The following is a 51,051-nucleotide window of genomic DNA, read 5'->3' as shown; positions in this document are numbered from 1 at the left end:
TCGGGAGTACTCAAGGTGAAATTCGGGGCTATCGCATTCACGTTGACGCCTTCCAATGCTTGAATCCGGGCGGCAAGCAACTTGCCCGGCCCCGTCGCTCTGGCTTTATCCGTTAAATTCGCATAACAGGCCTTCAACTCGTTCAACTCCATATTCCCCATTCTTGCTGTCTGAATATAAGCCGCAAACACGTTATCCTTATTTCGTTCCACGATTACATCCAAACGCTTTTGAGCCTCCGTCATCAATTTATCCAACTTCCCCTTCAACTCATTCGCCGTACGAAAATGTTTTTTGGCACTAGCTTTCTCTAATTCTTTCTTTAGTTCATTGATTTTCTGCTTTTCCTCGACTACGATAGCTTCATACGTGACAAGTTCTCGTTGCAACTGTCCTCCTTTAATCGTGCATTTCCCAGACTGGAACAACTCCATCTCGTAAGGAACCTCCGCCTCCAGCATGAAAACAAACCCTCCTCCATATCCCGCCACACAAATCAATGCCACGCAAGGTTCTTCAACCTCTCCTTCCACCACAAACTTCCCGTTATCAATATCTCCTTGTCCCAAGGTGTCGATCCCACCAACCCGTTGCGTGATCACGATCATCTTCCCTTCTGACATTTCGGGGATTTTCCCGTTGATCGTGAATTTTTTTCCTTCCCCGAATGAAACTCCGGGGAAAAGGAAAAGACATGTTATAAATAATTGACTAAATAATCTCCACATAATTAACGTATTACTCTCATTATTGTTGTAAAAACAAGATCCTTTATCTCTCCAAAACCTGTAAACGTGTGTGATTCCACGAAATCTCCGGCCTCATCCAAAACCACTTCATGCAATTCTCCGGCACCCGCCACGTTCACCACGATACCCAAGCAACGATAAGGGCTACTACCATCCGGGAAAGAAGCATCACAATCCGATCTGAATTTCAACCGAGACACGACATTACCCGCATCATACAACTCAATCGCCTCTTTACTCACGGTATTATACAAATACACCTTGCTCTCGTCCGTGTAGAAAAATTGCTCGGCATAAGCCGAAGAAGTCGCGAAACAAGTACTTTCATTAAACCCTAGTTTTCCTAGTTTCACTCTCGTCACCTTGATCGGAGAGTCGTCAGCTTTCGCTGATTTACTCTTGTTACTAGCCTCGATATAAAAGATATAACACGTGTCCGCCATAACCCCGATAGCCGTGGCACCCATCTCCTCTGAACCGGAAGTCACCCCTTGCCCCAGCCACAGGATTTTCATCTGATGTGTCCCGGCATCGTCCACCTGCGTCATTCCCTCAACCGGGAAATCACTAATCTCGACCGTATTCCCCTCAACAGCCTCTTGCGGATAACTTCCATCCGCACTGGAAACATTGTAACATTGATTATACGAAGGATCAAACGACATGAATTTCCGATTATCCTTATCCCAGATTGTAGTGAAACCGTTCCGAGACATGAAGATTTTATCAATCCGGTAATTCTGCACATCATTTTCCGCCAAACCGGCAAAATAATAACCGCTCTGTCCGGCATGATAAAATTTACCGGCATCATCTACGACTATCGAATATCTTGTCATCGGATGAGCTTCACCATACTTCAAGTTATTCGGATTACTTCCCGGGGCAAACAATAACCTGGAACTCTTCCTATCTTCCAACAAGAAAGGAAGCATCAATGCCACGGAATCCCGCTGAATAACATAAAGACTTTCCATTTTATCTATCCCGTCCGAAAAAGTCAATTGATTCACGTACGACAACGCCTCCGCTTTCTGGAAACGTTCTCTATTCCATACATCCTTGTAAGCATCATAACTAATGATAGGACTCGTGGAATCCGGTTCCTCCACGGTTCCCAATCTCCGGTTATTCTCCGGTCCGTTTAAAACGAACCACGCATTTACGAAAGGAATTTTCGTACTCATCGTAAAATCCCGATAATACTTCACCCCGGTCTTATTATCACTCAGACGAAATTTGACGTTATATTTCGTCGTCTTCTTCGGGGGATAAACCAACTCCAATTCTTTCGTAAAAACACTATCTACAACCTGTTTCGAATTCTCCGTGTATCCGACAGTCCACAAATATTCCAAATCACCTTCACCCTCCGCCATACTCTGGCTAAAAACCGGAGAATAAGTTACTTTCAACTCTTCCTGAGCCGGTTGACGGTATTCATACCGATACGAGTTTCCTTCCTCCACCACGATCGGTTCGGGCATAAAACCAAGTCCCTCAATCGTGTTAACTTCCTTGTAATCATAATTTCCCTTATCATCATAACATCCGACCAGAAACCATGTAACAAATCCGAATATAAGTATTAATTGTTTCATCATCTTTCTATTTTACAAATTCATAGAATCATATTGCTATCTCATATCGTCGGGAATTGATCAAATGGTAATGGTGAATCAGGATTTGCCGCATTATACTGGTCATAAGCATCCCGCAGCCGCTGATTCATCCCACTCTCGTCATCTATCCAATACCAGCCAAAATAGTTATAATCATAGCCCAGAGCTTCCTGCATAAACTCGTCTTTCGCCATCGAATATTCTCCGATCAAATAATTCCAATACGACCACCACGCCGGTGCGGGAGGTTCCGGGAACGTGAAATCCTTTTCTTCTCCGGGATGCGATGCGTTGAAATCGTTCAACGCTTTGGTCAAAGTCTTAATATCCGCACTCCAATTGGCATACGGATCATACAATTTCCCCAGAATTGACACCATGAACGCATATTTATCTTCACTAAATTCCCCGACAACACTCGTATTCCATCCCGACGGTTGGGGATACCGGTTACTCAACCGAACCTGAAATTTGTTTTTCTCCGCGGCACCAACCTCCAATGACGGGTCGGAATTTTCTGCATCAAGCACGATCCCAATCGTATAGTTCACCCGGGCCACGGGATTTAACACGTACACATCTACCGAATCTCTCAATTGTCCTGCCCGGAATACATAGGAAGGTTCAAATTCAAGAAACGTCGTTGCCGTTTCATCCTCCCCTTCGGTTACTACCGCTTTCAAGCGGAATTCTCGGTCATATTCCGCTGCATGTCCCATCAAAGACAGATTCAAACGCACCTTCTTTTTTACCAGAGAATCACCCGTGTACCAACGATCTACATAAAAACCGCTGTTTCCCGGTTCACCATACCAGATCGTATCCGGCCTGTACTCCTGCATAAAATCAACTGTTACCCTCATCTGATTTGTATCATAATCAAATTGCAACCCGTCACGTTCTATCGAATAACCGATAATTTCCTTCTCCTGACATGCCGCTAAAGAAAATAACAGGACACTTACTATATATATATATCTTTTCATAATCAACTATTTATATTTAAATGATTATTCAGCTTCACCGTATGTTTTCTCATCATCCGGAACAGGAAGCACGTAAGCGGAAAAATTCTCCACGGGACAACGATAAAACGTACTCATATTATGTCTCTTCAAGAAATAAAAATACTGTCCTTCAGCAAAAAACTCTTTCTGATACTCCTTGTTCAACGCTTCCAGTCGTTGGCTTTCTGTTACATTCGTTCCCAAATTGTACGCACGGGAAATACCCCTCGCATTCTTCACCGCATTGATATATTGGCCACACTCTGACAAATCCACAGACTCCGCCAAGATATAATACATCTCCGATAAACGGATCAACGGGATATTCTCCCCGTACAACCCGGAACCCAAGTACTTACGACACAAAAAGAGATTACCCGATGTATGTATAAACCCGTAATTGGAACGATAACGCATGTCATTCAATCCGATACCCTCGTTTATCTCGAACACGGAAGAAATATTCGAACGGGAGATATAATATTGAGTGTCAAAATTCGAACCGTCTTTCCAATAAGCCGATAACTTTTCCTCCATATTATACATGGAAAGGGCAAAGAGCGTTTCCTCGTACAAAGATACATCCTCCCGGTTATCCCTAGCCAGTCGCAAACCCGATCCGTTGATCACTTCCCGGGCATACCTTGCAGCCTGAGCCTTATTCCCAGCATACAAATACGCCCGGGCCAGCATCGCCTTCACGGCATACTTATTCATCCGGTATTTACGTGCCCCGACAAAAGGTTCATCTGCCACTCTTTCGTAATTCATCGGATCATTCTTCAACAACTCCTCGGCCTGTTTCAGATCTGCGATAATACGTTTCATGACCTCATTCGCTGCCATCAGGGGAGCACTATCCGAGTTGAATTTCTCCCGGTAAGGGATACACGCTTTTGTTGAATCCTGAGAATAAATCGGTCCCCAGAGACGTAATAAATCCAAATAATGGAATGCTCGTAAACCGCGGGCTTCGCCCTCCATCAATTCCCGGTATCCATCTGTCACGATCACATCTCCATTCGTTTCAAGATACTGCAAGAAATTATTGATATTTGCGATCTCGTTATACAGCTTCAACCAGATATCTGCAATCGCCGTTTTAGAAGATTCCGTCTCCCCGTAATTATAAATCAAGGCCCTTTCCTCGTCTGTTACAGCCTCCGGAGCGTAATTATCATAGCGTTGTACCAACCTCTCGATAAAATCAAATGTCATCTGCCTGCCATACGATTTCTCAAGAACCATCATACTATACAACCCGGTCAATGCACTTTTAAATCCATCTTCCGAAGTAAAAAACTCCTCCGCCTCGATATCCGTTTTCGGATTCACATCAATCCAATCCTTACACGAAGACAAGCACAATGAAGTAACACAGATTATAACGACTAATATATTTTTCATCTTGTATTCCTCCTCATTTTAGTTAAACAATACAGACAACGACACGTTGAATACCCGCGCAAACGGATAATCCAATCCTCGTTCCGTCCTTATCGAAGAAATACGCCCCAAATCCTCCATCGTGGCATTCAATGACATACTTGCAATCCGACAAGCTTGCAAGAACTTGAAATTCTTCGGGTCGAAACGATAACCCACAGACAACGATGTAAACGACAGTTCATTACGCTTTTGAGCGAAACGACTACTCATCCCGGTCTGTTGCCCCATGATAGATATAGACTTGTAACGGGCGTTCGGATTCTCCTCACTCCAACGATGCGATAATGCTCGACGATCCAAATTATAAGCCGCACTTGAATTCTCAATCTTATCTACCAAGGTCTGGTTATACCACCAAGCCCCCAACTCGTAGGAACAAGCCAACGACACGCTCCAATTTTTATACGTGAATGAAGAAGATATCGCACCTCTTAACTTAGGTTCCTGATCCCCGACAGCGACTTTATCCAATGGATCCCACAGGTAAGTCTTCTCCCCGTTACGTGTCAGGAATACTTCTTGTCCCGTAGCCGGGTCAATCCCCAGTGAAGGAACCACGAATAACTGGGTAGTAGATTTCCCCTCCTCGTAAATCGCTTCCGGGGCCCCCGTTTTCTTTTCAAGGTTTTGCTGGTTCAAAGCCTTCATCTCATTTGAAATCTTCTTGATCACGTTACGATTATGCGATCCGTTCGCCGAGATACTCCACTGGATTTGCCGTTCGTAATCCTGAATAGGCATCACGCTGAATTGGATATCGTACCCCTCGTTCTCGACCGCCCCCACGTTCATCGTCTTCGATGCAAATCCGGTAGAAGGAGCCATATTATAATCCAGCAACAACTCATCCGTGTAATTATTATAATAAGAGAACGAGGCATTCACCCGGCTATTCCACAACCCGAGTTCAAAAGCCAGACTCCGGTTCTTCGTGGTCGACCAACCCAAGTCAGGATTACCCATTCCTTTCAATTGCGCCCCCAAGATATCCGAGGATGGATACGGGAACAACAAATCATCATACGTGTAAGTCTCTTTTGCCTGATACGGGGAATAACTCTGGGATCCCGTGATCCCGTACGATCCGCGCAACACCATATTAGAAATGATCGTATTCTGCAACCATTTCTCCCGATGCATATTCCAACGAGCCCCGGCTGCCCAGAAAGGAGCCATTCCCGTGTTAGATCCGAATTGAGAAGAAAGATCACCACGAACACTAAAATCCACAGAAAAACGCATATCATACATATAACTCACCTGCCCGATAATCCCAACCGTACGAGAAGTTGATTCCGAGCCATTCACCCGGTCTTCCATCTCGTAAGCAAACAAGAAATCATCCATGTTATCATTCGGGAATCCCAATGCCCTCAAACTAACACTATTGCTTTTTGATTCTTCCACATTCCAACGTCCGAACACGCTCAATAAATGTTTCTCTTTCGTGTAATTATAATTTACTGAAGCATTCACACTCCACGACACATTCTCTCCCGTACTCTTGTCGTAAGACCCTTTTCTCGTCAGGTCGGTTTCATTTATAAAATCCGTGTGATTCATGGATTTAAACTTCTCCATTCTGGAAGTTCCCTTGGTTATGGAGGCTCCCATCGACACCCGGAAATTATCCCGAATTGCGCACTCGATCGTGAAGTTATCCACCACGCTGAAATTCTCCGTGAAATCCTTGTACTTCCACAACAAATTATACAACGGGTTCACGATCGTTTCAGTTCCCCCTCCTTCTCCCGGTAATAGCTTCCGGTCGAGAAAACTCGTGTAACGCCCGTACTCATCCGTCTTCCGGTAATAAGGATTCAATCTAGTGTATTGACTAAAAGAACCATAGGGAGAATTATCTCCTCTAACATTCGTCAGACTCAACTGATTTTGGATATTCCATTTTTTCCGACGATACTGGAGAGACAAGTTCAATCCCATCGTATTACGTCCCGATTCCTTCATCACTCCCGGCTCCCTCGAATAATTTATTCCCAGGTTATATCTCAGGGCTTCGTCCCCCCCTTCCATCGTCAAAGAATGACGATGAGTGACGGCCGTCCGTAAAGGTTCTGATAACCAATATGTATCTACCCCTCTCAAAATCTCAGTCTTGTAATGATTATAATAATTCAACTGATTCGTGGAAGTAAACATACCCGCCATACGCTCGTACTCCAATTTCTCCTCGGCGTCCATCAAATTATAATCAGACAAATCAGGAACCGAAATACCCATATTCATACTGTAAGATATATTCAACGCTCCCGGAAGAGGTTTCTTCGTTTCCACGACAAGCACCCCGTTAGAAGCCTTCGAACCATAAATTGCCGTGGCGGCGGCATCTTTCAATATCGTGATCGACTCCACGCGTTCCGGGTCAAGATCCACGATCTTCTGTAATGTCGTCTCAAAACCATCCAACACGAAAAGCGGCATATTCGGACGCTGGGAATAATCCCCCATCATCATTTCCATACTATTGGCATCCACACCGCCATTTCCCAATTGCACGTCTCCTCGCAAACGGAACTCCGGCATGGCATTCGGGTTCGATCCCGCGTTATTATTCTCCACGATCCGGAAACTCGGATCAAAAACCTGAAGAGCCTTCAACAAATTATTCGGACTAATCTTTTTCAGCTCACTCCCCTTCACAGACACGTAACCTCCCGAAAAACTCTCTACTTTCCGGGGAGCCATACCCGTTACAACCACATCTTCAATCTCCGTCGTCTTCTCTGTCAACTTGATCTCCAACTTATCCATATTCCCGGTAATAGCAATCGTCTCCTCTTCATACCCGACAAACGAAACGATCAAAGCGGATACGCCCGCCGGGACCTCGATAAAGAACTTCCCGTCAAAATCAGTCACCACCCCGATACCCTTATTCTCTTTCAAGATAACACTCGCTCCCGGTAAAGGTTCTTTCGTCTTGGCATCAATCACCGTACCTTGAATCTTGAAAACAGCCTCTCCCCGTGACGGGGCCTTGTATTTCAAAACAATAACCCGGTTAATCTGGTACTCGACCTCCACTGGTTGATCACCCAAAACCAACATCAACACGTAATCCAACGGACGTTCTTTCACGTCGAATGAAACACTCTTATTTACATCAATTTGTGAATGATTATAGAAGAACCGCACCTTAGCCACGGAAGCCAAGGTATCAAGAACCTCATTCAACTTCATATCCTTCACATTCATCGTGATTTTCATGTCTTTATACTCTCGTTCCTGCCCCATAACCGAATGAGAAGAAAACAACACGCATAAAAAAACACAACAAATCAGTTTAAACCCTAAATACTGGTATAACCTCTTCTTTTTTTGCATAATTTTGTATCGCTTTTAGTTTAGAGATATTAAATTAAAACTTTACAGGGGGAAATGCATGTCCAGTACATTCCCCCTTTATATTCAACCTATTGCATTACTTGATTCAAAATCTTCTTATACTCCTTGACTTTATTGTACTTCTTCAAATAATCTTTCACCAACTTCTCGATAACATCGAAATCCTTGTTCGCCGCGATTGAATCGTACAAAAACACGAACAAAGCCGTATCCCTCAACTTCCCATCATAAAAAGAAACGAAATCACGGTATTGTTCTTCAAGCGAATCAGCCGGTTTATATTCCTTTCCCGCGGCATGAGCTTCTTTACCCCGCACATACTCTTTGTAAGGAGCCAACAGGCACATGTACGCCCGACTTCTCAACGATGCCTCATCATCCCGCAACTTGTACCCATCCAAAGCAGTCCAGTAATCGGGAGTCATACAATCTTCCAACTTTTTCTTGTGATAAGACGAACTGGCATACGGATAAGTAATTAAATTCGTCAAAAGAGTTCCTTCAATCCCCGACAAAACCATATTGTACACCCGCGGATCAATCTGATCTTTCACCTGATTCAAAATCTCCACCTCATCTTTCCACTCCATCAAAGTAGCCTCGTGAAACTTCTTGGCATCCACCAGCGTCACCAACATTGCCGGGATATTCGTCTTGTAGCCACGCTCTCTTTGTAAAAGTTCCTTCTCGTGTAACTTCGAGTTTACAGCCACCGCGGCAGGTGTTCCGGAGAACTCCACCTTGTCATAACTCCGCCCGTTATAAGTCACTTTCACGTGAATCGAATCCCCCGGTTGCAGATACACCTCGATAAAGGTATTCAAAATCATCGTGGTGATATCATCCAATTCCACGGAGAATTCCATCAACTGCCCGTCCTTGTAAGGGAATTCCATGTTAATCCCCTCCTTTTCCAAGAAATCGAAATGTACCTTATCCCGCAAATACCCGGAAATCTCGGCAGTAATCACGGTCGGGCGTCCTTTAGCTTCCACCGTAAAGGAAAACAAACCGCACAAACAGATAATTAAAAGTATATACTTCATATTACTCCCATTATTTCTTTAAAACTTCTTTCACTTTACGGATCAACTCCTCCCCTCTAAGATCAAGAGCGATAACCTTTCCATCCGGGTCCACCAGAATCGTGTAAGGAACCGCCGACACGTTACATAACTTCACGGGAAGCGTGGCCCACGATTTCAAATCACTCACCTGAATCCATTTCATCTTATTTTTCTCCACCGCGTTCAACCACGCATCTTTCTTCTGATCCAGGGAAATTCCCACGATCTCGAAATTCTTTCCCTTACACTCCTTGTAAAGCTTCACCACGTTAGGCATCTCCCGCATACAGGGACCACACCAAGAAGCCCAGAAATCAACCAACACGTACTTCCCTCTCAGACTACTGAACTTGAACATGTTTCCATCCTTATCCGGTAATTCGAAATCCGGCATATCACTTCCCACCTTAAACTCCGCCAAACGAATATACTCGTCCAACTGTTTCGTGTAAGGGTGATCGTTCAAACACGGGTCCACCACCGCACGCAACTCCTTCAACTTATCCAGAGACACGTTCGCCTTCATCTCCCAGAAAATCATAAAAGGAGCGATCGCTTGATCATTATACCGGTTTACAAGTTCCTCTTGTAACTTCAACGATCTTTGATTATGCAAATTCGTCCGGGCCTTGAAATCCCGTTCCCGATCTTTATCTGTCTGATTTCTGTTCAACAAAATATCAATATTTGCCGCACGGCGCACGCTATCCATGATATGCCTAACTTCCGCATTATACGCACTAAATATCTCGTTATTAGCCGTCCCCGACACATCACAATTCAAAAAGAACTCCGAATTCGCCTTGACACGCACGGTTCCATTTTCCACCCAGACAGGAGTAATCGGGCTCAAACTCTCCGGATCACTACTCTTGACAAAATACATTTTGGGGACACGAACATCCTTAATATTAAAAGTATAACGATTATTCTCGACATCACAACTATCTACCACTTTCGAGGTCCCGTTAATCTCCTCCTCTTCCACTAAATATACTTTCTTTCCCTTGTAAACACCATCCAACACTCCTCGAATCACGCATCCTTCATTCCCTTTTGATGTTGCATCCTGCCCGAAAAGCCCGACTGCAAACATCAATAAACATCCCAATACTAGAATTTTCTTCATACAATCTGATTTAAGTATTAAATAAAAATCACTTCACATATAATTTATCCCCTTCTATCCGGCACGACAAAGATGACGTCTCTCTTAATCGTTGAATAAAAGCATCAAAACTCTCTTCCTTATAAATCACACCCGTGTAAATAACCTTAGCACTCTCCTCGCTTTCAAACACAATCTCCACCTCGTACCAACGTTGTAACACCCTAGCCACTTCCGACAAAGCCCGTCCTTTAAAAACATACTGCCCGTCCTTCCAAGCAATATAATCCTCCACGTTCACCACCTTTATATTCACGTCCTGATTCTCCTTGTCCCAACGCAACTGCCTTCCGGGCTGCAAATTGTAACGTTCCTTTCCCACGTAAGTCGCAACACGCCCTTCCACCAAAGTTACCTCGGCAAACTCCTCATCCGCATAAGAATTGATATTAAACGACGTGCCCAACACTTCCACCTTCATCCCATTCAGCACCACGAAAAACGGATGCTCCCGATCCTTGGCCACTTCCAGATAAATCTCCCCTTCCGCGTACACCACCCGCTCGTCTCCTGTAAACGCCACCGGATAACGTAGAGATGATTGTGCATTCAACCATACTCTCGTCCCGTCAGCCAACGTGAACGAAAAATCACACTGAGACGGAGTCGTCAACGTATTATAAACCATTTCTGCCTTCGTTGAATCTGAGGTGCTATATTGCATTCCCCCCTCCGTTTTCATCGTAATCTGTACCCCGTTCTCCTCGTTCAACGTCAAATCTTGATTATAAAGCACCATTTGCTCCCCGTTAGAAAGCGTCAACACAGGTGCATTCTTTTTAACCTCCTCCATCTTTCCGAGCTGCTCCGGTAACTCCTCTGTCACTTCTCTCTGAAAATAAAACAGAGCTATAAACAAAGGCAAAGCAATGATTGCCGCATAACGTGAAATCCTCACGATCAAGCGCCTACGCGTATCTTTTTTCTCCCTTCTCCGCACAAAAGAATCAAAAGCTGTTTGTACATTACTATTGGCATACAACCTAATTTTATCCTGCATCACCTCGTCAGAACAAATCCGTTCGTACAAATCCCGGTTCTCATCAGAAGCATTTTTCCATTCATCTAGTTTTAACTGTTCTTCTTCGGTAATCTCACCAGCTAAACTATTATATATCATATCAGATATCTCAAACCATATTTCTTTATTATGTTCCATAAAATCACATTTTTATCTATGCCCTTAAACGTTCCTTTAATGCTCGTGAGAATTTTTATTCTTTAGCTTTTTACATTGGATTACTACTTTTTCTTAAGGCGTTTGTAATTAGTGTCTTCCAATATTATTATATGTTTAACATTTAGCTGATTAAATGTCCCTTTTGCACTATCATTAAAGGAACGTTTATTCCGTTTCATGCCCAACTACAATAACAAAACGCACAAGTATTCTAAAAGGGGGGGTGACAACTAAAAAAAATACATCTTTTTTTCTACAAGTCTATTTTTAAACGACTTACAAATAAACTTTCCTTTCAACAAACATAGGGTAAGCCTTATTTTTATATGAACGTCACGCTCAATATCAAGAAGACTCCCCGACGTCACCTGCAAATTAATAAAACTATATAGGAAATTCATTTAGCGGGATAAGCCCTAGAACCAGAGCAACCCGATCAAGCATTGTAATTCGCCATCCTTTAACTGGGCGGCCAACTTTTTCTTACCGCTACTTTTGTGTTCTTTCACGGTATCCAGCGAGATATGCAATTTTTCGGCGATCTCCGCGCCTTTCAACCCTTCAAGGGTCATCATCATTACCATTTTACATTGAGGCGGCAACGTCTCGACGGCAGCCATCAGACGGGCGTACACGTCCTCCTCCAACACCTTATCCCAAAAGTGTTCTTCTTCCGTTTGCGAAGACAAAATATCCTTATAATATTTATCCCGTACCTTCTGTTTCCGGAAATGGCTGATACATCTGTTCTTCAGCGAACTATACAAGAAATATTTCACCTCGTTCACCGTTTTGAACTTGTACCCGCTTTCCAACATCGAGATAAAGACATCTTGAACCAGATCCTCCGCCACGTCGTTATCCTTCACGTAGCAAGTAGCCAATGACTTCAACGCCACGTAATAACAACTGTACAAATACTGGTAAGCCCGGTTATCATTCCGTCCCAGCAAATCGAGTAAAACTTCTTGATCCAAAACCTCTTCCTCCATTGGAAAACAGAAAAGGGAAGCGTCTCAAAACCTCTCTGAGACGCTTCCCGCTATAACATTAATCGAAATTACTTCTCTTCAGCATAAGCGTCAATCGGGTCGCAAGTACACATCAGGTTACGATCGCCATAACCATCGTCTACGCGACCAACCTGCGGCCAGAACTTGTTCTCTGCCACCCAAGCCAGCGGGTAAGCCGCCTTACTACGCGGGTAAGCGTGAGTCCACTCGTCAGCTGTCAACACTTTGTGCGTGTGCGGGGCATTCTTCAACACGTTATCCGTCTTGTCGGCCTTTCCTTCGCCCACCTCGATCATCTCCTGACGAATCGTCGTCAAGGCAGCGATAAAGCGATCCAACTCCTCTTTCGGCTCGCTCTCCGTCGGCTCAACCATCAAAGTCCCGTGAACGGGGAATGACAGGGTCGGGGCATGGAAACCGAAGTCCATCAAACGTTTCGCGATATCCAATTCGGTAATACCGTACTCTTTACTGAACATATTACAATCCCAGATCATCTCGTGACCTACGCGACCTTTCGATCCCTTGAACAGAATCTTGAAGCCCAGTTTCTCGAATGAAGAAGCCAGGTAGTTGGCGTTCAGGATAGCCATCTTGGTCACCATTTCCAATCCTTCACCACCCAACATCAACAAATAACCGTAAGTAACAGGCAACATACCTACCGAACCGTAAGGAGCGGCAGCCACGGCGTGAATTCCATGTTCACCACCTGTTTTCACCATCGTGTGAGTCGGCAAGAATTCAACCAATTTAGGAGCTACACATATCGGACCAACACCGGGACCACCACCTCCATGAGGCATGGCAAACGTCTTGTGCAAGTTCAAATGACAAACATCAGCTCCAATCGTTCCGGGATTCGTCAAACCGCATTGCCCGTTCATATTCGCCCCGTCCATGTAGAACAACCCGCCATTCTCATGAATAATATCGGCCAGTTCCTTAATAGACTCCTCGAAAATACCGTGCGTTGACGGGTAAGTAATCATGGCTCCTACTAGGTTATCCCGATTCTCGATAGCTTTCTTGCGGAAATCCTCCACGTCAATATTTCCTTCCGGATCGGTAGCCGTCACGATAATCTTAAACCCGGCCATTGTGCTCGAAGCCGGATTAGTACCGTGAGCGGAAGCGGGAATCAAAATCACATTACGATGCCCTTCTCCATGAGCGATATGGTATTGACGCATCACCATCAAACCCGTGTATTCCCCGGCTGCACCCGAGTTCGGTTGCAAGCTACAGCCGGCAAAACCGGTCACCTTGCACAACATATCCTCGGTCTCCCGGATCATTTGCTGATAACCTTCTGCTTGAGAAATCGGGGCAAACGGGTGGATAGCACCCAACTCCGGCCACGTGATCGGCAACATCTCCACGGCTGCATTCAACTTCATCGTACAAGATCCCAAAGAAATCATGGAAGTAGCCAGAGAAATATCTCTTCTCTCCAAGTTCTTCATATAGCGCATCATTCCCGTCTCGGAATGATAAATATTGAACACGGATTGTTGCAGAATCTCGTCATCACGCAACATCGCCGGGTCAAGCACCGTACGATCGTCCAAGAATTCCACATGCTCGGCCGTCTTTCCGGCAGCCTTGGCAAAAATACCGATAATCGTGTTAATTTCTTCCTCGTTAATCTTCTCGTCAGTAGATAAACCAACCACTTTACCACAACCGCAATTACAGTAGAACAAGTTAATTTCTTTCTCCAAAGCGGCATCACGAACGGCAGCCTGAGAAACACCTTCCGGTAATTCGAAACGCAACGTGTCGAAGAACTTATCCACTTTCAACTTGTAACCGAGCTTTTGGATCTCTTCGGCCAAAATCACGGCTGCCGAATGAATGTGACGGGCAATTCTCTCCAATCCTTCCCGACCGTGATAAGCGGCATAGAACCCGGCCATCGTGGCATTCAACGCCTTTGCCGTACAAACATTGGAAGAAGCTTTCTCCCGTTTAATATGTTGTTCGCGAGTCTGCAAAGCCAGACGCAACGCGTGATTCCCTTGCGCATCAATCGTTACACCGATAATACGTCCCACGATATTACGCTTGTACTCCTCTTTCGTCGCCATATAAGCAGCGTGAGGACCACCGTAAGACATCGGGATACCGAAACGTTGAGTCGTTCCCACAACCACGTCGGCTCCCCACTCTCCCGGAGGGGTCAACAGCACGAGGCTCATCATGTCAGCCACAACCGACAACAACGCACCGTTAGCATGTACCCGATCGGCGAAAGCCTTGTAATCGCGTACTTCCCCGTTCGCTGCCGGATACTGGATTATAGCACCGAACACGTCGGGTGTGAATTCGAATGTATCGTAGTCACCGTAAACCAACTCGATCCCTTGCGGGGCAGAACGGGTGATCAACACGTCCTTGGTTTGCGGGAATATCTGGTTATCAACAAACAATTTGTTGGCTCCCGCCTTTTTCATTTCCTTACCGCGCAAGCCATACATCATGGTCATCGCTTCGGCAGCAGCCGTGGCCTCGTCAAGCAACGAACAGTTGGAAATTTCCATCCCCGTAAGTTCAACGACCATAGTCTGGAAATTCAACAATGCCTCCAGACGACCTTGAGAAACTTCTGCCTGATAGGGAGTGTATGACGTGTACCAAGCCGGGTTTTCCAATATATTCCGTTGGATCACGGCAGGAGTAATCGTGTCATAATATCCTTGACCGATAAAGGTTCTGAATAATTTATTCTTAGAAGCCACCGCTTTCATCCGGGAAAAGAACTCGAACTCGGTAAGAGGTGCCGGCAAGTCCAACTTGTTCTTCAAGCGAATAGACTCCGGTACGGTTTGCTCGATCAACTCGTCAAGTGAATTAACACCAACCACCTTGAGCATACCTTCGATATCCTCGGGACGCGGTCCTATGTGTCTCCACAAAAATTTCTCTGTTGCCATGTAATTTATTCTAATTATTAATGATTTATATTCATAAACATCGTTTCGTCAACGATTGTGTAAAAATAGTCATAATTCTCTTCATTACAAAAAAACGATAAAGAAGTTGTGAGACGACATGTTATTTCAAGAACGAACGTGTTACTTCCGAGAACAGGTATCGGAACAAAGATACATTTCCGGCTAATCATACTGAAATCCTAAAGCAATAATCTCCCGACAATTACCACTTATTAATTCTTTCCCCCGCCAAGCGCATGATATAAATGTATGACACCCTGCATTTTGCTTATTTGATCTTGAACCAACGTCAGTTGAGCATTCAACAGAGATTGTTGGGCGGTGAGCACTTCCAGATAATTAGCCGAAGTGTAGCGCACCAATAACAATGTCTTCTCCGTGGCAGCCTGTAAATCGGCTATCTGTTGTTTGTCGAGTCGAATACGGGCGTCTGCCGTCTGCCATTCGGCAAGCGCATCATTTACCTCTTTGCCTGCATCAAGAAGAGATTGTTCAAATAACAGAATAGCCTCTTCCTGACGGGCTTTAGCGATCTTCAAACTAGCACGGTTACTTCCCCGGTTAAACAACGGGGTGGTGAGTTGAACGAGAGCGTTCGAGAGCCATTTACCCGGATTGAGGATACTTCCGCCTCCATTATTCGTCCATCCTAACGTGCCGGAGAGCGTCAGGCTCGGATAAAAAGCGGAGCGGGCAGCGTTGGTCGCGTAAAAAGCCTCCGCCAAGGCAGCTTCCGCACGCCGCACGTCGGGACGATTAGAAAGAAGCTCAAGAGGAACGCCAACCGTCAACTCATCGGCAAACACCTGTTCTTCCAGAGTTCCACGTTCGATGAGACGAGCAGGTTGCTTCAGTAATGCCGACAAGCAATTCTCCGTCTCGCTAATACTCTTTCGAATGGTCAATAGCGAGGCATCAAGAGCCGTACGGCTGGCCCGTGCCTGATGTACCGCCACGTCATTTGCCCGTCCGGCCTCAGAGAGAGCCTCCAACATAAAGATCGTTTTGTCCCAATTTGCCAATGTTTGTTCGGAAATTGAAAGTTGAGCATCAAGCATCAGCAACGTGTAATAACTCTCGGCAACAGTCGCCACCAATTGGGTTTGCACGGCCTGCATGTAAGCTTCACTCGATTCGAGCGCAGCACGGGCTCCTCGTTTTGCATTAGTCACTTTCCCGAAAACATCCAATTCCCATGCGACAGAAGCTCCCAAATTGTAAGTTTTTTTCATTTCACCATTATAGCGGCTAACTGCAGCTTGCGGGGCCAAGTCCACTGATGGTAGGTAAGAGAGACGAGCATTCATCAACACGGCTTGCGCTTCCTCTATTTGCAGACGTGCGATATTCAAGTCCGTGTTCCGTTCCAAACCTATAGAAATCAGCATTTGAAGATACGGATCAGTGAAAATTTCCCGCCACGGCTTCGTCGCCATGGAAGTTGCATCCGCCCCATACGTTTCCCGGTAAAGACTATCCGTTTCTATTTCCGGACGGGTGTATCCGGTATATATGCCGCATCCGTTCAGCAAGAGAGAAGCGGCAAGAAATATTCCTATTCTTTTCATATCAACATCATGGTTTATTGAGGTTCCACAACCGAACGCCCGGGCAGAAATCGCTCTTGAACATACTGAAACAAAATAAATAACGAAGGCACCACGAACAACAGAGCTATCGTTCCCGCCAGCATACCGCCCACCGTACCCACACCGACCGAAATATTACCGTTAGCACCCACACCCCGCGCGAACATCATCGGCAGCATTCCGAAGATCATCGTCAACGACGTCATCAGGATAGGACGCAAACGGGCTTTGGCGGCAGACATAGCTGCAGCCGTGATACTCAATCCCTGCTTACGTTTGCTCGAAGCATATTCCGTAAGCAAGATCGCAGTCTTGGCGAGCAAACCGATAAGCATGATCAACCCTGTCTGCATATATATATTATTCTCCAAGCCCCACAATTGAGCGAAGATGAAACTTCCTGCCAATCCGAACGGTACCGAAAAAATAACGGCAAACGGTATGAGCAAACTTTCATAGAGAGCACACAAAATAAGGTAGATAAAAACAATACAGATAATGAAAACCATCGTCGTGGTATTACCCGTAGAGGCTTCCTCCCGCGCCATGCCGCCAAACTCGTAACCATAACCTTCAGGCAGTGCTATTTGCGCTACTTCTTTGATGGCACGAATAGCCTGCCCCGAACTGTAACCGTCAGCAGGAGCGCCATAAACGGAAATGGCCGAAAAGAGGTTGAAACGCGAAAGACTTTCCGTGCCGTATACCCGCGAGAGTGTCAGGTATTGTGAAATAGGAGTCATCTCCCCGCTACTGTTACGAACATAAATATTATTCAACGCTTCGGCATCCAACCGGTATTCGGGCGAGGCCTGCACCATAACACGATAGAGCTTAGTAAAGCGGTTCAAATTGGACGAGTAACTACCTCCCACGTAACCCGAAAGCGTGTTCAGCACATCCGAAGGTGACACCCCGTTACGCTTGCACAAAACGGCATCTACCTCAACCATGAACTGCGGATACTTGGTGTCGAAAGTCGTATAGGCTCGTGATATTTCGGGACGACTGTTCATAGCTTCTATAAAAGCTTTGGTATAGCGCAGCAAGTCTTCCACGCTTCCCCCCTTCTTGTCTTGCACGTAAAGTTCGAAACCATCACTCGTCCCGTATCCGGAAATCATCGGGCTGGTAGAGACTCGTATCTGCGCCGCCTTGATATGATCCGTGCGGCGGTAGATTTCCTCCATAACCGAGTTCAGATCATCACCTTTTCCCGTACGCTCGTCCCACGACTTTAAACGAATGGTATACGAACCACTGGAAGCTGACTGATCGTGTCGGGCATTCTTTCCCGTGACACGCGAGTAAATTTTAATTTGCGGAATGTCGCGAATTGCTTCTTCCACCTCATCCATCACCCGTTCCGTCTCGTTCAAATTACACCCGGGCGAAGTCTGCACGTTCACGTTGATCGTCCCCATGTCTTCCTGCGGTACAAGTCCGGTCTTCGTGACATTCATCAGCCACACCAAGACACAGCAGGCCCCGACAACAGCCCCTACCGCCACGCTCTTATGCCTGAACAAGAAGAAAACACCTCTCTCGTATTTTCCCGATATGTGCCGGAACGAGCGGTCGAAAGCGTAATGGAAACGGTCGGAAAACTTCATCTTCCCGTCTACCGCCTTTCCCGCTCGCAGTTTCATGATTAGGGCACAAAGAGCGGGACTGAGGGTCAAGGCATTAAGCAACGATATCGCAACGGCCACGGCCATCGTCAGCCCGAACTGGGTATAAAATGTTCCAGTCGTGCCACCCATGAAGCACACGGGGATAAACACCGCCATGAACACGATGGTCGTGGTCACCAAAGCGGAGGTCAGACCATTCAATGCATCTACTGTCGCTCTATAAGCAGAAGTATAACCTTCATCGAACTTCGCTTGTACGGCTTCGACTACCACGATTGCATTGTCCACCACAGTCCCGATAACCAGCACGATAGCAAAAAGCGTCAACAGATTCAAGCTAAAACCCGCAACGTAAATAAAGGCAAACGTTCCCACTAAAGAGACGATAATGGCAAGCGAGGGAATAAGCGTGGCTCGCAAATCGTGCAAGAACAGGTAAACCACCAACACCACCAGCACGATAGCAAGCAACAGCGTTTCCACCACATTGGCAATAGAAGCATCGAGAAAATCCTTCGTACTCATGATATCCTCCAGCACCATTCCCTTAGGCAAACTTGCAGAAATATCATCGGTCACGGCATCTATCTCTTTGATAATCTCGTTAGCATTCGAACCTGAAGTTTGGGCGATCATACAGTTAGCACCCGGATGTCCCCCCGTCTGGCTGAGCAAAGCATAATTCTCCGCTCCAAGTTCCACGCACGCCACATCCTTTAATCGCAACACATCACCGTTAGGCAAAGAGCGAATAACCATATTTTCGTAATCCGATTCCTCCTCGTAACGCCCGCGATATTTCAAAACATACTGGAAGGTGTTGGCGGATTCCGCCCCCAACGTACCGGTAGGCGACTCCACGTTCTGCTCGGCGAGTACCGCGGCTATATCCGAAGGCATCAGACCATATTGCGCCATCTTCCGCGGATCAAGCCAGATACGCAGCGAATAATTGGCTCCCCAAATATTCACCTCCCCCACACCGGCAATACGTGACATCTGCGGCTCGATATTAATTTTCATGTAATTAGTCAGGAAGTTGGCATCGTACGAATCATCCGGAGAATAAAGCGAAAGCGATTTCAGCGAACTATTTTGCCGCTTACGCACGGTGACACCCGATTTCGTCACCTCTGCCGGAAGCAAGCCTTGCGCCGACGCCACCCGATTCTGCACGTTCACCACAGACATATCGGGATCTGTCCCCTGTCGGAAATAGACGCTGATAGATGCCGAACCGGTATTCGTGGCCGTGGAAGTCATATACATCATATTTTCCACCCCGTTCAACTGCTCTTCCAAGGGGGTAATCACGCTTTTCATCACCGTCTCAGCATTAGCTCCCGTATAGGTTGCCGTGACACGCACGGTAGGCGGAGCGATATCGGGAAACTGCTCCACGGGCAGTTGACTCAACCCTATCAGCCCCACGATGATAATTGCCACCGAAATCACTCCCGACAATATGGGACGATCTATAAAAGTCTTGACAACCATAATTTACTCCTTTCCGTTTTGAGGATTAACCACGACACCTTCACGCACCAACCCGGCACCTTCGGCAATAATCACATCCCCTTCCTGCAAACCTGCCTCCACAATATACTCCATGCCGTTATTCAAGCGAAAAACTGTAACAGGAGCGGACTGAGCCTTACCATCCACCACCTTATAAACAAAGACGCGGTTCTGTAGCTCGTAAGTCGCCCCCTGCGGGATAACAATACACTCCTCCCGAATACTCGGCACGATAACCGCCCCACTACCTCCACCCCGCAATATCCCCCTGCTGTTAGGAAAATCGGCTCGTATCGTCACCGTTCCCGTTCCGGCCGTGACGAGCCCACTCACGGCACTGATTCGTCCTTTCTCAGGATATTTCTTACCGTTGCTCATGCGCAGTTCCACTTCAGGCATTTGCTTGATAAACTCTTCCAAGGAACCGTATTGCTCCATCAAATCAATAATCTTACTTTCCGTCAGGGAAAAATAAGCATACATCCGGCTATCATCCGAAACGGTAACAAGAGGACTAGCAATACCACTACCGACCAACGTCCCCACTCGGTAAGCAATCATTCCCGCCACCCCGTCCACCGGGCTTTTCACTTCAGTATAAGAGAGATTATTACCCGCATTCACTTTCTGAGCCTCAGCTTGCGCCAACGCGGCTTCGGCTGCAGCAAAATCGTTACGAGCGGCACTAAGGTCATAATCACTCACCACGTTCTTTTCACGTAACGCTTGTGTACTTTCCAGATTTAGCCGGGCTGTAGCAAGCCTAGCCTCGGCACTCTTCACGTTGGCCTCTGCTTCCGCCAACGCCGCACGATAAGGCACTTGATCAATGACAAACAAGACCTGTCCCTTACGCACATTCTCCCCCTCATCAATACAAATACGGGTGATAAGTCCGCTTACCTGCGGACGCACTTCCACCACCTGTTGTCCCGCTAGCGTGGCAGAATACTCCGAATTAAGCGTACGGTCAGATGCCTTCACTGCAATAGTTTTGTAAGCGGAAATATCTTCACTCACAGGTTCATCCTTGCAAGCCGTCAAAAATTGACAAGCAAGAATCAGTAGGAAAAAGATTTTATTTAACATGCTTGAAAATATTTAAATTCATTTTATCTCTACAAAAATAACCACAAGCAAAAAAGATAAACCTTCAATACAAAAATGTGGTGGTAGAATCATCAAATGTGGTGGTAAATGAAAAGACCACATTTGCCGCATCTCAAAAAATGAAGTACCTTTGCATTATACGATCAATGAGATAAATACAAACATAAACTTATACAATTATGAACAAAAAAACAATTCTCACCATGATCTTGACCGGATTTCTGGGTTTGACACAAGCCCAGAACACGAACACATCTTCCGAGCATGTAAAATCCGCAACGGCCATCAGCAAAGTGCTGGGCGACGGGCGAAAAGTAACAACCGTTGTTTTGGAATACGACTCGCCCATCAGCAACAAGAGCCTCTCGACCGATAGTTATCGAGTAGAAGGTAAAGAAGTGACCCGTGTCTACGCCAACAACGCACCCGAAACAACAACACAAGGCACGAACGGACAATATGTAATCATCGAAGTGAAAGCAGAAGTAGACCTTCAAGCACAACCCAAACAACCCACTCAGGCTGATTTGGAAAAAAAGAAAGAGCGCGACCGGATGCAAGGCGGTCCCGGGCTACGAGCTGGCTGGAGCACGGGAGGTGATGATGAATATCCGGGTAATGCAGTCGTGTTCCAGACAGGAAACATCAAAACCACCAAAGGAAAAACCTACAAAGCAAATGAAACCCCTATAGAAAGTACCGAAGAAAAATGTCTCGTGGCCGACGATTTTCAACAGTTCGAATTTATCAGCCCCTACACGGGACAGGTGCTACCCTACAATCTCTACCTGCCGGAAGATTATGATCCCAACGAACAATACCCGTTAGTACTGTTCATTCACGACGCTGGCGTGGCAAGCGGCCCGGTAAAACAAACACTTTACCAAGGCAACGGAGCCACCTCATGGGCTGAACCGGAAGCTCAAGCTCGCCATAAATGTATCGTCGTGGCTCCCGAGTATCCGTTCATCACGGTGGACGACAATTGGAACTACAGCCATCATCTTGACGCAACTATCGCCTTGTTAAAAGACCTGCAAACGCGCTATTCCATCGACTCGAATCGCATCTATACCACCGGACAGTCCATGGGCTGCATGTCCTCCATCGTCATGATGCTGAAAGAACCCGATCTGTTCGCGGGAGCCTTGCTTGTTGCCGGCAAATGGAATCCAAGCCTGATGGGACCGCTTGACAAACAGAATATCTGGATTATCTCCTGTGAAGGCGACACATCGTCGAACTCGCTGCAAGGGCAAGCCGTAGAGATATGGCGCAAGCAAGGTAGCACCGTGTCTGAAGCCACTTGGGACATGACACTCACCCCCGAACAGTTCAGCGAAGAAGCCGACAAGATGCGTGCCGAGGGCAATCACTTACTGTTCACTCATCTCACCGGCGGCAATCACCGGGCAACGTGGTTCGTGGCTTATGGCATAGAAGGAGTGCAGGACTGGCTGTTCGAGCAACACAAATAACAATCCTCAATGATGAAGAACGTTCCCCTCTATATTGACCTTGCTTTCTGCTTCATCTTTCTGCCGCTGATGATACTCATTTTCCCGGTGGAACGATGGCTTGACACGTATCCCGTGTTCGTTTGCTCCTTCGTGTTATGGTTATACATCACCTATTTTCTCAACCGACGAATCACGGTCCCACTGTTGTTTCGTCATCGGCGACAGCGTGCCTGCGGGCTATGCATTATGCTCGTGTCGCTCACCCTCACTTATGCAATGTCCTGTTACGAGGTTTCATCCCCGCTCTATCATCTGTACGAACACGTTTACCCGCGCACGATGGTGAAAGTCCGTCTCAACCAACAAGCCGTGTGGCTACTCTACGTCGTGGTTGCCACGTTCAGTTTTGCCGTAGGAATGCTTACCGAAATCAACCGGCAACGGCAAGAACGCGAAGAAATAGAATACGAACGCAACAAAGCGGAACTGGCTCTCTACAAGGCTCAAATCAATCCACACTTCCTGTTCAACACGCTCAACACACTCTACGGCCTGCTCATCATGCACTCCGACAAAACCGAAGTAACCATGGAACGCTTCATCAACCTGACAAAATACATGTACAACAATGCGAACCGTGAATTTATCGCCATATCCGAAGAGGTGGAATATATCGACCAGTATATTGCCTTGCAAGCATTACGACTAAACGAATATGCCGACATATCCTTCACCCACCGGATAGAATCACCCGAAATGCCCATACCACCCATGCTACTGATCACCTTCATCGAGAACGCCTTCAAGTATAGCATTTCCTCCAACGAACCGTGCTTCATCCGTATCCGTCTCAACCAGCAAGGAGACAATCTCTGTTTCGAAGTAGACAATACCGTGTTCGAACGAGAGATGAAAAACTCCAAAAGAATGGGTATAGAGAACTGCCGTAAGCGCCTTTCGTTACTCTATCCCGAACGCCACCACCTGGTCATCGGGAAAGACAAAGACAACATTTTCCATGTCCGACTCGAACTTCAATCCGAATCCCTATGAAATGCATTGCCATTGACGACGAACCAATCGCACTAAGTATCATCCGCCAGTATTGCGAACGCCGCGGGAACATTACCCTGGAAACTTACAGCTCACCCCGGCTGGGCATGCAACGTATCAAAGAATGGCGTCCCGACATCGTATTCCTCGATATAGAAATGAACGGTACTTCCGGCATTGAACTTGCCCGAGAACTACCTCCCACCTGTTGCCTGATATTCACCACAGCTTACGCCCACTATGCCCTTGAAGGATTCGAAGTGAACGCCGTCGATTTTCTGCACAAACCCTATTTTTACGACCGTTTCGACCGAGCCTTGCAAAAAGCCGAAAAATGGCTTCGGATGAACGACCTCCTGACCGTATCAGAATCATCCTCCCGCCAATTACTCCTAAAGGCCGAGTACAAAAACGTGACAGTTTCCATTGACACGATTCTATACATCGAATCCATAGACAATTACGTTAAGATCCATGCCACCGATGACACAACGTTACTCTCGAAAATCACCCTGCGAAACATCGAAGAACAACTTCCCCCGGGTGAGTTCATACGAATACATCGCTCTTTCGTGGTACCGAAAAACCGGATTGTAAAATTTACACGCTCCGAAGTAGTGCTGGCCAAGAACGGGAAAAGCCTACCCGTCGGGAAGAAATACGTGGATGATGTCATGAAGTTTTTAAGAAAAGAGGAATGAAACAACCTCCTGTCTCGTAACTCTCCCGGCACAAAATATTAAAATAAAAAACGGAGAACTGAAATTCAATTCTCCGTTTTAGCGGGTGGAAGATCGGTCTCGAACCGACGACCTTCGGAACCACAATCCGACGCTCTAACCGACTGAGCTACATCCACCATTTTGCTTTTGCGCTGCAAAGATAGAATAACTTTCGTTTCCCGCAAAGAAAAGTTTCAAAAATTTTAAGGCCTAAATCTAATTTTTCCGGATACAATCTCTTGCGCGGCGTAACATAGCTGTTCATACCACTCCTCCCCGTATTTTCGGATCAGGGCGTCTTTCAAAAACACGTACACCGGAATCCCCTCTCGTTCACCCATCAAGCGGGCACTGGCGCAAATCGTCCACTGGTCATAGTTCATCGCCTCGTAGTTCTGGTATTGTTTCACCCGGATGGGATACAAATGACAGGATATCGGTTTCCGGAAAGAACTTTCTCCCTTGCTCCACGCGTTCTCGATGGCACACCACGAGCAACCGTTCTCCTCGATGATATAAGCACATTCCCGTCCCCCGATCAAAGGCGTCACCGTATCGCCCTCGATATCAATCGTGGAAAACCCTTGTTCTTCCACCGCGGCAATTCCCTCGGGCTTCATGTAAGTCTTGATCTTCTCATAATTATCCCGAATCTGTTCCGTCTCCCCCTCTTCCAAGGGAGCCCCGGAATCCCCCTCCACGCAACATACCCCCTTACATACCGCCAGATCACAACAAAATTTCTTCTCGAATATATCCAGGCTTATAATCGTATCCCCTATCTGTATCATGCTTTAATTGAAAATTGAAAATGCAAAATTGAAAATGATTTTTCAAAGTTACAATAAAAAACGAGAGAAACGAGCAATTTAATTGTCTTACCGCACGCCCATGTACAGGTTATATCCTCAAAGAGTACCTCGCCGGTGTCCCTGAACGGTCCCTCCCGTGTCTCACTTGTAAGTTAATTGAAAGTTGACTGAAAGTTAACTGAAAGTTGATTGAACAAACAGACCATTTATAGTTGATCTTTCCCCGACATCTAATCAATATACACAAGAGACACTAGCGAAACAACGAAGAGAATAGCCACCGGCACGCTCCCTTTACCATACAGGCTAAAGATTCCCATACATTGAAATTATCCTCCTGCACGACACACTAATTATCAGATAAATTCGTATATTTGTAATAACAAATAAAAACGATCCATATGCCCATACACAATTTAATCCGTTTCGACTGGGCCATGAAAAGGCTTTTGCGCAACAAGGCGAACTTTGTCGTGCTGGAAGGATTCCTAAGCGTACTTTTGGAAAACAAGATCAAAATTCACAAGATCTTGGAAAGCGAGGGCAATAAAGAATGTGACGATGATAAATACAACCGAGTAGACGTGTTAGCCGAGAACGAGAATAAAGAATTAATCATCATCGAAGTACAAAATACCAGGGAACTCTATTATTTCCAACGCATGCTGTACGGAGTGTCAAAAGCGATCACGGATTATATTTACGAGGGCGACCAGTACTCGGAAATCCGGAAAATCTATTCGATAAACATCGTTTACTTCGACCTCGGGCAAGGGACTGACTACGTTTACCGCGGGATAACCGATTTCAAGGGATTACACACGGGCGACACGTTACGCCTTTCCGTGAAACAACGGAACACTTTCGTGCGAGAAAACGCCGGGGATATCTTCCCCGAATATTTCGTACTCCGGGTAAATGAATTTAACGATCACGCCGTCACTCCCCTGGACGAATGGGTACGCTTCCTAAAATCAGGAGTCATTGACGAAAGCACACAAGTGCAAGGACTTCAGGCCGCACGAGAACGGTTGCGAGTAGCGGATATGACCGACTCGGAACGAGCAGCTTACAATCGTCATATCGAGAATTTACGAATTCAATGGGATGTTTTAACAACCGCACACGGAGAGGGCTGGGATGAAGGAAAAGAGGAAGGGAGAGAAGAAGGGAGAGAAGAGGGAAGAAAAGAAGGGAAAGCCGAAGGATTAGCTGAAGGACGAACTGAAGGACGAACTGAAGGAATCATTATCACAGCCCGCAACATGATAGCAAAAGGCATTGCGTTAGATATCATCTCTCAATGCACGGGACTCACAATTAATGAAATAGAAAGATTAAAATAACGAGGCGCGTAAATAAAAAGTCCCTGAAATTGAAACTCTTTCAGGGACTTTTTTATATAATTCACTTCAAACCAACAACGATTTCCCGGTCATTTCCTTGGGTTGCGGAAGTCCCATAATCGCCAGTACCGTGGGGGCCACGTCGGCCAGCACCCCATCACGCAAGTGATCGCACTTTGAATCGGTCACCCAGATACAGGGAACCGGGTTCAGCGAATGGGCCGTATTCGGGGTACCGTCCTCGTTCACGGCATTATCGGCATTCCCGTGGTCGGCAATGATCAACACGTCATAGCCGTTCGCCCGAGCGGCAGCTACCGTCTTCCCAACACACTCATCCACGGTTGCCACGGCTTTCTGAATCGCCTCGTATACCCCGGTATGTCCCACCATATCCCCGTTCGCATAATTCAAACAAATAAAATCCACGCTTTTCTGGTTCAACTGCTCCACGATCTTTTCCGTCACGATCGGAGCGGACATTTCCGGCTGTAAATCATAGGTAGCCACTTTCGGCGAAGGAACCAGGATACGGCTCTCTCCCTCGAAAGGCTCCTCTCGCCCGCCATTCAAGAAGAAGGTCACGTGAGCATATTTCTCGGTCTCGGCAATACGCAACTGTTTCAACCCCTGACTGGAAATATATTCCCCGATCGTGTTCACCACATTCTCTTTATCAAACAAAATATGCAGTCCCTTGAACTTGGCATCATAGGGAGTCATCGTGCAATAATACAACGGCATGGTTTTCATCCCAAACTCCGGTTTGTCCTCCTGAGTCAACACGATTGTCAACTCTTTGGCCCGGTCATTACGGAAGTTAAAGAAAATCACCATGTCACCCGGTTGAATCGTTCCCACAGGTTTCCCAGCCTCATCGACACAAACGATCGGCTTGATAAACTCGTCGGTCACCCCGGCATCATACGAAGCTTGCACTCCTGCCGCGGCACTCGTCACGGGTGTACCCGTTCCTTTTACCAACAAATCATAAGCCTCCTTGATTCGCTCCCAACGGGAATCCCGATCCATGGCATAATAACGCCCGATCACGGAAGCAATTTTACCCGAGGATTGCCGCATATGGTTCTCCAACTCCTCGATAAAACCTTTCCCGCTCTTGGGGTCCGTGTCACGCCCGTCCATAAAACAATGCACGAAAGTTTTCTCAACCCCGAACTCCTTGGACAAGTCACAGAGGGCAAACACGTGATCCAGCGAACTGTGTACCCCTCCGTTGGAAACCAAACCCATAAAATGCACCTGCTTCCCGTTCTCCTTGGCGTAATTGAATGCTTTCACAATCTCCGGGTTCTGGGCGATCGAATGATCCCGGCAAGCCCGGTTGATCTTTACCAAATCCTGATAAACTACTCGCCCGGCCCCGATATTCAAGTGTCCAACTTCCGAATTCCCCATCTGCCCGTCAGGCAACCCCACGTTCTCCCCGCTCGTGTAAAGCAAAGCCCGCGGGTTACGACTGGCCAATTCCGTGATACAGGGAGTAGGCGTACTCCCGATAGCGTCCGAATGGTCGTGCTTTCCAACACCCCAACCATCCAGTATCATCAATAATACTCTTTTCATATCTATTTTATTTATTGTTATTTACTCTTTCTTAAACCGACAGCAAAGTTAATCTTTAATATCCAGTTTAACACCTTACAATCAAGGAAAATCAACGGAAACGTTTTCCAAAAAAGAAACGTCTTCCCGGATTGATCTTCCTCCCATTTATGACAAAAAGGATAAGAATTATTATTTTATAGTACTATGTATTGCATAATACTATTTTTTATTCATATCTTTGCCATGCAATATAAAAAGAATCAAGGTATGAATATCGAGAACACACAAGCTCAGATGAGGAAAGGGATTCTGGAATACTGTATTTTGCTGATTATCGCGCAAAAGGATGCCTATGTCCCGGATATCATCAGCAAACTAAAGTCCTCCCGAATGATCGTTGTCGAAGGCACGATTTATCCCCTGTTGACCCGGCTGAAAAACACGGGGCTACTCTCATATCGCTGGGAAGAATCCCTGCAAGGACCTCCCCGCAAATATTACAGTATCACGGAACAAGGGCGGGCATTCCTCAAAGAATTGGAAAATTCCTGGGAAGAACTGACCTCTGCCGTGAATAGTATCAAAGAAAACCATAACAGCTAATATTCCACGTTTATGAATAAAACATTTACTATTAACCTGGGTGGAAAAGTCTTCAACATTGACGATGACGCTTTGGATATATTACAGAAATATATAAACACGCTTAAAGCACATTACGCCAAAGGTGAAGACGGCGATGAAATCATGTACGACATCGAAAGTCGGTTGGCCGAGTTATTCATGGAATACCAAAAACAGGATAAGCGGGAAGCCGTGACCGCGGTCGACGTGGAACAGGCAATCTCGATCATGGGCAAACCGGAAGATATTTTCGAAGAAGAAAACACGCAAGAACCCGTGCAGGGACAGGCAACAAGCACGAATACCTCCCAACCCAAGAAATTATTTCGGGACCCGAATGACCGGATTTTAGGCGGTGTCGCGTCTGGCATGGCCGCTTATCTCGGGATACCCGTCACGCTCACGCGGGTATGTTTTTTGGTATTGATGCTTGCTTATGGAGTATTCTTTATCATCTATATTTTCATGTGGATACTACTCCCAAAAGCCATTACCCCTCGCCAAAGATTACAGATGAGAGGGAAATACGTCAATGTATCCAACATTGAAGATTCCATCCGGACAGCATACCAGGATATCAAGGACAAACACTTACAACAACGTAATCACAACACGCGGGATGTCCTGCTGATTATCGGGATCGCAATATGTTTCGCCATCTTCTTCAAACCGTTAGCAGGTTTGATCAGCTTTCCGGTAAACACTGTAAAACACTTTATAATACCCGGTTTCAACCCGTTCTATGCTTTCCACTCGACGGTTTACACGGATATACCCGGCGCGCTATTCGCGTTCAAACTAGTCAACGGCGCGCTCATCGTTATCCCGATATTCTTGTTGTTCTATCTCCTAATCCAAGTATTCGTACCATTCAAGAGCAACAACAAAAAAGTAATCATCTACACGCTAGTCCTGTGGCTCATTGCCCTGTTGGCAACCGGCTATCTGACCGTGAGATACGGGGATCGCTTCAGGGGAGAAAACCATCATGAACAGCTATTCGAGCCTAGTATTTCAGCGGAAATACCCGAAGGTTCCTTATATATTAACTCGTATAATCAACATTTCGCTTAAACAACCATGAAAAAGACCTATACAATCAACCTAAGCGGTAAGATTTTCCACATAGATGACGATGCTCTCGACAAATTACAGGAGTACCTCAACGCACTCAAGACTTACTACTCTAAAGAGGACGATGGTCCAGAAATCATGGATGACATCGAGAACCGGATCGGGGAGCTTTTTTCCGAGTACATGAAAAACGAGTACCGGGAAGTTGTCACCAGCAATGACGTGGCACAAGCAATTTCCACCATGGGGACTCCCGATGATATCATTGACGATGACAACGACACGCCACGCAACACGAAAAAGCAAGTCAAAAAACTATACCGGGCTCCAGACAATCGTGTATTCGGGGGTGTTGCCGGGGGAATAGCTGCTTACTGGGGCATATCACCCTTGTTACTTCGGATATGTTTTATTATCATGACTCTCTATTACGGGATCTTCTTGATCGTGTACATCATCTTATGGATTGCCGTACCCAAGGCAAAAACAGCCAAACAAAAACTGGAAATGAAAGGAGAAAACATAAATGTCTCCAACATAGAACGCTCAATCAAAGGAGAATATCAAGACATCAAAAATAGTAAAGGAATTCAATTCGCCAATCGTATCGGTAAATGGTTCTCGAACGTTTTGCTCGTCATCGGGAAAATACTGACGATCATCATCGGGCTAGGCCTCTTTTTCGGGGGGATATTCTTCCTGTTTTCGTTGCTCTCCGCCCTGTTTCTACCTCATTGGTTCCCGTGGGGAGAAAGCTATATGGAGATAACTCATGCTCTCTCTCCGAGCAATCTTATATTGAGCAAAATCGGTATACTTTTCCTTTTTGGAATTCCTATAATCATGATCATTTTTATGGCGATCAAATTGTTGTTTACTTTCAAGAGCAACAACAAGGCGATCGCCCTTTCTGCCCTCGGTCTGTGGCTTGTCAGTCTAACCTTGCTTATTATCGTGGCCATCAGCGAAGGAACGACATGGACACCTCGCACCAATAGCTATGAAGAAACCATCCAACTAGACAAAGGCAAAATGCTCACGATTCAAGTAAATAAACGACACACCGTACCCCAGAATTTCTATCAAGACAGGGGAGTATTGCAACTTCAAGAGGGTAATTTATTCTCGCCCTATTTTGCAATTCGTCCTTCTTACAACAACACGGCGTACATAGTCGTTCGTTATTCAACCCACGAGAACAAACCCAAGAAAGAAAATATTACTTTCGACTACAAATATGCCAAAGACACCCTACGCTTTGACAATTACGCCCAGCTAAACAGCAAATGGAGAGCACAAGAGGTAGAGATCATTGTCTACTTACCCGAGGATTCAAAAATTCGTTTCACCCCGGAGGCTGCAGACCATTTAAGCAAGCATAAACACTCAAATTATCCTCTATATTTTGAACTGAACAACCATAAATCATTATTCATCATGCAAGAGGGGAAAATTAAACCTCTCCAGTAAAAAGAAGCATGTTAACCATCCCTCATATAAAAACGAAGCGGCAGGCTTTCATCCCTTTTTGCCTGCCGCTTTTCCTTTTTTATTTCTTGGAATCAATCTCTTTCAACAACTCCTTCACCGCCATCTCCAACTGCTCGTCTTCTCCCCTGATAATCTTCTCCGGGGAATTGGCAATCTTCACGTCCGGTTCCAATTGTTTATTTTCCAGATAGCTACCGTCCGGTAAACGGTAACCGACAATGGGTATTCCGAAATATAACGTCGGGTCTTGCAAAGTTTCCCACGACACGCTAGTCATAGTTCCCGGTACGGGCATACCAACCACTTTGCCGATTCCTTGATGCTGGTACACCCAAGGCGTCCCGTGAGCATTCGAGTAATTCGCCTCGCAAGTCAGCATAATCGAAGGCTTGTTCCACCGACGACTCGGCATATCACAGGATTCCCGGCCCCGGATCACCTGCGTGAAATACTTCTTCCCGCTAAACAAGATTTCGATATCCTCGTGCAAACGCCCGCCACCATTGAAGCGCGTGTCTATCACGATCCCCTCCCGGTCGTTGTATTTACCGAGAATATCAGAATACACGGAACGGAAACTCGGGTCGTCCATGCTGGAAATATGCACGTATCCCAAACGGCCCCCAGACAGGCGATCCACGTCGGCAGCACGTTGTTTCACCCAACGATTGTAAAGCAATTCTCTCTGATTTCCCTTCGAAATCGGTTCCACCACCTCATCCCAACGGGTTTTCGTGGCCGGGTCATAGATCGAGAACAACACCCGTTTACCCGCCTTGCCGCTCAACAACGGATAATAATCCATCCCGGCTTTCACGGTTTGCCCGTCTATTTTCTCGATAATCATCCCGGCTTTCAACTTGGAGCGGGAATTATCGAAAGGTCCTTTCTCCAACACCTCATCAACCAGCAAACCATCTTTACCGTAATCCAAATTCAACAAAACCCCCAATTCAGCCGTCGCCTCCCCTTTCGACGAGGGACGATACCCGGAACCCGTGTGCGACACGTTCAACTCTCCCAGCAACTCGCTCAGCAACTCGGAAAAATCATAGTTATTGTTGATATAAGGCAGGAATTTCTCGTAAGCCTTTGTCATCTTGGCCCAATCCACGCCATGCATGTTCTTCTCGTAGAAACGTTTCTCTTCTTGACGACGTACCCGATCAAACATATAGGCCCGCTCGGCAGCCAAATCCAGTTTCATTTCGGCAGTATAATTTATCGGGGACCTTTTCTCTGATCCCAGATTGATTTTCTGCATCGAACGCCCACCCAGCAAGAAAAGTTCCTTGCCATCCTTATCCATTTCCAAAGAAGCCCAACCACTATTCAACTTATGCATCACGCGGGTACTTCTTGAACGCAGGTCACTCACCCACAAATCCATACCCCCCTCGAAGGAAGCCATGTAATACAACTTATCGCCATTCTTATTTAATATAGCATCTCCCAATTCCGAGGAATTCGGGGTCAATCGCATCACGCGATCCTCGATACCTTTCAACTCGATCACGATATCTTTCTTCTCTTTCCCGGTAGATTTAGCCTCATCTTTCTTGTCTTTTTGCTCACCTTTCTGCTCCTTAGATTTCACGGCGGCCATCCGTTTATCCTCCTCTTTCAAGAGTTCGTAATCCTCTTTATTCAAACGGAACTTATCGTAAGCATCCTGATTCATGAACACGATCATCACATCCCGCAATGACCCCCAAGAAGCATGGTTACGCATCCCGAAACGTTCACTTGAAAAAAGAATCGCATTCCCGTCCAGCACCCACCGGGGATTACTGTCGAAATAACCGCTATTCGTCAGGTTCACGACCTCACCACTTCCGTCAGCCCGCACGATAGCGATATCGCTGTACGGATCATGACGATTCCCGATGATCTCCACGACAAACCATTTCCCGTCGGGAGACCAAGAATAAGTAAAACCGTCGCCCGTGCGATACTGGTATTTATCATCGGCAACTTGTCTCACTTTCTTCGTTTTCAGATCAATCACCATTAATTTCGTCCGGTCTTCGATAAATGCCAATTCCTTACCATCCGGGGAGAACTGCGGGGCAAAACGTTCTTTCGCGGAAGCCGGGAACAGGGCCTTCTCGTCGATCAACGTCGCATTCGGGAAATTTACTTCTTCTTCTCGGGCAATCTTCGCCGTGTAAATATTCCAATTCCCCTCCCGCTCACTGGCGTAAGCGATTGTCCGATTGTCAGGAGCAAAACTCAACCATTTTTCCCGCTCCGGGGTCGTGGTAACCTGTTTCGTTGTCGTGTAATCAGAAGAAGTGACGAAAATATCCCCCCGGATAATCAAAGCCACCTGCTTCCCGTCCGGAGACACGGTTGCACTCGTTGCCCCGGAAGTGAAACGCAAAGAGGCCAAATTATCTTTCGCATCATCACCGATAATATCTATATTTACCTTTTTCGGACTTCCATTTACATCTTTCACGTAAATCTCCCCGTCATAACCGAAGCACAGACGCCCGTCTCCGGCAATACTCAAAAAGCGCACCGGGTGGGTTTTAAAAGTAGTCTCCTTCTTCACGGCTGCAGGGTTGTTCAACGGGAATGAATACACGTTGAATGATCCGTCCCGTTCGCTCAAGAAATAGACCTGCTGTTCATCCGGCGACAACACGGGCTGACGATCTTCTCCCGCCCGATCAATCAACCGGGTATGCTTCCCGCTTTTCACGTCATAACGCCAGATATCACGAGTTATAGAAGAGGTGTGATGCTTACGCCACTCGTTTTCTCCTCCCTTTTTATCCTGATACAGAAAAGCGTCTCCCGACTTGAAAAAACAAATCTCTTCTGCCGGGGTTGCCAATATCTGGCGAGCACGTCCCCCGTTCACCGACACGGCATACAATTCGGTCAGCGATCCTGCCGGAAACAAAGCACTTTGGGCCGGATCTCCCATTTGTGCCCCATAAATGATCTCTTTACCGTCCGGGGTAAATGTGTAAGGTATTTCCCGGGCCGAATTCGTTGTTACCCGCCGGGCTTCGCCTCCCCGTGACGACATCACGAAAATATCAAAATTCCCGTTCCGGTCACTCGTGAAAGCGATTTGCTTCCCGTCAGGCGACCACACGGGATGAGATTCATACGCCGGATGGGTTGTTAGTTGACGAGCCGTACCTCCCTCCGTGGGCACGACATAAATATCTCCTTTATAACTAAATACAATCTGCTTCCCATCAGGCGATATCTTGGGGTAACGCATCCAAAGCGGTCCTGCCTGCACGAGAAGAGCTACAAATAAAAAAGTAATAGTCAATACGAATTTATTCATCCTTCATCTATTTTGGTATTAAACTTATCGCAAATGTATAATCCGGGCTTCGGGAGTCCAAAGCATACGGGCAAAATCAGCCCCTTGAACAAGAGCCAATCCATTTTTATTCATCACGTTATCCTGATATAATCGCCGAATGCGCCCACACAAATCATCACCGGGCATCCATGTCAATTCTTCCCGCACCTGATCCGCAACAATCAGCCCCCCATAAAACTCAAGACAAGGAATCTCCTTGATCTCTCCTCCCGTATCCACGACATCCACCACCTCTCCGTTCTCCAGAATTACATATCCGTTCCGCACCAACTCAAACCCCGGGAGTAATATATAATTAGCTGCTATCTTTCTCATTCGAAATTTCAAATTGTTACTTTTTTTGCCCCGGTTTCGGATCCGTTTTTGGTTTTTGTATCGGGGCATATTGAGCCTTCAATCTTTCTTCATGATGCGGAGCCACGTAAACTTTATGTATCTTCGTTCCCCATACACGTCCCTCTTGATCTACTTTCTTTTTCACTTTCGTCCGCGGAAGTTCATCGCTTTGCACGATTTTCACGACTAACTTCTTGTAGATCGAATCCGCCACGTAATAATCCCAATCTTTTTTGTATGCCCTGATCGTATCCATTCCCACGGACCGCTCCGGCATTTTCAAAGTATCGTTATTCACGGAAATAAGATAGGACTGAATCGAATTCCGCTTACTCTTATCCACCTGATCTAATTTCACCGTCGTCATGAACTTGTAAAATCCCGGCACGATACTGTCCATCTCGACCAGCACGAACGGGTTACGTTTGTCCAGATACACGGTATCCTCTTTCACGACACGGGTAACATACACCACGGAATCCTTTTTGGGAGCATTGACTTGGGTTGAATCCGGTCGCAAGGTATCAGCGACAATCATCGTATAGCCGGGAAATAAATCCACCGTATCATTCATAGTCAACTCCTTCCATTCCCGCATAACTTTTGTCTGTCGTCGATTTAACGTGTCAATCACGACATCATACATCTTGTTGAATAATAATGTCTGCTTGGAGTAATAGACCACGCAAGAATCAAAATCCGCACGTGTAATCCCGTACTTTTTAAACAAATCATTATAATATAAATAACTATCCTTTTCTGCCGGAACAATACCACGGGCTGCCGTCAACATCCCATCGGTCATGTGCATATCAATCAACAAAGAGGTAAATTGTTTCTTGTCCAACGGCACCTTCTTCGAGCAAGCCGTCACGCCCACGATAATCAATATTACCCACAACAGGCACTTCATATCTCTAAAACTTTTCGTATTCATTCCTAGCTCTTTTTTCTTAGTTTTTCCCGAACCATCTTATTTAACTTCGAGGAGAACAAGAACTCGTTCAAAGCCTCGCTATTCGTGTACATGATCTCGTCATTGCTACCTTCCCACTCCTTATGTCCCTCGTGAATAAACAGCACCTTTTCCCCGATCTCGAACACGGAGTTCATATCATGCGTATTGATAACGGTAGTCATATTATACTCGTGCGTGATCTCCGACAACAGATTGTCGATCACGATAGAAGTCAACGGGTCCAGGCCGGAGTTCGGCTCGTCACAGAACAAGTATTTCGGCTGCAAAACAATAGCCCGGGCTATCGCCACCCGCTTTTTCATTCCCCCGCTGATCTCTGCCGGGAACAAATTCTCCACGTTATCCAGATTCACCCGGTTCAGGCAAAATATTGCCCGCTCGACTTTCTCCTTCTCCGTCATCGTGGAAAACAGATTCAAGGGAAATTTCACGTTATCCAACACGGAAAGCGAATCAAACAAAGCTCCACCCTGAAACACCACACCCAACTCTTTCCGAATCTCCTTCATCTGCTTGGTGTTCATAACCGTTATATCCCGGTCATCATAGAAAATTTTCCCCTTATCTATCGGATGTAACCCAATTAACGATTTTAACAATACCGTTTTACCCGAACCACTTTTCCCGATAATCAAATTTACCTTCCCCGGTTCGAAAACAGCATTGATATCCGACAATACCTCTTTCTTATCAAATGACTTGTATAACCCCTCTGCCCGTATCATTACAATAATATTTTGGTTAATATCAAGTTTATAAGCAATATGGCTATACTACTATCCACCACGGCTTTCGTACTCGCCTTACCGACTTCCAACGCTCCCCCTTGCACGTTATACCCGTAGAATGCTGGAATTGACGTGAATATCACGGCAAAAAACAACGTTTTTACAATAGAATAGGTCACGTAATAAGGATTAAAAGAAAAATGCAACCCGTGTATATAATCGTCGTAATTCACCACGCCGGAAGCCAACCCGGAGAGAATCCCCCCGATAATCCCGATAAACACGCTGAATATATAAAGAATCGGATTTACCACCAGCGCGGCCGCAATCTTCGGCCCCACCAAATAAGACACTGAATTTACCCCCATAACTTCGAGGGCCTCGATCTGTTCCGTGATCTTCATACTACCGATCTCCGAGGCGATATTACTACCGATCTTTCCGGCTAATATCAAACTCACGATCGTGGATGAAAATTCCAGCAACAAAGTTTCCCTGGTCAGGTAACCGATCAGGTAACGAGGTAACAATGGACTGGACATATTATAAGCCGTTTGCAAGGTCAACACCGCTCCGATAAAAAAAGAAATAATCATGACCAGCATGACGGAATTCAGTCCGAGTTTTTCGAACTCGTTCATCAATTCCTTCAAGTAAACTCTTTTCTTCTCGGGTTTCGTGAAGATCCGCCCCATGAATAATATGTAAGCTCCTATCTTATCTAATACTTTCATCTATACTAAGTCCTTAAATGATACCCTCCTGTAAACCCTGTCTCAAATTTTATCGTAAAAATAGAAATTATTCACGGATTTATTACTAATTTCGACAACAATAAGATGAATTTAATTTTAAACGTATAACTAATAAGATGAATAAGAACTCGTACTGCGTAATCATGGCTGGTGGACTTGGGAAACGTTTTTGGCCCGTAAGCACGAAGGCCTGTCCCAAACAGTTTTGCGATATCTTAAACGTTGGGAAGAGCTTCCTCCGCCAAACATTCGAACGAGCAAATCAAATCTTTGACCCCCAAAACATCTTCATCGTTACCGGCGTTGCCTACGAAGATTTGACCAAAGAGCAGATTCCGGAAATCCCTTCCGAGAATATACTGAAAGAACCTTTCGGTAAAAACACCGCACCATGTATCGCTTATGCCGCATACCGGATTGCCCGGATCAACCCGCGGGCAAGTATGGTTGTCGTTCCTTCCGATCATTTTATCAGCAACGACATGGTTTACCTCGATAACATCCAGAAAGGAATCTCTTTCATCGAGCAATTCGGCGGGCTACTCACGATAGGAATCAAACCAACCCGCCCGGAAACCGGATACGGTTACATCCAACTCAAGAAAAATAAGTTTTCCGAGTTTATTTCAAAAGTGAAAACCTTTACCGAAAAACCGGATAAAGAACTCGCTAAAGTGTTCCTGGAATCCGGAGATTTCGTTTGGAACGCGGGAATATTTATCTGGAAAGTCGAGGACATTATCCAAGAATTCAAAAATTATCTGGAGGATATCTACCTGTTATTTGAACAAGAATACAAGAATGCCCCCGATCCGGATTCACAAGAAAACATCGCCCACATTTACAGCCAATGCCGCAATATTTCTATCGACTTCGGAGTCATGGAGAAATCATCTAAAGTCTACGTTATGAAAGGAGAATTCGGCTGGTCGGATGTCGGCACATGGCACTCGTTCCATGAAATCAGCCCGAAAGACGAGAACAATAACGTCAGCAACAGCGAACAAGTGCGATTAATCGACACGAAAGAGTGTATTATCAATGTTCCACAAGACAAGAAAGTAATCATCGAAGGGATCGAAAATTGCATTATTGCAGAAAACAATGACGTTCTTATGATATGCCATCGGGATCACGAAGATAGCATCCGGCATTTCGACGATATGCTAAAACATACAACAAAGGAGCTTTAAACAAGCTCCTTTTATATTTTCACTCTTACTTCCTCAATCCGGGCGCTCTTGACACTGACAATTTCAAACGAAATATCTTCAATCGTAACTTGTTCGCCTTCTGCAGGGATGTCCTCATTATAGTAAAGGATCAAACCGGCTAACGTTTCGTACTCCTCGTTTTCCGGGAGATCCAAATCATATTTTTCATTCAGATAATCGACTTCCAGACGACCGGAGAAAAGGTATTCATCCGGAGCCAATTGCTCTTCTTTCAAGTTCAAGCGATCATGTTCGTCCTCGATCTCCCCGAAAATCTCTTCCATAATATCTTCAATCGTAACCATTCCGGCCGTTACCCCGAATTCATCCACGACCACGGCCACGCTCTTCTGCTCCTTCGTGAAAAGATTCAATAACCTCAAGGCAGACATAGTTTCCGGTACGATGAGAATCCGGCTCACCGCTTTTTTCACGGTCTCCGGGTGATGGAACAAGGCTGACGAATGCACGTAACCGATCACGTTATCAATCGAATCCCGATAAATCAATATCCGGGACAACCCCGTTTTCACGAAAAGCTCCCTCAGTTCATCCAGTCCCGCGTCAATCGACAACGCCACTATATCCGGACGCGGAACAATACATTCCCTTAACTTCACCTCCGAGAAATCCAATGCATTCCGGAACAACTTGATGTCGTGTTCATCCTCGTTCTGAGTACCCCCGGTTTCACCCTCTTCGATCAAATTATTTAAATCTATCTTGCCGAAAGCCCTGTTTTCTTCTTTATGCGCTAACTTACGTCCCGTGAATATCCGCAACAACAAGCCCCCGAACCAAACGGCAAAAGAAGATATCGGGAAAAACAAAATATAAAACAGAAACACCGGAATCGCGAACACCCGAAGAAATGCATTCGGACGTAAACGGAAAACTGCCTTCGGGAAAAATTCACCCGTCACCAACATGATCAACGTAGAGATCAACGTGACAAGAATCATCCGCACCCCCAACGAGATCCCGATACTTTCCAACTTGGGATCCAGATAATCGGACATAAAAATCCCATAAATAACCATCACCACGTTATTCCCCACCAGAATCGTGGTGATATACATTCCCGAATTGGAAACGAAAAGATCAATTAGTTTCTGCGTGATTCCTTTATTCGACTTGTCTATCTCGATTCGGAGTTTATTGGAAGCCATAAAGGCGATTTCCATTCCCGAAAAGAATGCAGACAACACCAAACAGATTAATATGGCAACAAATACCGACATCAGGGTTTATTTTCAATTTCTACCACTCCCGTTATCTTGTTAAATACAGGATTCTTTAAAGACTGATCCGACTTGAAACCATTATTTCCTTCAATAATCTGGTCCCCGGAAGTCAGTCGGGAATAACGATCGGAATAAATTATCTCTTTCTTCATATCCCAAAACATGAGATCTGTTTCCAATTTCTTCCCATCGGCATTAATCACGACAACCTCGTTACGTAATTCCCATAACATCTCCTCCTCCAATTTCTTGGCATACTTCGATGTAATGGACCCCACCATGGTCCCGTCTTTCTCGTACAACTCAGCATGTATCCCTTTAGGAAACTCGTCATACTTATTGTTTTCCTGATTATATTTATTGTAAAGAGGAGTGGTCACTTTATACTTTAGCCGTGCAGAATCGGAATATATCAACTCCATGTTTTCCCCGGCCATTTCAGGCATCCCGTCCCGATTTCCAATCGCGTTCACGTCCTTCATGTTCGTTTTACACGAGAAAAGCATTACCGTCCCTAAAATAAGGACGGTAATGCTCTTAATTCCTAATGCACGATATATAGATATCATTACCTTAATCTCTAAATCTGGCAGTAGTTGTCTCGTTGATCCAACCTCCGACTTTCACGTTCTTACCGGCTGTAATCGAACGGAAGAATGCTTCATCTTTTGTCGGGAAATGAGGAGAATATCTTTCAATATACTCGTTTGCAGTAGCAGCCACGGAAGGATCAACCTGTTTTGCTTTTACAAATTTATCCACGGCAGCCCAGAATACAGTACGCTTGTCAAATTCATCCCCCTCGTAATCATTACTACTTACCGCGTAAGCTAAACCGATCGTGATGTAAGCCGATCCCAAGTTTGGATTCGTCTTCAATGCCTCCAAAGCGTATCTTCTGGCTTGTTGATAATTCTTCTTTGAAAGATTCACTTGAGCCAATTTATAATTATAGTCAGCTTTAGCCTTCGGATCATCACACTTATCAATAGCTTCTTTCAAATATTGCTCGAACTTCGCAAAATCCTGCTTGGAGAAAAACATCATAGCCAAACCGTAAGCAGCCTCGGCACTCGGTTCTTTCTGATAAATCTTCTCTGCTACCGCGGCAAACAAAGGTAAGTCCGTACATTCGCGTCTTTTCAAGATAGATGAAATATCCTTCAATATCGGAAGGCTATCCTGATTTGCCTCGTATCTCTTGGTTAACAATTCAGCCAACGTGTTGCAATCTGCAAACCCGGAATCAAAGAAAATGGCATCCAATGCCGATTTACACACGGCAAAATTATCACATCCTTTATCCCCGGAAGCCAAACGTTGATCGGCAAAAGCGGAGAATTTCATGTACAAGTTAATAAATTCTTCTTTTGACAACTGATTTTGCTTTACCAGATTACAGCCTACATCAAAAGTAGCATGTATCAATTGAGGCGGAGTCTGCGTTCCTTCCAGCTCGTATGATTTCATCAAGTTATCAAACCCGGCTTTCAACATGGTCAGATCACCATTCGAAAAACGCACCTGGGCCATACCTTTTTTACCTAAAACATACCCTTCCCGGCTCTTACTCTTCATATATTGAAGACGACGATCGAAAATCATCATCAGCGTATCGACATACTCTTTCTTCTTCGTCTTCTGGATCATGTACTCGATGATATCCTCCCCGCGAATATAAGTATTCAATTGAAATGCAGGTGCGTTCAAAAATACATATCTCCAGGTAGGTAAGGCTTCTTCGAAATTTTTCTGTTTCCAGTATTCCGTGTACAGAGAAGCATTCAGAATGGTTTGCGCACTATCCAAGCCATATTGAGACTCCAACGTTTGCGCTTTCGTTGGCAGAGCGAATAAAAACATTCCAAATGCTATTACAGCAAATTTTTTCATGGTCATCCCTTTTATTTAAGTTAGTTCGAATAAGTTTTTTCATCATAGCCCGTCCTCCCACGTGAGGACTCTCGCAAAATTACCACTATTTTTTTAATACGGAAATCAATCGCATATTTTTCATGTTTAATTAACCGTTTTTTGGTATTCTAAAATTCTGTTTAAGCCCGTGATCACCAGCTTGTCCTCGAAAAAAACTGTCCGTTTTAATGTTTTCTTTAAATATTCACTTCCTCCCCCAGTTATAATCACCACCGCGTGGGAATTATTCCGGTATAGTTCATCTATATATCCTCTTACTTCAAAAAGTATACCATTCATCACCCCGTTCAAAATAGCATCATGCGTGTTCTTTCCGATATAACCATGATCCTTAGCACATTTCACCAATGGAAGGCTCGCCGTGAACTCGTTCAACGCGCGAAACCGAATCCCCAGCCCCGGCGAAATATTTCCTCCCCGGAACTCCCCGTCGGCACTGACAAAATCATACGTGATCGCCGTGCCGGAATCTATAATCAACAGCTCCTTACCGGGATAAAGAGACACACCCCCCACGCAACCCGCGATCCGGTCAACCCCCAATGTTTTGGGAGTATCGTATCCGATCCGGATCGGCAAAGGTATCCCGGAAGATAACTCACAAAAAAAAGTCGAGACCTCACGCAATTTCTCCCGCACTTCTTCGGAAATCGCTCCCGTACTGGACAATATCAGGTTAACCTCCTTGCCGTGTTTCAAATAATTGGCCGCCAAATCATAAGTCTCAGGCAACCCCAATCCGCACTCCACCCAATCGCCATCCTCAAAAACGGCATATTTGGTTCGTGTATTTCCGATATCAACAATTAAATTCATAACTCAATTATTTCCGTAAGCAAAATCACGCATCTCCCGGATAATTACCGATACCCGATTGATATCGTCAATATTCATGAAAACAAGACTCAACTTATCATTTTTCTCGCTGATCTTACAGGGGATCACTTGTTTCTGTATAAATTTCAGCAACTCGCTAAACACGGAAGAAGCATAGAACGGTGAATTCTGATCGCTGATAAAATAAACGACCATCCTGTTATTCTTCACCATCAAACGCTCTATTCCCAGATCAATACATCTTTGCCGGATTCGAACCACTTCCATCAACCCGACCACGGGGACCGGAAGTTCTCCGAAACGGTCTTTCATTTCTATCTCAAAACGGTGCAAGGACTCTTCATTCGCGATATTATCCAATTCCCGGTACAAACGGATTCGTTCGCTCACGTTTTCCACGTACGTATCCGGTATCAATAACGCGAAATCCGTATCAATCACGCAATCCGTGGTAAATGCTGCCGGCTCCTCCGGTCTGTCCTTTTGCAATTCTGGGAACTCCTCGTCCCTCAATTCCATTAACGCCTCGTTCAAGATCCGCTGGTATGCCTCGTAACCCACTTCCGCGATAAAACCGGATTGCTCTCCACCTAAAATATTCCCGGCTCCGCGAATATCCAAATCCTGCATGGCAATATTGAACCCGCTCCCAAGCCCGCTAAAATCCTCTATCGCTTTCAAACGTCGGCGGGCATCCGTGTTCACCAGCTCCAAAGGCGGGGCCAGCAAATAACAAAACGCCTTCCGGTTGGAACGTCCCACCCGTCCCCGCAACTGGTGCAAATCACTCAACCCGTAATTTTGAGCCTGATTAATTATAATCGTGTTCGCGTTAGGAATATCCAGCCCAGACTCCACGATTGTCGTGGCGATCAACACATCATAATCCCCCCGGATAAAATCGTGCATCACGATCTCCAACTCCTCCCCGCTCATCTGCCCGTGTCCCACGCAACTCTTGATTCCGGGAATCAAACGATGAATCATATATTGAATATCCCGGATATTATCCACCCGGTTATGAATAAAAAATACTTGTCCCCCGCGGCTTACCTCGTAAGAAATAGCCTCCTTGATTATCTTCTCGTCAAAACGATGCAATTCCGTCACGATCGGGTAACGATTAGGCGGTGCCGTACGGATAATCGACATATCCCTCGCCCCCATCAACGAGAATTGCAACGTACGAGGGATAGGCGTGGCCGTCATCGTGATCGTATCCACGTTTAATTTCAGTTTTTTCAATTTCTCTTTCACGGCAACCCCGAACTTTTGCTCTTCATCGACTACCAAAAGTCCGAGATCCTTAAACTTCACGTCATTACTTGTCAACCGATGCGTACCGATAATGATATCCACCTTCCCCGCCTCCAAATCTTTCAAAATACGTTTAATATCAGCCCCCTTCTTCATCCGGCTGATATACTCGATCCGACAGGGCATCCCCTCCAGACGTTTCTTAAATGTATTATAATGCTGGTAGGCCAACACGGTCGTCGGCACCAACACGGCAACCTGTTTACTATCGGCAACCGCCTTGAATGCCGCACGAATCGCGACTTCCGTCTTCCCGAAACCAACATCCCCGCACACCAGACGATCCATCACGTGAGGACTCTCCATATCCGCTTTCACCGCCTCGATCGCCTTCATCTGATCCGGCGTCTCCTCGTACATGAAAGAAGCTTCCATTTCATCCTGCAAGAAACTATCCTTCGAGAAAGCATAAGCCTCCTCACGCCTGCGCTTGGCATACAACGCGATCAACTCGCGGGCGATATCCTTTACCCGCGATTTCGTCCGTTGTTTCAGTTTATTCCAAGCCTCGCCTCCCAACTTACTCACGGCAGGCGGTTCCCCGTCCTTCCCTTTATACTTGGAAATCTTATGCAATGAATGGAGACTAACGTACAATTCGGAATTATTCTTATACACCAACCGGATCGCCTCCTGCACCTTCCCGTCATTACTAATCTTTGTCAACCCGCCGAAACGCCCGATCCCGTGATCAATATGCACCACGTAATCGCCGGGATGCAAATTCTGCAATTCGCTGATCGTGATCGACTCCCGCCCCTTCCGGATTTGAGTTGTTTTCAACCGGTACTTCTGGTAACGATCAAAAATCTGATGTTCCGTGTAAATACAGACCTTTATCTGGGCATCACTGAATCCCTCATGTATCGTCCCCTCCACGGGTACGAAATTCACTTCATGTCCTTTATCCGAGAAAATATCCCGCAATCGCTGGAGCTGCATGTCATTCGTGGAACAAAGATAAACCGTGTACCGATCCATCTGCTTATCCAACAAATGTTCTGCCAACAAATCAAACTGCTTGTTCACCGCCGGCTGTACTTCTGCCTCCAAACGAAGCACTTCCCCCCGGAAAAACAATTCCGGCCCCCACTCGACGACACTATTCTCCTCTATGGCATGGAATAAATTATCCGAAGTAATCAAGAATTCACCGCTATCCAGCTCTTTTAACGAATTGATCCGATCATGAATCAATAAAGAATTCTTCATCCACCACGTGGTCTCTTTTCCCAGAAACTCCGTCAACCCCACGTTAGCATTTCTATCCGTAGATTCACTCAAGTCGGGAACAATGACCACCCGATCAATCAATTGCTCGGAAAGTTGCGTTTCAACATCAAAATAACGAATACTCTCCACCTCATCCCCGAAAAAGTCTATTCGCACCGGACGCTCTTCAGCAAAAGAATAAACGTCCACGATACTTCCCCGGATTGAAAACTGCCCGGGCTCATACACGAAATCACTCCTCTCGAACCCGTATTCCCCTAACAAAGACTCCAAAAATGACATCGACAACTTATCCCCCTTCCCCACGGGCATAGACATATCCGCCAGCACCTTTTTACTCACCACCTTCTCGGCCATCGCCTCCGTGTAAGTAACCACCATCCCCACCTCCTTCGCCGTCAAGGCATTCAACACCTCCGTGCGAACCAAAATCGAATCGTTGTCCTTATCTTCAAAATTACCGGAACGCCGGAACGAGGAGGGCAGAAAACGCACGTTCTCCTCTCCGTAAAAAGTCAATAAATCATTGTAGAAATAAGCGGCTTCCTCCTTATCATTCAACACGAACAGTTGCAACCCTCTCATTTCCCTGCTCACGCCAGCCGCGATAAAAGCAACAAGCGAACCGATCCCGTTTTCCAGCTTTATCTTCGCCCTCGTCTGCTTTTGCAGACGGTCGGCAATCTTCTGTACAACAGGATGCGTTTGAAATAAATTTAATAACTCTTTTGCTTCCAAGTCTCTGAAATTTTATCAAAAAACGGCATACCTTTCAGCATACCGTCTTTCTATCTTCAAATATCATCTATTTAAATTATAAGCATGGCATCACCATAAGTACCAAAACGATACTTCTCCTTGACCGCCACGTTATAAGCTTCCATAACATTCTCATATCCCCCGAAAGCAGCCACCATCATCAACAACGTAGAATAAGGCAAATGGAAATTCGAGATAAAAGCATCCGGCACGCTGAAATCATACGGCGGGAATATAAATTTATTCGTCCATCCTTCAAATTCCGTCAAACGTCCTTTCGTGGTCACGCAACTCTCCAGAGTACGCACAACCGTCGTTCCCACGGCACAAATCTTATGCTTCTCGTCTTTCGCGTCATTCACGATCTTCACGGTTTCCGGTGTCACGTAAATCTGCTCCGAATCCATCTTGTGTTTCGTCAAATCCTCCACGTCCACTTCCCGGAAATTACCCAAGCCGACATGCAACGTGACATAAGCGAAATCAATACCTTTAATCTCCATCCGTTTCATCAACTCACGGCTAAAATGCATTCCTGCCGTCGGGGCTGCCACGGCACCCTCGTTTTTGGCAAAAATAGTCTGGTAATTCTCGGCATCTTCCGGTTCAACTTTCCGGTTGATAAAACGCGGAAGCGGGGTTTCACCCAACGCGTACAATTCTTTCTTGAACTCCTCATATTCCCCGTCAAACAGGAAACGCAACGTTCTCCCGCGAGAAGTAGTATTGTCGATTACCTCGGCCACCATACTGTCGTCTTCCCCGAAATACAACTTGTTCCCGATACGGATTTTACGAGCCGGATCAACCAGCACATCCCAGATACGCAATTCCGGGTTCAATTCTCTCAACAGGAATACCTCAATCTCTGCCCCGGTCTTTTCCTTGTTTCCATATAATCTCGCCGGAAAAACCTTTGAATCATTAAACACGAACACGTCTTTCTCGTCAAAGTAATCAATGACATCCTTAAAAACTTTGTGTTCAATCTTTCCGGTTTTTCTATCCAAAACCATCAATCGAGCTTCATCACGATTTGGAGTCGGATGTAACGCGATCAACTCCGGCGGTAACTTATATTTAAACTTTGATAGTTTCATGTTGAACAATTTTATATATTAATCAAATCTTGCTAAATTACAAATTTTCTTGTAGAACTCCAATAATTTCATCCATTTTAAACGCATCCTCCACCTTAAAATCCCCGACACGAGTTCTCCGTAAAGCCGACAAATGCGAGCCGCTTCCGCAGGCTTTCCCCAGATCATGCGCCAAAGAACGGATATAAGTTCCCTTGCTACAAACAATTCGAAGCTCCACTACTGGAAGTTCCGCTTTCAATATCTCAATCTCCCGAACCATCACTTTTCGGCTCTTCATCTCGACCTCATCCCCCCGACGAGCTTTCTCGTACGCGCGGACCCCGTCAACCCGAACCGCCGAATAAGAAGGCGGGAACTGTTCGATTTCCCCGACAAACTGTTGAACCGCTCGTTCCAAACACTCCCGATCCACATGCTTATACGGGAACTCCTCGTCAAAAGATGTTTCCAAATCATAAGAAGGAGTAGTATGCCCAAACGTGATCTCCGCCACGTACTCTTTCTCCTGTCCCATATACTCCTCGATCTTTTTCGTCTCCTTCCCCACGCAAACAATAACGACTCCCGTCGCCAAGGGATCCAGCGTACCCGCGTGCCCCACTTTTATCTTCCCGTATCCTTTTCTCAGACTAATGCGAATCTTATTCACCACATCAAACGACGTCCAACGCAACGGCTTGTCTACCACGAGTACCGCACCAGCCCGAAAATCATCGCCCTCTCTAAAACAAATATTTCCCCACTCGCTCATTATCCCAATACAATCGTCAATATACCTGCAATAGCGCAATAAATCGCGAACCAGATCAATTTACCCTTTTTCACGACATTAATCATCCAACGACAAGCAATACATCCGGAAACGAATGCAGCCACGAAGCCGACAACCAAAGACAGGGTTGAGATGCCACTTGCCTCTGAAGAGAATCCGCCTTTCATCAAATCCAGAAAAGCCTCTCCCAGAATTGGGATCAACACCATCAAAAAAGAGAACTTTGCCACCGCCTCTTTCTTGTTTCCCAATAAGATACCCGTGGCTATCGTCGATCCGGAACGTGACAAACCGGGCAACACGGCACAAGCCTGAGCCAACCCGATCACGAACGCATCTCGATACGAAATCTTATCTTTCACCCTAGGCTTTGCATAATAGGCAAAAGTCAGCAAAAGAGCCGTCACCAGCAACATACATCCCACGACCGTTAACCCGGCACCAAACAACCCCTCCACGTAATCTTTAAAACAAAAGCCCACGATAGCAACCGGAATCATGGAAAGAAATATCTTCAACACGTAAGCCATCTCGTCATTATACTTGAAAGTAAAGAACCCTTTGAACAACACGGAAACCTCCTTCCACAAAATCACGATCGTACTACACACTGTCGCCGCATGTACCGCCACGGCAAAAGTCAAATTCTCTTCTCCCTGTAACCCGAAAAGAGCGCTAAAAATCTGCAAATGTCCCGAACTACTTACCGGCAAAAATTCCGTAAGTCCTTGGATGACGCCAAGCACCAATGCTTCAAACCACTCCATTTATTAATTGAAAATTGAAAATTGAAAATTGAACATGCACGCACACCAACCTCCAATTACATTAATATTTATTTTTTCTCTTCCTCTTCTTTCATTTTGGGTTTCCGCATGATCCCCCAGAACACGAATCCGAAACCGAACAACACCACGATCGGAGCCAGGGTTATCCGCCGGAAACTAAAAATGTCATAATTAAATGTATCGGGAGAGTCTGCTCCTCCTCCCATCATCAGGAGGAAACCAACGATAATAATCCCGAAACCGATCAAGATCATCTTGTAATTATCCTTCGGAATAGGAAAACCGTCTTTCTTTTCGTTTAAAATTCTTGCCATATATTTTTATTTACGCGTATAAATCATTCAAATCCCGTCTCAAATAGCGACGTACCGAAAACCATGCCGAGAAAAACGACAACAACACCCCGGAAAGCATCACGAAAGCAACCATAAGCACGATCACATCCCGACGCATGATATTAATCACGTTCCCCACGTTATCCTGCACGAAAAATATCGCCGCCAACAACACCAAATTAGCAATCAACGCCCCGAAAAAACCCCGCCACATACTCCCGTACACGAAAGGCTTGCATATAAAAAACGGTGTCGCCCCGACCAACTGCATCGTTTTGATCAACAACCGTTGCGAATAAACCGCCAAATGGATCATATTCCGGATCAACGTGAACGAAATCAGTACCAGCACCGCCCCGACAATCAAAAAGATTATCGTGATCCGGTGTATATTCTCGTTTATACTTTCAATCATGGATTTCTGATAATACACCTCCTGTATGATATCAAACCTCGCCAATCCCTTTTCAATGACAACCAGCGAATCATTATTCGCGTACTCCGGATTCAACTTGATCTCGATAGAAGGCAACAACGGGTTGCCACCTAAAATAGCCTCAAAGTCCTCGCCCATCTCTTTCTTGAAAGACTTTGCCGCCTGTTCTTTCGTGATATACTTGGAAGTATAAACATAAGGTTGAGTATCCAATATCTTCTGCACTCGTTTGATCTCCACTTCATTCGTATTATCCTTCACGATCACCGCGAACCCGATATTCCGTTTCACATGATCCGAAACCGCTCTGGCATTCAACAAAATAAATACAAGCATACCCACCACGATCAATACTAAAGATATACTGATCGTGGGAACAAAATAAGCACTTTTTCCCCTTTTACTCTCTCTTCGCGACATTTCTTCTGTCTTAAAAACCTGACAAATATAATCATTCTACATACGGGAACAATCCATTTTATAAAAAAAATCACAAAATCACAAATCACGAGCCATCTCCCCTTCCCTCGTGTAACCGGGAAATTCCTTCCACGAATACGATAATTCAACATAGACACGGGCTTTTCGTCATCTCTAATCACATGAAAAACAGACCTCAAGAAGTGAATTAAAAAAATCCCTTGCATTTTCTTATCAAACCCTTTGCTGAAAACAAAAATTGCCCTATATTTGCAATCGCAAAAACGGGAAGCGTCCCGATCAAATTTTGCAAGCAATCATGCGAAAATAGCTCAGTTGGTAGAGCATAACCTTGCCAAGGTTAGGGTCGCGGGTTCGAGTCCCGTTTTTCGCTCCAAGTTGCTCGAGTGGTGGAATCGGTAGACACGCGGGACTTAAAATCCCGTGGCCATTGCGGCTGTGCGGGTTCAAGTCCCGCCTCGAGTACAACAAATAATCAAGGAGTTATATGAAAATATGACTCCTTTTTTATTTTCAACAATTAGATTAAGAAGCACTCTTTTGGGGACACTACCTTTAATAATAATAATGGCTACTGGTAGAATTTTACGCACATGTACAAAGAGATAATTTGGCCGTTTCTAGGAAAAATTTACAGGGGGCAATTTAAGTTGGATTCCTTCTCACGAACAAAAAGCACACGTTTAAGAGTAGCCCGCTGAAAAAGTCCTATTCGAACTACTCCCTAGCCCCCTTATACCTGAGGGCGAACTACCTGATAACCCCCCCCCCTGTGCAAGGGTAGTTATTCCTCTCAAAACAGACTTCTCTCCCCCTCACTTTTATTTGAGATCACTAATCACAACCACAACCCCTATAAATCATTTAGAATTAATAGAGAGTTCTATCATGATTACGTTATCAGTAC

The 51,051-nt window shown here is 45.6% G+C and carries 38 protein-coding genes and 3 tRNA genes; 10 read left to right on the top strand and 31 right to left on the bottom strand.

The features are described 5' to 3' along the window. From DWW52_RS19700 to DWW52_RS19640, 13 genes are all read right to left on the bottom strand, one after another. On the bottom strand, positions 1–728 hold a 728-nt coding region (locus DWW52_RS19700; protein ID WP_118717577.1), incomplete at its 3' end, for a DUF4369 domain-containing protein. Between the two features lie 2 nt (positions 729–730). Beyond that, a complete protein-coding gene (locus DWW52_RS19695) occupies positions 731–2,350 on the bottom strand; it encodes a PKD-like family lipoprotein (protein WP_158582677.1) in 1,620 nt (539 codons plus the stop codon). A 41-nt stretch (positions 2,351–2,391) separates the two neighbouring features. Beyond that, on the bottom strand, positions 2,392–3,357 hold the full coding sequence (locus DWW52_RS19690; RefSeq protein ID WP_118717573.1) for a DUF4843 domain-containing protein: 966 nt from the start codon (positions 3,355–3,357) through the stop codon (positions 2,392–2,394). Positions 3,358–3,381: 24 nt separating this feature from the next. After that, a complete protein-coding gene (locus DWW52_RS19685) occupies positions 3,382–4,785 on the bottom strand; it encodes a RagB/SusD family nutrient uptake outer membrane protein (protein ID WP_118717571.1) in 1,404 nt (467 codons plus the stop codon). Positions 4,786–4,803: 18 nt separating this feature from the next. Further along, positions 4,804–8,172: a SusC/RagA family TonB-linked outer membrane protein gene (locus DWW52_RS19680; protein WP_233556994.1), complete on the bottom strand. Its 3,369-nt coding sequence runs from the start codon at positions 8,170–8,172 to the stop codon at positions 4,804–4,806. 89 nt (positions 8,173–8,261) lie between these two features. Further along, a complete protein-coding gene (locus DWW52_RS19675; protein ID WP_118717569.1) occupies positions 8,262–9,239 on the bottom strand; it encodes a hypothetical protein in 978 nt (325 codons plus the stop codon). 10 nt (positions 9,240–9,249) lie between these two features. Further along, positions 9,250–10,389 carry a TlpA disulfide reductase family protein gene (locus DWW52_RS19670; protein ID WP_233556993.1) on the bottom strand — a complete coding sequence of 380 codons (1,140 nt, stop codon included), beginning with the start codon at positions 10,387–10,389 and terminating at the stop codon, positions 9,250–9,252. A gap of 28 nt (positions 10,390–10,417) precedes the next feature. Beyond that, entirely contained in the window at positions 10,418–11,587 is a 1,170-nt protein-coding gene (locus tag DWW52_RS19665; protein ID WP_118717567.1) for a FecR family protein, read from the bottom strand. Positions 11,588–12,024: 437 nt separating this feature from the next. After that, on the bottom strand, positions 12,025–12,600 hold the full coding sequence (locus tag DWW52_RS19660; protein WP_118717565.1) for an RNA polymerase sigma factor: 576 nt from the start codon (positions 12,598–12,600) through the stop codon (positions 12,025–12,027). 68 nt (positions 12,601–12,668) lie between these two features. Then, positions 12,669–15,557, bottom strand: coding sequence for an aminomethyl-transferring glycine dehydrogenase (gene gcvP, locus DWW52_RS19655; protein ID WP_118717563.1), 2,889 nt, complete (start codon positions 15,555–15,557; stop codon positions 12,669–12,671). A 233-nt stretch (positions 15,558–15,790) separates the two neighbouring features. Next, on the bottom strand, positions 15,791–17,146 hold the full coding sequence (locus DWW52_RS19650) for an efflux transporter outer membrane subunit (protein ID WP_118717561.1): 1,356 nt from the start codon (positions 17,144–17,146) through the stop codon (positions 15,791–15,793). Positions 17,147–17,160: 14 nt separating this feature from the next. Then, positions 17,161–20,298 (bottom strand): efflux RND transporter permease subunit, encoded by a 3,138-nt coding sequence (locus DWW52_RS19645; protein ID WP_118717559.1) that lies wholly within the window; start codon positions 20,296–20,298, stop codon positions 17,161–17,163. Between the two features lie 3 nt (positions 20,299–20,301). Further along, positions 20,302–21,408, bottom strand: a complete 1,107-nt coding sequence (locus DWW52_RS19640) for an efflux RND transporter periplasmic adaptor subunit (protein WP_118717557.1) — start codon at positions 21,406–21,408, stop codon at positions 20,302–20,304. A 200-nt stretch (positions 21,409–21,608) separates the two neighbouring features. Between DWW52_RS19640 and DWW52_RS19635 the strand changes: the two genes are divergently transcribed. Genes DWW52_RS19635 through DWW52_RS19625 form a run of 3 tightly spaced genes read left to right on the top strand, consistent with a single transcriptional unit; the run spans position 21,609 to position 24,643 of the window. Continuing rightward, positions 21,609–22,907 carry an alpha/beta hydrolase-fold protein gene (locus DWW52_RS19635; RefSeq protein WP_118717555.1) on the top strand — a complete coding sequence of 433 codons (1,299 nt, stop codon included), beginning with the start codon at positions 21,609–21,611 and terminating at the stop codon, positions 22,905–22,907. Positions 22,908–22,916: 9 nt separating this feature from the next. Beyond that, positions 22,917–23,942, top strand: coding sequence for a sensor histidine kinase (locus tag DWW52_RS19630; RefSeq protein ID WP_233556992.1), 1,026 nt, complete (start codon positions 22,917–22,919; stop codon positions 23,940–23,942). Then, the gene (locus tag DWW52_RS19625) at positions 23,939–24,643 is read left to right on the top strand and encodes a LytTR family DNA-binding domain-containing protein (protein ID WP_118717553.1); all 705 of its coding nucleotides are present in this window, start codon (positions 23,939–23,941) and stop codon (positions 24,641–24,643) included. Before DWW52_RS19630 ends, DWW52_RS19625 begins: the two co-directional genes overlap by 4 nt. 83 nt (positions 24,644–24,726) lie before the next feature. Here the strand turns inward: DWW52_RS19625 and DWW52_RS19620 are convergent. Together DWW52_RS19620 and DWW52_RS19615 are read right to left on the bottom strand one after the other, a co-directional pair. Continuing rightward, positions 24,727–24,802: transfer RNA gene (locus DWW52_RS19620), tRNA-His, on the bottom strand. A gap of 65 nt (positions 24,803–24,867) precedes the next feature. Beyond that, positions 24,868–25,455 (bottom strand): DUF3109 family protein, encoded by a 588-nt coding sequence (locus tag DWW52_RS19615; RefSeq protein ID WP_118717552.1) that lies wholly within the window; start codon positions 25,453–25,455, stop codon positions 24,868–24,870. Positions 25,456–25,877: 422 nt separating this feature from the next. Between DWW52_RS19615 and DWW52_RS19610 the strand changes: the two genes are divergently transcribed. Beyond that, a complete protein-coding gene (locus tag DWW52_RS19610) occupies positions 25,878–26,822 on the top strand; it encodes an Rpn family recombination-promoting nuclease/putative transposase (protein ID WP_118717550.1) in 945 nt (314 codons plus the stop codon). A 66-nt stretch (positions 26,823–26,888) separates the two neighbouring features. Here DWW52_RS19610 and gpmI read toward each other — a convergent pair whose 3' ends face one another. After that, complete coding sequence (gene gpmI, locus DWW52_RS19605; RefSeq protein ID WP_199692023.1) at positions 26,889–28,409, bottom strand: 2,3-bisphosphoglycerate-independent phosphoglycerate mutase; 1,521 nt, start codon at positions 28,407–28,409, stop codon at positions 26,889–26,891. Between the two features lie 249 nt (positions 28,410–28,658). Here gpmI and DWW52_RS19600 point away from each other — a divergent pair, with 249 nt between their 5' ends. The 3 genes from DWW52_RS19600 to DWW52_RS19590 are packed head-to-tail and all read left to right on the top strand — an operon-like array spanning position 28,659 to position 31,559. Continuing rightward, entirely contained in the window at positions 28,659–28,994 is a 336-nt protein-coding gene (locus tag DWW52_RS19600) for a PadR family transcriptional regulator (protein ID WP_118717579.1), read from the top strand. 12 nt (positions 28,995–29,006) lie between these two features. Continuing rightward, positions 29,007–30,089: a PspC domain-containing protein gene (locus DWW52_RS19595; RefSeq protein WP_118717546.1), complete on the top strand. Its 1,083-nt coding sequence runs from the start codon at positions 29,007–29,009 to the stop codon at positions 30,087–30,089. A gap of 6 nt (positions 30,090–30,095) precedes the next feature. Next, a complete protein-coding gene (locus DWW52_RS19590) occupies positions 30,096–31,559 on the top strand; it encodes a PspC domain-containing protein (RefSeq protein WP_118717544.1) in 1,464 nt (487 codons plus the stop codon). Between the two features lie 79 nt (positions 31,560–31,638). Here the strand turns inward: DWW52_RS19590 and DWW52_RS19585 are convergent, their stop codons facing one another. Genes DWW52_RS19585 through DWW52_RS19565 form a run of 5 tightly spaced genes read right to left on the bottom strand, consistent with a single transcriptional unit; the run spans position 31,639 to position 37,709 of the window. Beyond that, positions 31,639–34,890 (bottom strand): S41 family peptidase, encoded by a 3,252-nt coding sequence (locus tag DWW52_RS19585; protein WP_118717542.1) that lies wholly within the window; start codon positions 34,888–34,890, stop codon positions 31,639–31,641. Positions 34,891–34,914: 24 nt separating this feature from the next. After that, positions 34,915–35,247, bottom strand: a complete 333-nt coding sequence (locus DWW52_RS19580; protein ID WP_118717540.1) for a hypothetical protein — start codon at positions 35,245–35,247, stop codon at positions 34,915–34,917. Between the two features lie 16 nt (positions 35,248–35,263). After that, a complete protein-coding gene (locus DWW52_RS19575; RefSeq protein WP_118717538.1) occupies positions 35,264–36,205 on the bottom strand; it encodes a DUF4296 domain-containing protein in 942 nt (313 codons plus the stop codon). A 2-nt stretch (positions 36,206–36,207) separates the two neighbouring features. Next, on the bottom strand, positions 36,208–36,972 hold the full coding sequence (locus tag DWW52_RS19570) for an ABC transporter ATP-binding protein (RefSeq protein ID WP_118717536.1): 765 nt from the start codon (positions 36,970–36,972) through the stop codon (positions 36,208–36,210). Then, on the bottom strand, positions 36,972–37,709 hold the full coding sequence (locus DWW52_RS19565) for an ABC transporter permease (RefSeq protein ID WP_118717534.1): 738 nt from the start codon (positions 37,707–37,709) through the stop codon (positions 36,972–36,974). Before DWW52_RS19565 ends, DWW52_RS19570 begins: the two co-directional genes overlap by 1 nt. A gap of 137 nt (positions 37,710–37,846) precedes the next feature. On the opposite strand from DWW52_RS19565, the gene DWW52_RS19560 reads away from it, so the two are divergent. Then, positions 37,847–38,923: a mannose-1-phosphate guanylyltransferase gene (locus tag DWW52_RS19560; protein ID WP_118717532.1), complete on the top strand. Its 1,077-nt coding sequence runs from the start codon at positions 37,847–37,849 to the stop codon at positions 38,921–38,923. Positions 38,924–38,934: 11 nt separating this feature from the next. On the opposite strand, the gene DWW52_RS19555 is transcribed toward DWW52_RS19560, so the two are convergent. The 10 genes from DWW52_RS19555 to DWW52_RS19510 all read right to left on the bottom strand — a co-directional run bounded on the left by DWW52_RS19555 (position 38,935) and on the right by DWW52_RS19510 (position 50,123). After that, a complete protein-coding gene (locus tag DWW52_RS19555) occupies positions 38,935–40,185 on the bottom strand; it encodes a hemolysin family protein (RefSeq protein WP_118717530.1) in 1,251 nt (416 codons plus the stop codon). Further along, positions 40,185–40,757 carry an LPS export ABC transporter periplasmic protein LptC gene (gene lptC, locus DWW52_RS19550; protein WP_118717528.1) on the bottom strand — a complete coding sequence of 191 codons (573 nt, stop codon included), beginning with the start codon at positions 40,755–40,757 and terminating at the stop codon, positions 40,185–40,187. Before lptC ends, DWW52_RS19555 begins: the two co-directional genes overlap by 1 nt. A gap of 4 nt (positions 40,758–40,761) precedes the next feature. After that, complete coding sequence (locus DWW52_RS19545; RefSeq protein ID WP_233556991.1) at positions 40,762–42,081, bottom strand: lipopolysaccharide assembly protein LapB; 1,320 nt, start codon at positions 42,079–42,081, stop codon at positions 40,762–40,764. A 126-nt stretch (positions 42,082–42,207) separates the two neighbouring features. Further along, positions 42,208–42,939, bottom strand: a complete 732-nt coding sequence (locus tag DWW52_RS19540) for a type III pantothenate kinase (protein WP_118717524.1) — start codon at positions 42,937–42,939, stop codon at positions 42,208–42,210. 3 nt (positions 42,940–42,942) lie between these two features. After that, the gene (mfd, locus tag DWW52_RS19535) at positions 42,943–46,248 is read right to left on the bottom strand and encodes a transcription-repair coupling factor (protein ID WP_118717522.1); all 3,306 of its coding nucleotides are present in this window, start codon (positions 46,246–46,248) and stop codon (positions 42,943–42,945) included. Between the two features lie 71 nt (positions 46,249–46,319). Then, a complete protein-coding gene (queA, locus tag DWW52_RS19530) occupies positions 46,320–47,369 on the bottom strand; it encodes a tRNA preQ1(34) S-adenosylmethionine ribosyltransferase-isomerase QueA (RefSeq protein ID WP_118717520.1) in 1,050 nt (349 codons plus the stop codon). A gap of 37 nt (positions 47,370–47,406) precedes the next feature. Further along, entirely contained in the window at positions 47,407–48,123 is a 717-nt protein-coding gene (gene truB, locus DWW52_RS19525; RefSeq protein ID WP_118717518.1) for a tRNA pseudouridine(55) synthase TruB, read from the bottom strand. Beyond that, the gene (locus DWW52_RS19520; protein WP_118717516.1) at positions 48,123–48,911 is read right to left on the bottom strand and encodes an undecaprenyl-diphosphate phosphatase; all 789 of its coding nucleotides are present in this window, start codon (positions 48,909–48,911) and stop codon (positions 48,123–48,125) included. Before DWW52_RS19520 ends, truB begins: the two co-directional genes overlap by 1 nt. Before the next feature lie 68 nt (positions 48,912–48,979). Next, the gene (locus DWW52_RS19515) at positions 48,980–49,246 is read right to left on the bottom strand and encodes a DUF3098 domain-containing protein (protein WP_118717514.1); all 267 of its coding nucleotides are present in this window, start codon (positions 49,244–49,246) and stop codon (positions 48,980–48,982) included. Positions 49,247–49,256: 10 nt separating this feature from the next. After that, positions 49,257–50,123, bottom strand: a complete 867-nt coding sequence (locus DWW52_RS19510; protein WP_118717512.1) for an ABC transporter permease — start codon at positions 50,121–50,123, stop codon at positions 49,257–49,259. A 321-nt stretch (positions 50,124–50,444) separates the two neighbouring features. Between DWW52_RS19510 and DWW52_RS19505 the strand changes: the two genes are divergently transcribed. Then, a tRNA-Gly gene (locus DWW52_RS19505) sits at positions 50,445–50,520 on the top strand. Between the two features lie 4 nt (positions 50,521–50,524). Beyond that, a tRNA-Leu gene (locus DWW52_RS19500) sits at positions 50,525–50,609 on the top strand. Positions 50,610–51,051 lie beyond the last annotated feature (442 nt).

The sequence above is a fragment of the Odoribacter sp. AF15-53 genome (assembly GCF_003479425.1).
In the GTDB taxonomy this organism is placed as follows: domain Bacteria; phylum Bacteroidota; class Bacteroidia; order Bacteroidales; family Marinifilaceae; genus Butyricimonas.
This window is presented reverse-complemented; position numbering and strand designations above follow the sequence as displayed.

Bases quoted from the DNA above. Each gene is read 5' to 3' on its own strand.
- DWW52_RS19695 (WP_158582677.1), bottom strand. From the start codon at position 2,350: ATGAAACAATTAATACTTATATTCGGATTTGTTACATGGTTTCTGGTC.
- DWW52_RS19690 (WP_118717573.1), bottom strand. From the start codon at position 3,357: ATGAAAAGATATATATATATAGTAAGTGTCCTGTTATTTTCTTTAGCG.
- DWW52_RS19685 (WP_118717571.1), bottom strand. From the start codon at position 4,785: ATGAAAAATATATTAGTCGTTATAATCTGTGTTACTTCATTGTGCTTG.
- DWW52_RS19680 (WP_233556994.1), bottom strand. From the start codon at position 8,172: ATGCAAAAAAAGAAGAGGTTATACCAGTATTTAGGGTTTAAACTGATT.
- DWW52_RS19675 (WP_118717569.1), bottom strand. From the start codon at position 9,239: ATGAAGTATATACTTTTAATTATCTGTTTGTGCGGTTTGTTTTCCTTT.
- DWW52_RS19670 (WP_233556993.1), bottom strand. From the start codon at position 10,389: ATGAAGAAAATTCTAGTATTGGGATGTTTATTGATGTTTGCAGTCGGG.
- DWW52_RS19665 (WP_118717567.1), bottom strand. From the start codon at position 11,587: ATGGAACATAATAAAGAAATATGGTTTGAGATATCTGATATGATATAT.
- DWW52_RS19660 (WP_118717565.1), bottom strand. From the start codon at position 12,600: ATGGAGGAAGAGGTTTTGGATCAAGAAGTTTTACTCGATTTGCTGGGA.
- gcvP (WP_118717563.1), bottom strand. From the start codon at position 15,557: ATGGCAACAGAGAAATTTTTGTGGAGACACATAGGACCGCGTCCCGAG.
- DWW52_RS19650 (WP_118717561.1), bottom strand. From the start codon at position 17,146: ATGAAAAGAATAGGAATATTTCTTGCCGCTTCTCTCTTGCTGAACGGA.
- DWW52_RS19645 (WP_118717559.1), bottom strand. From the start codon at position 20,298: ATGGTTGTCAAGACTTTTATAGATCGTCCCATATTGTCGGGAGTGATT.
- DWW52_RS19640 (WP_118717557.1), bottom strand. From the start codon at position 21,408: ATGTTAAATAAAATCTTTTTCCTACTGATTCTTGCTTGTCAATTTTTG.
- DWW52_RS19635 (WP_118717555.1), top strand. From the start codon at position 21,609: ATGAACAAAAAAACAATTCTCACCATGATCTTGACCGGATTTCTGGGT.
- DWW52_RS19630 (WP_233556992.1), top strand. From the start codon at position 22,917: ATGATGAAGAACGTTCCCCTCTATATTGACCTTGCTTTCTGCTTCATC.
- DWW52_RS19625 (WP_118717553.1), top strand. From the start codon at position 23,939: ATGAAATGCATTGCCATTGACGACGAACCAATCGCACTAAGTATCATC.
- DWW52_RS19615 (WP_118717552.1), bottom strand. From the start codon at position 25,455: ATGATACAGATAGGGGATACGATTATAAGCCTGGATATATTCGAGAAG.
- DWW52_RS19610 (WP_118717550.1), top strand. From the start codon at position 25,878: ATGCCCATACACAATTTAATCCGTTTCGACTGGGCCATGAAAAGGCTT.
- gpmI (WP_199692023.1), bottom strand. From the start codon at position 28,409: ATGAAAAGAGTATTATTGATGATACTGGATGGTTGGGGTGTTGGAAAG.
- DWW52_RS19600 (WP_118717579.1), top strand. From the start codon at position 28,659: ATGAATATCGAGAACACACAAGCTCAGATGAGGAAAGGGATTCTGGAA.
- DWW52_RS19595 (WP_118717546.1), top strand. From the start codon at position 29,007: ATGAATAAAACATTTACTATTAACCTGGGTGGAAAAGTCTTCAACATT.
- DWW52_RS19590 (WP_118717544.1), top strand. From the start codon at position 30,096: ATGAAAAAGACCTATACAATCAACCTAAGCGGTAAGATTTTCCACATA.
- DWW52_RS19585 (WP_118717542.1), bottom strand. From the start codon at position 34,890: ATGAATAAATTCGTATTGACTATTACTTTTTTATTTGTAGCTCTTCTC.
- DWW52_RS19580 (WP_118717540.1), bottom strand. From the start codon at position 35,247: ATGAGAAAGATAGCAGCTAATTATATATTACTCCCGGGGTTTGAGTTG.
- DWW52_RS19575 (WP_118717538.1), bottom strand. From the start codon at position 36,205: ATGAATACGAAAAGTTTTAGAGATATGAAGTGCCTGTTGTGGGTAATA.
- DWW52_RS19570 (WP_118717536.1), bottom strand. From the start codon at position 36,972: ATGATACGGGCAGAGGGGTTATACAAGTCATTTGATAAGAAAGAGGTA.
- DWW52_RS19565 (WP_118717534.1), bottom strand. From the start codon at position 37,709: ATGAAAGTATTAGATAAGATAGGAGCTTACATATTATTCATGGGGCGG.
- DWW52_RS19560 (WP_118717532.1), top strand. From the start codon at position 37,847: ATGAATAAGAACTCGTACTGCGTAATCATGGCTGGTGGACTTGGGAAA.
- DWW52_RS19555 (WP_118717530.1), bottom strand. From the start codon at position 40,185: ATGTCGGTATTTGTTGCCATATTAATCTGTTTGGTGTTGTCTGCATTC.
- lptC (WP_118717528.1), bottom strand. From the start codon at position 40,757: ATGATATCTATATATCGTGCATTAGGAATTAAGAGCATTACCGTCCTT.
- DWW52_RS19545 (WP_233556991.1), bottom strand. From the start codon at position 42,081: ATGAAAAAATTTGCTGTAATAGCATTTGGAATGTTTTTATTCGCTCTG.
- DWW52_RS19540 (WP_118717524.1), bottom strand. From the start codon at position 42,939: ATGAATTTAATTGTTGATATCGGAAATACACGAACCAAATATGCCGTT.
- queA (WP_118717520.1), bottom strand. From the start codon at position 47,369: ATGAAACTATCAAAGTTTAAATATAAGTTACCGCCGGAGTTGATCGCG.
- truB (WP_118717518.1), bottom strand. From the start codon at position 48,123: ATGAGCGAGTGGGGAAATATTTGTTTTAGAGAGGGCGATGATTTTCGG.
- DWW52_RS19520 (WP_118717516.1), bottom strand. From the start codon at position 48,911: ATGGAGTGGTTTGAAGCATTGGTGCTTGGCGTCATCCAAGGACTTACG.
- DWW52_RS19515 (WP_118717514.1), bottom strand. From the start codon at position 49,246: ATGGCAAGAATTTTAAACGAAAAGAAAGACGGTTTTCCTATTCCGAAG.
- DWW52_RS19510 (WP_118717512.1), bottom strand. From the start codon at position 50,123: ATGTCGCGAAGAGAGAGTAAAAGGGGAAAAAGTGCTTATTTTGTTCCC.